At 68.1% G+C, this 43,823-nt stretch carries 39 protein-coding genes, 1 tRNA gene and 1 other RNA gene; 16 read left to right on the forward strand and 25 right to left on the reverse strand.

Annotated elements, in window-relative coordinates:
* Positions 1-59: 59 nt before the first annotated feature.
* The 11 genes from ACESMN_RS02165 to ACESMN_RS02215 form a co-directional block, all read right to left on the reverse strand.
* Positions 60-728, reverse strand: a complete 669-nt coding sequence (locus ACESMN_RS02165) for a sulfite exporter TauE/SafE family protein (protein WP_373051946.1) — start codon at positions 726-728, stop codon at positions 60-62.
* Positions 729-1,100: 372 nt separating this feature from the next.
* Positions 1,101-1,694: a TlpA family protein disulfide reductase gene (locus ACESMN_RS02170; protein WP_373051947.1), complete on the reverse strand. Its 594-nt coding sequence runs from the start codon at positions 1,692-1,694 to the stop codon at positions 1,101-1,103.
* 4 nt (positions 1,695-1,698) lie between these two features.
* Positions 1,699-2,697 carry a hypothetical protein gene (locus tag ACESMN_RS02175; protein ID WP_373051987.1) on the reverse strand — a complete coding sequence of 333 codons (999 nt, stop codon included), beginning with the start codon at positions 2,695-2,697 and terminating at the stop codon, positions 1,699-1,701.
* Complete coding sequence (locus ACESMN_RS02180) at positions 2,697-3,407, reverse strand: ABC transporter ATP-binding protein (protein WP_373051948.1); 711 nt, start codon at positions 3,405-3,407, stop codon at positions 2,697-2,699. The genes ACESMN_RS02175 and ACESMN_RS02180 overlap by 1 nt, the downstream gene beginning before the upstream one ends.
* Positions 3,404-4,546 carry an ABC transporter permease gene (locus tag ACESMN_RS02185; RefSeq protein ID WP_373051949.1) on the reverse strand — a complete coding sequence of 381 codons (1,143 nt, stop codon included), beginning with the start codon at positions 4,544-4,546 and terminating at the stop codon, positions 3,404-3,406. Before ACESMN_RS02185 ends, ACESMN_RS02180 begins: the two co-directional genes overlap by 4 nt.
* A complete protein-coding gene (locus ACESMN_RS02190) occupies positions 4,539-4,862 on the reverse strand; it encodes a hypothetical protein (protein ID WP_373051950.1) in 324 nt (107 codons plus the stop codon). The genes ACESMN_RS02185 and ACESMN_RS02190 overlap by 8 nt, the downstream gene beginning before the upstream one ends.
* 167 nt (positions 4,863-5,029) lie before the next feature.
* Positions 5,030-8,869 carry a translocation/assembly module TamB domain-containing protein gene (locus tag ACESMN_RS02195; RefSeq protein ID WP_373051951.1) on the reverse strand — a complete coding sequence of 1,280 codons (3,840 nt, stop codon included), beginning with the start codon at positions 8,867-8,869 and terminating at the stop codon, positions 5,030-5,032.
* Entirely contained in the window at positions 8,866-10,644 is a 1,779-nt protein-coding gene (locus ACESMN_RS02200) for an autotransporter assembly complex protein TamA (protein ID WP_373051952.1), read from the reverse strand. The genes ACESMN_RS02195 and ACESMN_RS02200 overlap by 4 nt, the downstream gene beginning before the upstream one ends.
* Before the next feature lie 139 nt (positions 10,645-10,783).
* Complete coding sequence (locus tag ACESMN_RS02205) at positions 10,784-11,881, reverse strand: ABC transporter ATP-binding protein (protein WP_373051953.1); 1,098 nt, start codon at positions 11,879-11,881, stop codon at positions 10,784-10,786.
* The gene (locus ACESMN_RS02210; RefSeq protein ID WP_373051954.1) at positions 11,878-13,647 is read right to left on the reverse strand and encodes an ABC transporter permease; all 1,770 of its coding nucleotides are present in this window, start codon (positions 13,645-13,647) and stop codon (positions 11,878-11,880) included. Before ACESMN_RS02210 ends, ACESMN_RS02205 begins: the two co-directional genes overlap by 4 nt.
* Before the next feature lie 298 nt (positions 13,648-13,945).
* The gene (locus tag ACESMN_RS02215; protein ID WP_373051955.1) at positions 13,946-14,977 is read right to left on the reverse strand and encodes a Fe(3+) ABC transporter substrate-binding protein; all 1,032 of its coding nucleotides are present in this window, start codon (positions 14,975-14,977) and stop codon (positions 13,946-13,948) included.
* A gap of 145 nt (positions 14,978-15,122) precedes the next feature.
* On the opposite strand from ACESMN_RS02215, the gene glnE reads away from it, so the two are divergent.
* The 5 genes from glnE (at position 15,123) to ACESMN_RS02240 (ending at position 22,176) form a co-directional block, all read left to right on the forward strand.
* Positions 15,123-18,053 (forward strand): bifunctional [glutamate--ammonia ligase]-adenylyl-L-tyrosine phosphorylase/[glutamate--ammonia-ligase] adenylyltransferase, encoded by a 2,931-nt coding sequence (glnE, locus tag ACESMN_RS02220; protein WP_373051988.1) that lies wholly within the window; start codon positions 15,123-15,125, stop codon positions 18,051-18,053.
* 13 nt (positions 18,054-18,066) lie between these two features.
* Positions 18,067-18,987 carry a branched-chain amino acid transaminase gene (locus ACESMN_RS02225; protein WP_373051956.1) on the forward strand — a complete coding sequence of 307 codons (921 nt, stop codon included), beginning with the start codon at positions 18,067-18,069 and terminating at the stop codon, positions 18,985-18,987.
* Between the two features lie 44 nt (positions 18,988-19,031).
* On the forward strand, positions 19,032-19,250 hold the full coding sequence (locus tag ACESMN_RS02230; RefSeq protein WP_373051957.1) for a zinc-finger domain-containing protein: 219 nt from the start codon (positions 19,032-19,034) through the stop codon (positions 19,248-19,250).
* A gap of 21 nt (positions 19,251-19,271) precedes the next feature.
* Positions 19,272-19,994, forward strand: coding sequence for a response regulator transcription factor (locus ACESMN_RS02235; RefSeq protein ID WP_373051958.1), 723 nt, complete (start codon positions 19,272-19,274; stop codon positions 19,992-19,994).
* Between the two features lie 79 nt (positions 19,995-20,073).
* On the forward strand, positions 20,074-22,176 hold the full coding sequence (locus ACESMN_RS02240) for a response regulator (RefSeq protein WP_373051959.1): 2,103 nt from the start codon (positions 20,074-20,076) through the stop codon (positions 22,174-22,176).
* A gap of 189 nt (positions 22,177-22,365) precedes the next feature.
* Here the strand turns inward: ACESMN_RS02240 and ACESMN_RS02245 are convergent, their stop codons facing one another.
* Genes ACESMN_RS02245 through ACESMN_RS02255 form a run of 3 tightly spaced genes read right to left on the reverse strand, consistent with a single transcriptional unit; the run spans position 22,366 to position 24,802 of the window.
* Positions 22,366-23,334, reverse strand: a complete 969-nt coding sequence (locus ACESMN_RS02245; protein ID WP_373051960.1) for a hypothetical protein — start codon at positions 23,332-23,334, stop codon at positions 22,366-22,368.
* Positions 23,324-24,661 (reverse strand): 3-deoxy-D-manno-octulosonic acid transferase, encoded by a 1,338-nt coding sequence (locus ACESMN_RS02250; RefSeq protein WP_373051961.1) that lies wholly within the window; start codon positions 24,659-24,661, stop codon positions 23,324-23,326. Before ACESMN_RS02250 ends, ACESMN_RS02245 begins: the two co-directional genes overlap by 11 nt.
* Positions 24,662-24,802 (reverse strand): hypothetical protein, encoded by a 141-nt coding sequence (locus ACESMN_RS02255; protein WP_373051962.1) that lies wholly within the window; start codon positions 24,800-24,802, stop codon positions 24,662-24,664.
* Between the two features lie 171 nt (positions 24,803-24,973).
* Here ACESMN_RS02255 and ACESMN_RS02260 point away from each other — a divergent pair, with 171 nt between their 5' ends.
* Positions 24,974-25,735, forward strand: coding sequence for a 3-deoxy-D-manno-octulosonic acid kinase (locus tag ACESMN_RS02260; RefSeq protein ID WP_373051963.1), 762 nt, complete (start codon positions 24,974-24,976; stop codon positions 25,733-25,735).
* Positions 25,736-25,937: 202 nt separating this feature from the next.
* Here ACESMN_RS02260 and ACESMN_RS02265 read toward each other — a convergent pair whose 3' ends face one another.
* Positions 25,938-26,444, reverse strand: coding sequence for a SprT-like domain-containing protein (locus ACESMN_RS02265; RefSeq protein WP_373051964.1), 507 nt, complete (start codon positions 26,442-26,444; stop codon positions 25,938-25,940).
* Between the two features lie 119 nt (positions 26,445-26,563).
* On the opposite strand from ACESMN_RS02265, the gene ACESMN_RS02270 reads away from it, so the two are divergent.
* On the forward strand, positions 26,564-26,998 hold the full coding sequence (locus ACESMN_RS02270) for a hypothetical protein (protein WP_373051965.1): 435 nt from the start codon (positions 26,564-26,566) through the stop codon (positions 26,996-26,998).
* A gap of 85 nt (positions 26,999-27,083) precedes the next feature.
* Here ACESMN_RS02270 and rnd read toward each other — a convergent pair whose 3' ends face one another.
* The 5 genes from rnd to ACESMN_RS02295 all read right to left on the reverse strand — a co-directional run bounded on the left by rnd (position 27,084) and on the right by ACESMN_RS02295 (position 31,119).
* Positions 27,084-28,271 carry a ribonuclease D gene (gene rnd, locus ACESMN_RS02275; RefSeq protein WP_373051966.1) on the reverse strand — a complete coding sequence of 396 codons (1,188 nt, stop codon included), beginning with the start codon at positions 28,269-28,271 and terminating at the stop codon, positions 27,084-27,086.
* The gene (locus ACESMN_RS02280) at positions 28,264-28,572 is read right to left on the reverse strand and encodes a DUF1244 domain-containing protein (protein ID WP_373051967.1); all 309 of its coding nucleotides are present in this window, start codon (positions 28,570-28,572) and stop codon (positions 28,264-28,266) included. The genes rnd and ACESMN_RS02280 overlap by 8 nt, the downstream gene beginning before the upstream one ends.
* A 127-nt stretch (positions 28,573-28,699) precedes the next feature.
* A complete protein-coding gene (mreD, locus tag ACESMN_RS02285; RefSeq protein WP_373051968.1) occupies positions 28,700-29,191 on the reverse strand; it encodes a rod shape-determining protein MreD in 492 nt (163 codons plus the stop codon).
* Positions 29,188-30,045: a rod shape-determining protein MreC gene (gene mreC, locus ACESMN_RS02290; protein WP_373051989.1), complete on the reverse strand. Its 858-nt coding sequence runs from the start codon at positions 30,043-30,045 to the stop codon at positions 29,188-29,190. The genes mreD and mreC overlap by 4 nt, the downstream gene beginning before the upstream one ends.
* Positions 30,046-30,072: 27 nt before the next feature.
* Positions 30,073-31,119: a rod shape-determining protein gene (locus ACESMN_RS02295; protein WP_373051969.1), complete on the reverse strand. Its 1,047-nt coding sequence runs from the start codon at positions 31,117-31,119 to the stop codon at positions 30,073-30,075.
* A gap of 125 nt (positions 31,120-31,244) precedes the next feature.
* Between ACESMN_RS02295 and gatC the strand changes: the two genes are divergently transcribed.
* The 4 genes from gatC to hslO are packed head-to-tail and all read left to right on the forward strand — an operon-like array spanning position 31,245 to position 35,400.
* The gene (gatC, locus tag ACESMN_RS02300; protein ID WP_373051970.1) at positions 31,245-31,532 is read left to right on the forward strand and encodes an Asp-tRNA(Asn)/Glu-tRNA(Gln) amidotransferase subunit GatC; all 288 of its coding nucleotides are present in this window, start codon (positions 31,245-31,247) and stop codon (positions 31,530-31,532) included.
* 34 nt (positions 31,533-31,566) lie between these two features.
* Complete coding sequence (gatA, locus tag ACESMN_RS02305) at positions 31,567-33,021, forward strand: Asp-tRNA(Asn)/Glu-tRNA(Gln) amidotransferase subunit GatA (RefSeq protein ID WP_373051971.1); 1,455 nt, start codon at positions 31,567-31,569, stop codon at positions 33,019-33,021.
* Positions 33,022-33,034: 13 nt separating this feature from the next.
* Positions 33,035-34,471: an Asp-tRNA(Asn)/Glu-tRNA(Gln) amidotransferase subunit GatB gene (gene gatB, locus ACESMN_RS02310; protein ID WP_373051972.1), complete on the forward strand. Its 1,437-nt coding sequence runs from the start codon at positions 33,035-33,037 to the stop codon at positions 34,469-34,471.
* Positions 34,472-34,506: 35 nt separating this feature from the next.
* Complete coding sequence (hslO, locus tag ACESMN_RS02315; RefSeq protein ID WP_373051990.1) at positions 34,507-35,400, forward strand: Hsp33 family molecular chaperone HslO; 894 nt, start codon at positions 34,507-34,509, stop codon at positions 35,398-35,400.
* Positions 35,401-35,599: 199 nt separating this feature from the next.
* On the opposite strand, the gene ACESMN_RS02320 is transcribed toward hslO, so the two are convergent.
* The 5 genes from ACESMN_RS02320 to hemA all read right to left on the reverse strand — a co-directional run bounded on the left by ACESMN_RS02320 (position 35,600) and on the right by hemA (position 40,093).
* Positions 35,600-36,361, reverse strand: coding sequence for a HesA/MoeB/ThiF family protein (locus ACESMN_RS02320; RefSeq protein WP_373051973.1), 762 nt, complete (start codon positions 36,359-36,361; stop codon positions 35,600-35,602).
* 40 nt (positions 36,362-36,401) lie between these two features.
* The gene (locus ACESMN_RS02325) at positions 36,402-36,803 is read right to left on the reverse strand and encodes a hypothetical protein (RefSeq protein ID WP_373051974.1); all 402 of its coding nucleotides are present in this window, start codon (positions 36,801-36,803) and stop codon (positions 36,402-36,404) included.
* A gap of 80 nt (positions 36,804-36,883) precedes the next feature.
* The gene (gene prmC / locus ACESMN_RS02330) at positions 36,884-37,741 is read right to left on the reverse strand and encodes a peptide chain release factor N(5)-glutamine methyltransferase (protein WP_373051975.1); all 858 of its coding nucleotides are present in this window, start codon (positions 37,739-37,741) and stop codon (positions 36,884-36,886) included.
* Positions 37,728-38,813 (reverse strand): peptide chain release factor 1, encoded by a 1,086-nt coding sequence (gene prfA / locus ACESMN_RS02335; protein ID WP_373051976.1) that lies wholly within the window; start codon positions 38,811-38,813, stop codon positions 37,728-37,730. The genes prmC and prfA overlap by 14 nt, the downstream gene beginning before the upstream one ends.
* Positions 38,810-40,093 (reverse strand): glutamyl-tRNA reductase, encoded by a 1,284-nt coding sequence (gene hemA, locus ACESMN_RS02340; RefSeq protein WP_373051977.1) that lies wholly within the window; start codon positions 40,091-40,093, stop codon positions 38,810-38,812. The genes prfA and hemA overlap by 4 nt, the downstream gene beginning before the upstream one ends.
* A gap of 151 nt (positions 40,094-40,244) precedes the next feature.
* Between hemA and ACESMN_RS02345 the strand changes: the two genes are divergently transcribed.
* The 5 genes from ACESMN_RS02345 to ACESMN_RS02365 all read left to right on the forward strand — a co-directional run bounded on the left by ACESMN_RS02345 (position 40,245) and on the right by ACESMN_RS02365 (position 43,743).
* Positions 40,245-41,960 carry a tetratricopeptide repeat protein gene (locus ACESMN_RS02345; protein ID WP_373051978.1) on the forward strand — a complete coding sequence of 572 codons (1,716 nt, stop codon included), beginning with the start codon at positions 40,245-40,247 and terminating at the stop codon, positions 41,958-41,960.
* A gap of 13 nt (positions 41,961-41,973) precedes the next feature.
* Positions 41,974-42,636, forward strand: coding sequence for a lipoprotein insertase outer membrane protein LolB (gene lolB / locus ACESMN_RS02350; protein ID WP_373051979.1), 663 nt, complete (start codon positions 41,974-41,976; stop codon positions 42,634-42,636).
* Positions 42,633-43,496, forward strand: coding sequence for a 4-(cytidine 5'-diphospho)-2-C-methyl-D-erythritol kinase (ispE, locus tag ACESMN_RS02355; RefSeq protein ID WP_373051980.1), 864 nt, complete (start codon positions 42,633-42,635; stop codon positions 43,494-43,496). The genes lolB and ispE overlap by 4 nt, the downstream gene beginning before the upstream one ends.
* A gap of 16 nt (positions 43,497-43,512) precedes the next feature.
* Positions 43,513-43,587: transfer RNA gene (locus ACESMN_RS02360), tRNA-Gln, on the forward strand.
* Positions 43,588-43,621: 34 nt separating this feature from the next.
* Positions 43,622-43,743: non-coding RNA, RtT sRNA (locus ACESMN_RS02365), on the forward strand.
* The last annotated feature ends 80 nt before the right edge of the window (positions 43,744-43,823 follow it).

A 43,823-nucleotide genomic window follows, 5' to 3' on the forward strand; every position in this document is an offset into this window, starting at 1 on the left:
TCACCCGGTACCCCTCTGAACCGCTGCGGGCGGGCGAGCGGGGGTTGTTCGAGGCTCGCTCAGGCACCCGTCAGTCCTCGCATTACCTGGAAATAGCTGATGCCCTGGTAAAGGGTGGCTGCGCCCAGAGCGATCACGCAGAGGGCCGCGGCCTGCATCAGCCGGCCCCGGGCCTTGCAGCCGAGGCGGCCGACAACGACGCTCAGCGTCAGCATCGAGGGCAGGGTGCCGACGCCGAAGGCCAGCATCAGTGCCGCGCCGGGCACAGGCCCGCCCGCCGTGGTGGCCTGCACGGCGACCGCAAGGGTCAGGGAGCAGGGCATGAAGCCATTGATCGTGCCGCCGATCAGTGCACCGGCCAGTGGCCCCCGCCGGTCGGCGGTGCGCAGCGCGTGATTCAGCAGTCCGGTGGGCAGCACCGAGATGCCAAAGCGGCGCAGTGGCCCGATGCCGAGCAGGTCCAGGCCCAGCAGGATCACGATGATGCCCGCGAGGATCATCAGGACCCCCTGCGCAACGCCCAGCGACCCGGCCGAGATCAGCAGCCCCACCGCACCGGCGGCGGCCCCGGCGGCCACGTACACCGACACGCGCGCGCCATGGTAGGCTGCATAGGTGGCCGGGTTCTTCGAGTGACGGCCCATCTTCAGGAAGAAGGCCGACACCAGCCCTCCGCACATCCCCACGCAGTGACCGCTGCCCAGCAGGCCGGCGAGAAAAGCGATCACCCACGTGTACTCAGGCTGCATGGGCTTGGCTGTTGCGGTTGTTGCTGATGTTGGGGCCGGGCAGGTGCCGGGGAGCGGTTGGGGTCCCCGGCGTTGTGGGTGGGAGCACTTCCGGACACGCTCGAGCCGTCCATGGGCGCTTGAAGTCGGCCATCCATGGCCTCCTGCAGTCCGGAAGTGCTCCCCCCCACAACGCCTCCTGACCGCCGTGCAGGGGTCGTGCGGCAGGCACGAGAGTGAGTCCCAGTCGACGTGTGGGAATGGTTATCCCTGTCGCTGGCCGGCAAGAGGCGAGGGGGAGCGGCCTTGAACGGGTGTCGGCAGCACGGATGCTGCCGTCAAGCCTACAGGGATGTATACACGGCGTCCCGCTCAAGGCCGTTCCCCCTCGCCGACCAGCGTCGAACCTGGCCCCGCGTGCCCGTTTCGCCTACTGGCGCTTGAGGCTGGTACCGCGTTGGATTCGGATTCGGCAAGAAGCGGCACCGCGAGGCGCTCGAAGGTGGCGGCGTCCGATTCGCCGAGGATGCGGCTGCGGACGATGCCTTCCCGGTCGACGAAGAAGGTGACGGGGATGGCGATCACTCCGTAGCGGCGGGCGATGGTGGAGTCGGGGTCGAGCAGGGTGGGGTAGGAGTAGCCGACGCGGTCGACGAAGCGCTCGACGCGGCTGCGGTCCTGGCCGACGTTCACCGCGAGGATCTCGAGGCCCTGTTCGCGCAGCCGCTGGTAGACGGGTTCCAGTGCCTGCATCTCTCCCCGGCAGAAGGGGCACCAGTCGGCCCAGAAGCGCACGGCGACGACCTCGCCAAGTCGTTCTTCCAGCGCGATCCGGCCGCCTGCGAGTTGCTCCAGTTCCAGCGGCGGGGCCGGCTCGTCGTTCGCGACCGTCGTCCGTTCGCTGCCGCAGCCGGCGAGCAGCGCGAGGAGCACCAGGAAGGCGATGACTGTTCTGGGCGTATGCATGTCTTCAGTAGCCGAGCAGGATCAGGTTGGATTGCCAGGAGAGCCAGGCCGTCAGCGCGGCGAAGAGAGCGAGCCCGGTTGCAGCGGCGACCACCAGCGGCGGCGCGGCCCTCGCCAGTACGGCGCGCAGGCCTTCCCGTTGCGCGAATGCGGAGGTGAACGCGAGGCCGATGCCCAGGGCGGTGGCGACGAACAGCGGCAGATACAGCGCGTAGCCGATGCGGCCGTATTCGGGCTGCAGCAGGCAGAACGGGCAATGATGCAGCGGGTGTTCGTACACGTACAGGGACAGGAAGGCGACGATCGCGGCGATCGCGACCGGGAAACTCAGCGCCGCGAGGGTCCCGAAGAGCAGCAGGCCGCGGCGCCAGCGCAGGTAGACCCCGGCCGCGGCCAGCGCGAGCCCGATGGTGCCGTACAGCGCGATCATCGTTGGCAGCGCGGGCAGTCCGGCCATGTGCGCCGCCACCGACTCGCTGTCCTGGCTGAAGAGGCTGCCGCAGCAGGAGGTGATCACGTCGGGATCGAGCTGCAGGAAGAAGGCGAGCTGGGTGCCGGCGGTGACCACGGCCAGCGGCAGGATGAGCAGCACCAGGCCGTACTTCGCGCGGATCAGCGGGTAGTCGGGTGCGCGCCTGTCCATCCGGTGCATCAGCAGCCAGGCGGCGGCGAGAAAGAACAGGCCGATGCGCAGCAGCAGCGCCGGCAGGCCCCAGGGGTTTGCGTTCAGCGTCCCCACCGCGCACATCGCACCGACGATCTGCAGGGCCATGCGATCCACGGCGTGGACGAACAGCGGGAGCGCCAGGAGTTGGGCGAGGAACACCAGTCCGAGGATGGCCGCGACCAGGTGGGTCCGCTTTTCCAGGCGCAGCTGGCGTGCATGGCCGCTGGAAGGGTCCCAGTGACGAAGCACCTGCAGCGCGAACAGCCCGGCCGGGATCAGCAGCAGCAGGCCGAGCAGGTCGGCCAGGAGCAGCGCGAGGATTGGCGTCTGCACCATCATCCGGCAGGCCCCCGCTTGCCTTGATGGTCCGCGACCAGCCGGCCGTCGCGCAGCTCCACCACCCGATCGACCACAGAGGCCTCGCGCACCAGCGGGTCATGGCTGCTGAGCAGCAGGGTGCGGCCGTCGGCGCGAAGGCCGGATACGATGTCGAGGAAGGCGAGCGACAGCGCGGTGTCCAGGTTCGCCGTGGGTTCATCGGCGATCAGCACCGCGGGGTCGTTGATCAGCGCGCGCGCGATCGCAGTGCGCTGGGCCTCGCCGCCGGACAGGGATTCCACCTGCGCATCGACCCGGTTGCCGATCCCCAGCCGTTCCAGCAGCCCGGTGGCACGGCGGGTCAGGGAGCGATGGGGCGTGCCCAGCGGATAGGCGGGAAGCATCACATTGTCGAGGACCGTCAGGCCGCGTATCAGGTTGAAGCGCTGGAAGACGAATCCGAAGGTCTGCCGGCGCAGCGCCGCCAGGAAGGGCTCCGGGAGACCGGAGATGTCGCGGCCGTCGAGTCGCACGCGCCCCTCGGTCGGCCTCGCGAGGCAGCCGATGAGCGTGAGCAGCGTGGTCTTGCCAGACCCGCTCGGCCCGGCCAGCACGGTCACGCCGCCGGCGGGCAGCGACAGGTCGATCCCGTCGATTGCCCAGAAGGCGTTGGGACGACCCTCCTGAAAGGCCTTGCGCACGCCGTGCAGCTCCACCCGCGCGTTCACCGCATCACCTCGTCCGGATCGGTGACCGCGGCGCGCCATACCGGCACCAGGGTGGCGGCGAGATAGGGCAGCACGGTCAGGAAGAACAGCGCGAGGAGCTGCGTCGCGTCGATGGCGGGGGTCAGGCGGAAGTCGGGGTAGAGCACGGACCAGCCCTGCATCACCGGGGCCAGCAGCGGCGCGGACAGGCCGAAGACGTGCCAGTAAGCGGCGGCGGTACCGAACAGGAAGGCGAGCAGGGACAGCAGTCCGCCCTCCCAGAGCTTCATCGCGAGCACGTCGCCGGTCTCCCAGCCAATGGCCTTCAGGATCCCGATCTCGCGACGTTCGTCCGCGGACAGGCCCGAGGCCTTCTCCCAGGCGAGGATCGCGAAGGCCAGCAGCGTGCCGGACAACGGCAGCAGCACCAGCGCCGAACGCCAGTCGAAGACCGCGTCGTAGGTGCGCAGCATCTCGTCGCGCAGGATCGGGCGGCTGTCCGGCAACGCCTCGCGCACCTTTTCGGCCACGGTCCGCTCCTCGCGCGGATTCGGGATCTGCAGCGCCAGATCGGTGTACTGGCCGTCGGGGATGCCGAACAGCGCCCGGAAATCGGATTCCGCGACCAGGAACAGATCGGCGCTGGCCAGGGCCGACTCCTGCGGCAGGACCGCGGCGATCTGAAACGGGCGTAGCGTGCCGTCATGGCCGCGGAAACCGAGCACGTCACCGCTCTCGGCACCGCGGGCGCGCGCGAGTGCCGGGCCGATGACCGCGGTGCCCGGCTCGATGCCGGCTCCCGGCGGAACCAGGAGGGTGTAGTTGGCCCGCACGGCGGGATCGTAGTGATACCCCCAAAGCCGGCCCTCCGCCGCGCGGACGCCCCGGATTCCGCGCAGGGTCTGCGCGTGCTGCCCGGAGATCAGTGCGTGGCGGCCCGCGACCATCCGCTGCACGACGATGTCCGGCGCCTCCGCCAGGAGCAGGGCCGCCTCGTGCTTGAGCGCGCTGGAGTAGAACAGGACCGAGGCCAGCAGGAAGACCATGGCCGCATAGACCAGCAACAGACCCAGGTTCCGGGCCCGCCGCCGGGTCATCGAGGCCACGGTGTGGTCGAGCAGGTAGCGCTGCCGCGCCAGGGTCCGGCGCAGCTCAGTCATGCAGGTGCGCAGGCGGCCGGATCAGGCTCCCGGAAGGGAAGTGCTCCAGTGCGGCCGGATGGTTCTGAAAGGGCGCAAACCGGTCGGCGAGCGCGGGGTGACGGGTGTAACGGGCCTCGGTGAACAGCGCCAGCCCGGTCAGCCGCAGTTCGCGGACGAGCTCCTGGGCGGACGTCGTGTGCGGGCGGGCAGGGGGCTGCCCAAGCACCGCGTGCACCAGCGACGCGCCCAGTGCAAGACTCCCGAGCATCACCAGCAGGATCGCGCGATCTCCCGGTCGCGATGCCCGTCTCTGCCTCGCCCTGTCCCCTTCCACTGCCGGCCACTCCACCTGCGCACTCGACGCCGTTTATGCAGCGTCCGTGCCAGTGCCGGAATCGGGCGGCCGCGGGGGTTTCCGCCTGCGCGCGGATGCCACGCGGTGCTGGATATCGCGCAGGGTGCGGCAAATGCAGCATCCGGTGGGCGGCGGCGGGTGCCCGTTCAGCGCTCGATACGGTAGATCAGGTCGATGCCCTGTTCATCGGCGCTGGAGGTGGTCTCCACGCTGAGTGAGCGGGTCAGCTCGTATCGGAGCATTACCTGGGAACCGCCATCGAAGAGACCGATGCCGTAACTGAGCAACAGCCGCGGCGACAGATAGGTACCGATGGTCAGGACACTCTCGTCCAGGCCGCCCTCGGTGTCGAGCTCGACCTCGAGCCCCAGTTCGCTCCCGAGGCGCTGGGTGATCAGCCCGGCCTGTTCCAGACCCCAGGCGGCCGCGGCGCCCGCGATCAGGTTTCCGTCGCTCTCGGAGGCACCGGACAGAGGCCGACCGGTCAGCAGGAAGGCCATCGCCTCGGTGTCGTCCATCGGGGGTTCGGAGAAGACCTGAGAACTCAGTGCGTCGGGGGTGCCGCCGATCTCCACGCCGACCACCACGTCATGGGCAGGCACCCGTCGTACCGCCCGCAGATCGAGCTGCGGGCTGTCGACCGGACCCTGGAAGATCACGAGTCCGCGTTCGATGCTCAGGTCCTGGCCCCAGGACTGGTAGCTGCCCTCCGGGACCTCGATGTCCCCGAAGAGCTGCAACGGGCGGCCGGGGATGTCGACCAGGTCGAGATCGCCGGCGAAGCGGGCCTCGAGGTCGAAGCCGTCGAAGCGCACGTCGTCGCCCAGGATCACGCGCACGCGGATGTCCATTGGCAACGCGGCCTCCGGCTCGGCCTCCTCGCCCACCACCACCTCATCCTGCGATACAGGGACCGAGCCCGGGGGCAGGTCCGGGGGGCGGATCATCGCCGAGGGGATGACGATCTCGCCCCGAACCGTCAGTAACTCGGGGCGGAATTCGACGTTCAGTTCGGGACTGATGCGCGCGCGGATATCGGAGCGGTCCACCGCCAGGAAGCGCTCGCCCCGGATGCGGATTCCGGCCTGCGGCTGCTGGTCCTGAAAGACCAGTTCACCCTCCAGGTACAGGGACTCGCCGCCGGAACGCAGTTCCCCGTCGAGACGCATCTCTTCCGCCGAGACCGCCTCGGCGACGAGCCGGGGGACCTCGAGCGTGATGCCCGCCTCGATGATCCTGGCGCTGAATTCCTCCAGCCGGACATCGCCGCTCAGTTGCGGAGCCTCGAGCAACCCTCCAATCTGGAGATCCGCCAGCAGGCGCCCGCGCACGTCCTGAACCTCGCGCGACAGGGCACCGGTCCACTCAAGGCTGTCCAGGCCGGCACGGAGTTCGCCGTCGATGCGGAAACTTCCGCCCTCGGGCCGCAGCTGCAGCGTGGCGCGCGCATCGCCTTCATCGAGGAAGGACAGGCCGCCATCGGCATCCACGCTGCGGTCGTCGACCCGAACCGCGAGCCGCAGGTCCCGGTACGGGATCTCCTTTGTCGTGCCGTCGATCATTGCGAACGCGACCTGGCCGGCGGCGGGGGGTACGTCCAGTTCGGCCTGCAGACGCCCCGCCGGATCCACCGAGGCGCGCAGGCGGGCATTCAGCAGGCCCTCGATCGCGGTCTCGGGCGGCAGCAGCGGAGAGAGCCAGGCGAGATCGGCGTCCTCGAGAGAGGCGCGTGCCTGTCCCCCCCTGCGCTCTTCCCAGTCACCCTGAAGGCACAGCCGCGCCTCCTCCCGCCCCAGACAGAGCTCACCCAGGGCTGCGCGCTCCGGGCTCGCACTCACCCGCACCGGCTCCCGCAGGGCCCATTCACCCGCCAGCGTCTGCGCGATGTCCAGCCGTTCCAGCCGCCCGTCCCAGCGGCTCCGGTCCAGCTCGTAGCCACCCGATGCCTGCAGTTCGACGCGGCCGAGATCGGCGGCATCGACCGCCAGCGTGAGCCGGTGGTCCGAGGCCCGCCCATCGGCCGTGGCGCGGACCTCCTCGATGTTCTGTGCCGCGGCCTGGATGCCCGACAGGCGCAGGTCCAGCTCCGCCGGGGCCTCCGGGTCCAGGCCCGCGTCCAGCCGGAGCTGCAGGCCATCCAGTCCGAATTCCGCATAGCGCAGCCCTGATCCCTCGCCGGTCGCGGTGACCCGCGGGCTCTCCATCGTGCCGGAGAGCTCCGCATCCAGCTGGATCCGCCCGGCGAGTTCGGGGAGGATGCGGTCGAGTTCGGGCGCGTCCACCGCCAGCTCCAGTGCCAGAATCTCGTCGATGTCGCCCCTCGCGGTGATGCGGTTCGCCCCGACGCCGAGGTCCAGCCGGTCGATCCGGATGCGCTGACCATTGACGGCCGCCGCGGCGATCCCATCGACCGGCTGCCCGTCGACCCGGCCCGTGAGTTCGGTCAGATTGATTTCCGCCTGGAGGTCGCGGGTCTCCAGGCCGATGCGTCCCGCGGCCGCGAAGCGAAGCCGGTCCAGCGCGAGTTGCCGTTCCGGGAGCAGGAAGCCGAGGTCCAGCGCATCCGCGGACAGCGACAGGTCAAAGGGCGTCTCGGCCCCCAATTGGGCCTCGCCGCTGGCCCGCAGGATTCCCTCGGGACCCAGGCGCAGCAACAGCTCCTCGATGCTGGCGGTCCCCTGTTCCACCCGTATCCGGCCGCGGCCCTCGAGATCCTGCCCGGCCACGCGTGCGCGAAGTTCGCTGATCTCCATCGAGGCCGCGATCGCCAGTAGCCGGTCTTCCAGGCCCGGGTCCGGGACCTGTGGCAACGAGCCGGCGCTGTCGAGGAGGAGCGTTTCGATCGTGGCCTCGGGCTCCAGACCGAAGGCCTGGGCCGAGAGTCCGCGGATTCCGGCCTGCAGTTCCCAGGTCAGGGTCTCTCCGAGACCCACCTGGCCCCGGAGGCTGGCCTGGCCGGCATCACTGCGCAGGTCAAGCGCCTCGATCGCGATCTGTTCCATCGAACCGTCGAGTGCCGCCTCGAGCCGGACGGCCGGCAGGCCGGTCAGCTGCGCGGCGGTGGCGGCGGTCGCGGTCCAGTCCTCGAGCCCCCCGTGCAGGGTGATCTCGCCGCCATCGATCGCGGCGGCGGTCTCCGGGTCGATCCGGTATTCGAAGGCCGTCCACTGGTTGTGCAGGCGCACCTGCGGAGTGCCGAGCAGATCCTCCGCGGTGAGCCGGGTATCCAGCGACACTCCGGCCTGCAGGTCGTGAGTGGCCACCAGCGATCCCAGCAGGTTGCCGTCGATCACCAGTTCGCCCTCGGCGTGCGTGGTCCCCAGCGCCGCCGCCGGCGCCTCGGGCAAGGAGGCGCGCCATTGTCCCTCGGCACGCACCGGGTAGGCGCCCGCGGGCCGCAGTTCGGCATCGGCCCGTGCCTCGACTCCCGGCATCATGAATTCCAGCGCCGACAGGCGCAGGGCCTCCGGGCCGGCATCGAGCCTCAGGGCAAGCCGGTCCACTTCCAGCAGTGTTTCACCACCGCGCAGCAGCAGCAGGTCCGCCAGCACGAACCGCTCGATCGCCACCGTTACCGGAAGCTCGATCGCATCCGGCAATACCAGCGGCGCCCGCGGCTCGGGCGCTTCGGGTGGTTCCGTTTCGGGTTCCGGCAATTCGATGCTCAGGCCCGCGAGGCTGAGTTCAGGGAACCTCACGGTGAGCCTCAGCAGCGGGACCGCGTCCAGCCGGACCCGCCCCTGCTCCAGGAACACCCGCGTCCCGGCCGACTCCACCTCGAGTCCGGTCAGCGACAGCCCGCGGAACAGCGTTCCATCGACCGTATCGACGCGAAATTCCACCGGGGCATGACGCTCGGCCTGGGCAAACAGCCAGCGGGTGCCGTCCTCGGTCGCCACCAGGGCGACGGCGCCGGCCAGCACCAGCAGCACCAGGATCAGCACCCAGCCCAGCAGGCCCAGCACGATGCGCAGCGAACGCCTCACAGGTCCGGTCCCATCGTGAAGTGAATCCGAAAGCTGTCCTTGGAATCGGGGGCGTGGGCGAGATCGAGACGTATCGGTCCGACCGGGGAGCGCCAGCGCACTCCGAAGCCGCCGCCCTCCTTCAGATCGTAGTCGTCGAAGTCGTTGAAGGCGTTGCCCGCGTCGAGGAATACGGCGACGCCCCAGTTGCCCTCGCCGATCGGATGATCGTATTCGACACTGCCGACCAGCAGGTGCCGTCCGCCGATCACGTTGCCCTGGTCATCCTCCGGACCGAGCCGCTCGAAGCCGAAGCCGCGGACGCTGGTGTCGCCGCCGGCGAAGAAGCGCAGCGAAGTGGGCAGCTGCTCCACGCGCGCGTTGCCGGTCAGTCCGGCCTCGCCGCGCAGGATCAGCCTCCCGGCGCCCAGTCCGGAGATCCATTTGGCATTGCCCCGCAATTGCACGAATGTCACCGTGGAGGCCAGTTGCTCCGCCGCACCCTGGCCGAGAAGGTCCACTCGATACCCGTTGCGTGGGTAGAGAAAGTCGTCCGCCCGGGTGCGGTTGATCCGGTAGGAGGGAATCAGCAGCCTCGAGGTGTCACGCACGTCGCCGACAGTGAAGTCCTCATACTCGTAGCGGAGACCCTGGGTCGTCTGCCAGCCCGATGGAAGACGCTGGATCCGGCTGATGCCGACCTGGAAGCGGTCCGATTCGCTGGTGTCCGTGTCTTCGGTGGTGTAGGAGGTAAACAGGCTCAGGTTGTCGTTCAAGGGGTCGGCCAGCGGGATGTCGTAAGTGAAGCCGATACCGGAACGTTTCTCCGACAGTTCGGCCTCGGCGTTGTAACGGTGTCCGCGCCGGTTCACGTAGCGGCGGTCGATCCCGACCCCGAGGCGCGGGCCGATGTCGGTGGAATACCCGAGGCGGATCTCGTAGGCGGTCCGCTTGCGCGGAGTGATCTCGGTCGTTATCGGCACCTCTCCCTCCGACCGCGCGTCCAGGAGGGGGCGTACGCGTACCGCGTCGAAATAACCGCTGTCCCTCAGGTTCTTTTGGAGCTGAATGATCTGCCGGGAGTTGTACGGATCACCGCGCTCGAACGGGAACAGCCGGGCGACGAAGGCGTCTTGCAGGATCTCCTGCTCCAGCGTGATGCCGCCGAAGCGGTAGCGTGGCCCGCTGTCGAGACGCATCCGGATCCGCGCCTCGTTCGATTCCGGGTCGACCAGCAGCCGGCTTTCGCTCAGTTCGGCGTCGAAATACCCGCGGTCCGAGGCGATCCCCGTCAGACGGGAGCGCAGGCGGTCGTGGGCATCGTGCCGCAGCGGATCACCCGGGGCGATGCCGGGCTCCGAGACCACCGCCGCGAAGGCGGGATCGTCGGCGCCCTCACCGGTGACCCGGACATCCACCTCGACGATGCGCGCCACGGGCCCCGGTTCCACCGTGACCTTCAGGTCCCAGCAGGTCCCGGTGCGGGCGAGCGCGACATCGATGTCCGGCTGGTAGTGACCCAGCGCCCGCAACGCCTGGCGGGCGCGGTCGGCCGCAGTGCGCGTGATCCTGGTTTCCCGGGCGGCCGGAAGCTCGCACTCGTAGCGTCGCATGGGCACGAAGGCCCGGATGTTCTGCCGCTGTTCCGCGGTTCCACCCTCGATCTGCAGGCGGGGCTGGTCCTCGGCCATCACGGGCGAGATCGCGCCCAGCGCCATCAGCAGCAGCCCGGAAAGAATCCTGGAACGGAATTCCGTGCGCGGTCGGACTCGCCTTGGTTGTTCGGGGTGCGTCATCGAGTCTGCGCGGCCATGAGGAGGGGACGCTTGGGGGGACCGGCGCGACCTGTTCACCATGACTCATCATGCATGGGTCCACCATGATAACGCGAATGGATCGCGCGCCGGGCGCAGTGCCGGCGGTGCCGCATCGCCCTCAGCGCCGTGTGGCGCCGCTTTCGCCTCGGGGAAACACCACCAGGTGTGAGAAGTTCAGGCGCAGCCGAACGTGATCCGACACCACGAAGTTGTCGTGACTCGGTGCAACGCACAGGATCTCCGTGCCGTCGCGCAGTCTCAGCGTATACAGGAAATCCGCGCCACGGAACGCCTTCGACAGCACCTCAGCCTCGATCTCGCCCTGCTCGTTGTCGAGCGCGACGTCGTCCGGACGCACCAGGACATCCAGGGCCGTGCCGGGAACGAAACGATCGGACAGCGGTCCGCGGATCCTGCCCAGTGCGGTCTCGACGCAATCGTTCTCGCAGACCTTGCCCGGGATGATCGCCCCCTCGCCGACGAAATCGGCAACGAAGCGGTCGGCGGGCCGGTGGTACAGGTGATAGGCACTGTCCCACTGCGAGAGCCGGCCATTGTTCAGTACCGCGATGCGGTCGGCGAAGGCGAAGGCCTCGTTCTGATCGTGGGTCACCAGGATCCCGGTGGTGTCCTCGGCGCGCAGAATGGCGCGGACCTCGCGGGCAATATCGGTGCGCAGTTCAACGTCCATGTTCGAGAAGGGTTCGTCGAGCAGCAGCAGCTCCGGCCTCGGCGCCAGCGCCCGCGCCAGCGCGATGCGCTGCTGCTGGCCGCCGGAGAGTGCATGCGGGTAGGCGCGTTCGTATCCCGACAGGCCGATCAGCCGCAGCAGTTCCCGCACCCTGCGGTCACGGTCTCCGCGGCTCCAGCGGCGGAGACCGAAGGCGATGTTGCCGGCGACGTCGAGATGCGGGAACAGTGCGAAGTCCTGGAACACCATGCCCACGCTGCGCTTCTCCGGCGGCAGCGTGAAACCCGGTCGGCTGACGCTCTCGCCGTTGAGACGGATCTCTCCCCGCATCACGCCCTCGAAACCGGCGATCGCGCGCAGCAGCGTGGTCTTGCCGCAGCCGGACGGACCCAGCAGACAGCCGATCTGGCCGCGCGGGAGTTCCAGCGAGATCGCGTGCACGACGCGCTGGCCGGCGTAGCCGACGTCGACGTCGTCGAGTACCACCTCCGCGGCGGCAGCGGGATTTCTGCTTGTGATGGTCATGCGCCTCGCGTGCCGGCCGGAACGGCGATCGGCTCCGTCCGGGCGGAGTCGCCGTTCCGCCGGCGCATCCGCTGCCGCTGCCCCGGACGGGATCGTTCGATGGTCAGGCTGAGCAGGATAACCGGTAGCAGCCCGACCAGCACGATTGCCAGCGCGGCGCTGGATGATTCCGCCAGGCGCTCGTCCCCGGCGAGCTCGAAGGCGCGAACCGCGAGGGTATTGAAGTCGAACGGGCGCAGGATCAGCGTTGCCGGCAGTTCCTTCAGTACGTCGACGAAGACCAGGAGCAGCGCAGTCAGCAGCGTGCCGCGCATGATCGGCAGGTGCACGCGCGTCAGCGTGCCCAGCGGACGCACCCCGAGTGAGCGCGCGGCGTCGTCCATGCTCGGTTTTATCTTGCCGAGCCCGGCCTCGACGGTCTGCAGCGACACCGCAAGGAACCGCACCACATAGGCGAACAGCAGGGCGAACAGGGTACCGGACAGCAGCAGCCCGGTGGAGATGCCCAGCCAGTCGCGCATCAAGGAGTCGAACGTGTTGTCGAACCATGCGAAGGGCAGCATCACTCCGATCGCGATCACGGTTCCGGGAACCGCGTAGCCGAGCCCGGCCACGCGCACCGCGATCGCGGTGATCGGGCCGCCCTGCATCCGCCGCGCATAGGCCAGGACCAGTGCCAGAGTGACCGCGATCGCCGCCGCCATCGCCGCGAGATAGAAGGTGTTGAACACGAGTTGTGCGAAGTCGGGGTTCATCCAGTGCTCGCGGGTGCGCACCGCCCAGATCGAGAGCTGCATGGCCGGGATCAGGAAGCCGAGGAGGACGGGCAGAAGACAGGCGGCTACCGCGGCGCTCGCCTTCCAGCCGCGCAGGCGGTAGCGCGGCAGGTTGGAATACCTCGAAGAGGTGTGGTGGAAGCGCGCCCGCATCCGCGACCATCGCTCGAGGAGGATCAGCACGAACACGAAGCTGAGCAGCACGGCGGCGAGCTGTGCGGCTGCAGCGGGATCCGCGAGGCCGTACCATGTCCGGAAGATGCCGGTGGTGAAGGTGGGAATGCCGAAATAGGCGACCGTGCCATAGTCCGCGAGGACTTCCATCAGGGCCAGCGTCAGGCCCGCAATCACCGCCGGGCGCGCGAGCGGCAGCGCCACCCGCAGGAAACTGGCGTAAGGGCCGCTGCCGAGGGTCCGGGAGACCTCGAGCACGCAGACCGACTGTTCCAGGAACGCCGCCCGGGTCAGCAGATAGACATAGGGGTACAGGACCAGGGTCAGCATCAGCATCGCCCCGGTCAGCGACCGGATTTCCGGGAACCAGTACTCCCCGAAACCCAGCCCGGTCAGTTCCCGGAACAGGGTCTGCACCGGACCGGCGAAATCGAGCATGCCGGTGTAGGTGTAGGCGATGATGTATGCCGGCATCGCGAGCGGCAGCATCAGTGCCCACTGAAAGACGCGCCGGCCCGGGAACTCGCAGACGCTGACCAGCCAGGCCACCGGCACCCCGATCACCAGGACGCCGACGCCCACCCCGAACAGCAGCAGCAGCGAGTTGGCCACGTACTCGCCGAGCATGGTCTCGCGAAGGTGGGACCAGACCTCGCCCGACGGAATGAAGACATGGGCGAAGATCACGAGCACGGGCAGGGCCAGGACCAGGGCGACGGTGACCGCAGTGATCTGCCAGATGCCGGGCCGCGCAAGACGGCCGGGAAGCCAGGATCTGGGGGCTTGCGCAGGTTGGGAGGCGGCTTCCGTGATCATCGCCGCAAATAATAACCGTTCATATTCCGGAAGACACTGGGGGTCCCCCGGACGTGCCGCAACCGGAAGGCCGCGCGGGGTATTTCAATGCAGGAGCAATGCCGGGAGGGACGGGCTGTCTCCGCGAACAAAGCGGGCGAATACGGCGATCCGAATACAGTCCGGCCCGTCTCGCGCCAGCGTTGCGAGGCCGGACCCCGGCGACATGCGGCCAACGGTCATGGCCCTGGCGCCACTCCCGACGATGAAAGCCCCCTCCCCCGCTTGCGGGGGAGGGGAGAAGGGCGCGACCTTCACGCTAGCGCCAGCCGGCCCGGTCCATGATGCGGACGGCCTCTGCGTTGTACTGTCCCAGCAGGGACAGGTTCAGGCTGTCCGCCTTGAAGTCGCCGAGGCTCTGCAGGGTCTCACTGGCCGGCACCTCGGGGCGCACGGGGTACTCCTGGTTGACCTCGGCATACCAGCGCTGCGCCTCCTCCCTGGTAAGGTACTCGATCAGCTGGACGCCGTTCCCGGGATTCGGTGCGTGCGCGGTTACGCCGGCGCCGCTGATGTTCACGTGGGTTCCGCGGCCGTCCTGGTTCGGGAAGAACACGCCGATCTGTTCCGCTACGGCACGCTGCTCGGGATCATCTCCCGCGAGCATTCCACCCAGGTAATAGGTGTTGGCGATGGCGATGTCGCAGACACCGGCCGCGGCGGCACGGATCTGGTCGGTGTCGCCGCCCTGCGGGGGGCGCGCGAAGTTCGCGACCAGGCCCTCGGCCCACTCGCTCGTGGCCTCGGTGCCGTTGCTGGCGATCATCGATGCGACCAGGGACTGATTGTAGATGTTCGAGGAGGAGCGGATGCAGATGCGGCCGCGCCACTTCGGGTCGGTCAGCGCCTCGTAGGTTGACAGCTCCGAGGGATCGACCGTGTCCTTGTTGTACATGATCGGGCGTGCCCGCAGCGACAGCCCGTACCAGTGTCCGTCCACGTCCCGGAAGTTTTCCGGAATGCGCTCATTGAGCACGGGGGAGTCGACGGGGGACAGCACTTCCGCCTCCTTGGCCTGGTGCAGGTTTCCGGCGTCCACGGTAATCAGCACGTCGGCCGGAGAGTTGCGTCCTTCCAGGCGAAGGCGCTGTAGCAGCTCGTCGGCGCGTCCGGTCAGGAGGTTGACCGTGATCCCGGTGTCCCGGGTGAAGTCATCGAGCAGGGGCTTGATCAGGTTTTCCTGGCGGGCCGAGTAGACGTTGACCTCACCGTCGGCGCTGGCCGAGACGGGCAGGCCGATTGCGGCACCAAGTGCCGCGATGCCGAGGAGTCTCAGGGAATTTCGGAACATTTTTTTCACTCCGTTATGGTGTTGGTTCGCAAGTCACGAACAAGAACCATTGTCATTCGTATCCGTGTCTCAGTCAACAGTCAGAGTGGGCCGCGCCTTCGTGTTCACGCCGAGCAGGCGGGACTGGTAGTCTTGGCTGATGAGCGTGACGCCCCCGATCCCGCTGGAATCCCTCCCGCCCGCGGCGCGGGAGCGTGCCGTTTTCCTGCTGGAAGGGTTCCGCGAGCGTGCGCCCGATTTCCCCGGCGACATTCCGGGGGCGGAGCTGGTCCTGCTGTGCAGCGATTACGTGGCGCAGACGAGCATGCGGCACCCGGAGTACGTGCTGGAGTCCCTCGACGCCAACGGTCGGATGCCGCCGCGTTCCGACGAAGAGGTACGGGGCTGGCTTCGGGAGCGCCTGGCCGCAATCGCCGAGGAGACGGCGCTGAAGGCCTGTCTGCGGGAATTGCGCCACCGCGAGCTTATCCGGATCGCCTGGCGTGATCTGCTCGGGGAGGCCGGTCTCGATGAAGTGATGCACGACCTCACGAGGCTCGCGGAGACCCTGGTGCAGGGGGCGCTCGGCTGGCTGGAGGAACAGTTGCACAAGCGCTACGGGACCCCCCGTGACCACGAGGGTGCGGCGCAGTCGCTGGTGGTCCTGGGGATGGGCAAGCTCGGTGGCGGCGAGCTGAATTTCTCGTCGGATATCGACCTGATCTTCGCCTACTGGCACCCCGGCACCACGGATGGCGGGCGCAGCATCGAGAACCAGGAGTTCTTCCAGCGCCTGGGGCGTTCCCTGATCGCGGCATTGACCGAGGCGACCCCCGAGGGATTCTGTTACCGGGTCGACATGCGCCTGCGGCCCTTCGGCGACTCCGGACCCCTGGTGATGCACTTCGACGCGATGGAGGACTACTACCAGGGACACGGGCGCGAGTGGGAACGCTACGCGCTGATCAAGGCCCGTGCGATCGCGGGTGAGCCGGCGGCCGGCGAACGCCTGATGGAGAAGCTGCGTCCCTTCATCTACCGACGCTACCTTGATTACGGCGCCTTCGCGAACCTGCGCGACCTGAAGCGCATGATCAACGAGGAGTCGGCGCGCCGGGAGCGGGTGGAGGACGTCAAGCATGGCGGAGGCGGTATCCGCGAGGTCGAGTTCGTGGGACAGGTCTTCCAGCTGATCCGCGGCGGGCGCGATCGTGCACTGCAGCGCCGTGACCTGCTCGGGGTCCTGGACCTGCTCGGTGAGCGGCAGCTCCTGCCTCCCCACGCGGTGGACCAGCTGGTCACCGCCTATCGCTTCCTGCGCCGGGTGGAGAATCGCCTGCAGATGCAGAACGACCAGCAGACCCACCGGCTCCCGGCGCATCCCTTCGACCGCACCCGGCTCGCCCTGTCCATGGGTTTCACCGATGAGGCCTCCTTCGAGATGGCCCTGCTGCGGGAACAGCGACGGGTGCAGGCGCAATTCGAACAGGTCTTTTCGGCGCCCCAGCGGGAGAACGGGGACTCCCTCGAGGGTGCCCCGGGGACCCGGCGCACGCGGATGATCGGCCAGCTCTGGTCCATGGAACTGGATGAGAAAGAGGCGCTGCCGTTTCTGAGGGACATGGGTTTCGACGACCCGGTGACCGCATACGAGGGTGTCCGGGGCCTCCGGGACAGCCCGGTCACGCGCAGTCTCTCGGAAACGGGCCGGCAGCGGCTGGATCGGCTGATGCCCCTGTTGCTCGGGGCGCTGGCCGAACTGGACGCCCCGGATCCCGCGCTGCCCCGCGCGCTGCAACTGGTTAAGACGATCGCGCGCCGCTCGGTGTACCTGTCGCTCCTGGTGGAGAACCCGCTGGCGTTGTCGCAGCTGGTGAAGCTCTGCGATGCGAGCTCCTGGATCAGCGATCAGCTGACGCATTATCCCCTGCTGCTGGACGAGCTGCTCGACCCCAGAGTCCTGTACGCGCCCCCGGGACGCGAGGGGCTGAAGGAGGAGCTCGACCACGAACTGGGCCAGTTTCCGGTGGAGGATCAGGAACAGGTGCTGGACCGCCTGAGGCAGTACAAGCAGGTTCAGACCCTGCGTGTGGCCGCGGCGGACATCATGGGGCACCTGCCGGTGATGCGGGTCTCGGATCACCTCACCTGGCTGGCCGAGGTACTGCTGGAACGGGTGCTGGAGCTGTCCTGGAACCTGATGGTGGAGCGTCACGGTGAACCCTGGTGCGGAGAGGGGGCTGCGCGGCGCCGGGCGCATTTCGCGATCATCGGCTACGGGAAGCTTGGTGGCTTCGAACTGGGCTACGGTTCCGATCTCGATGTCGTCTTTCTGCACGACAGCAACGGAGAACCCGCCCGTACCAGCGGCCCGCGGGTGATCGAGAATTCGGAGTTCTTTGGGCGCGTGGCGCAGCGGGTGGTTCACCTGCTCGGTGCCTTCACGCCCGCCGGCCGGCTCTACGAGGTGGACACCCGGCTGCGGCCCAGCGGTCTCTCGGGGCTCCTGGTCAGCAGTCTGGATGCCTTCAGGCGCTATCAGGAGGGATCGGCCTGGACCTGGGAGCACCAGGCGCTGGTGCGCGCGCGATTCGTTGCCGGGGATGCCGACCTCGGTGAGCGCTTCGCCGAGGTCCGCCGGTGGATCCTCGCGCGTCCGCGCGATTCCGCGGCGCTGCGCAGGGAGGTCGTGGAGATGCGTGCCCGGATGCTGGCGGAGCATGCATCGCGCGATCCCGGGGTATTTGATCTGAAACGCGACCGCGGTGGTATTACTGACATCGAGTTCATGGTTCAATATTGGGTTTTGTCGAATGCGCGCAGGCATCCGGAGGTTTGCGACTGGCCCGACAAGGTGCGGACGCTCGAGGTGCTCGGGAGGACGGGCGTGATCACTCCGGCACTGGGGGCGGCCCTGGCCGACGCCTACCGCGACATGCGCAACCGGATCCACCGCCTTACGCTGGCCGGAGCAAGCACCCGCGTGAGCGACCCGCCCGAGGATCTGCGGGCGCTGCGGAAGCAGGTGATGGACAGCTGGGATGAGCTGTTCGGGGACGTCGCGGCCGATACCGCGGCGCCCGGGAAGACTGACTGAGGAGAGACCGACGATGTCGATGGCGGATCGCGACGGAGTGATCTGGATGGACGGCAAGATGGTGCCCTGGCGCGATGCCCGCACCCATGTCCTGACGCACACGCTCCACTACGGCATGGGCGTGTTCGAGGGTGTGCGTGCCTACGAGGCGGAGGGGGGTACCGCGATCTTCCGCCTCGAGGATCACACGCGACGGCTGTTCAACTCGGCACGCATCCTCGGAATGCCTATGCCCTACGGCGCCGACGAGATCAGCGCGGCGCAGGTCGCCGCAGTGCGCGAGAACGGGCTCAAGACCGCCTATATCCGGCCGATGTGTTTCTATGGCGCGGAGGGCATGGGGCTCAGGGCGGACAACCTGGAGGTTCATGTGATCGTCGCGGCCTGGACCTGGGGCAGCTACCTCGGCGAGGCGAACATGACCCGGGGGATTCGCGTGCGAACCTCTTCCTACAACCGTCACCATGTAAATGTGACTATGTGCAAGGCAAAGGCCAACGGCAACTACATGAATTCCATGCTGGCGTTGCAGGAGGCGATCTCCTGCGGCTATGACGAGGCGATGCTGCTCGATACCGAGGGCTATGTCGCCGAGGGGAGCGGTGAGAACATCTTCCTGGTGCACGACGACGTGCTGCACACGCCGGACCTGACCTCGGCCCTGGACGGCATCACGCGACGGACCATCCTCGCGCTGGCGGACGAGGAAGGCCTGCGGGTGGTCGAGAGGCGGATCACCCGTGACGAAGTCTACATCGCCGACGAGGCCTTCTTCACCGGCACCGCCGCGGAGGTCACGCCGATTCGCGAGGTGGATGGCCGGCCGATCGGCGAGGGCACGCGAGGCCCGATCACCCAGCGCCTGCAGTCGCTGTACTTCGATGTGGTCAAGGGCAGGCACCCGAAGCACGAGGCCTGGCTGACCCACGTCTGAGACCCGCGCTCCACCAACAATAGAAGCGAAAAGGAGAGGGCCCGATGCCGAACCCACACACCGCCGAGCAGCAGGAGCGATTCAAGCCGGCCAATGCGGAGACCACGGTCACCGTGCACCGCAGCCAGCTTCCCCTGAACTGCCCGACCCCGCAAACCGCATTGTGGGCGTCGCACCCGCGCGTCTACCTGCCGATCGACGAGTCCCCGGACGGGCGCATGCGTTGCCCGTACTGCGGAACGGTGTACATTCTGGAAGACTGACACGGACCGGCAGCCGACAGCATGGATTCCATCGTAACCCCTGCACGCGTCGTCGTGGTGGAGGATGATGCCCGCATGGCCCGGGCACTGGAGCGCTACCTGCGCCGCGACGGCCACCTCGTAACCCGCGTGGCCAGCGGTCCCGTGCTGCGCCAGCTGTGCCGGGAGAACGATATCGACCTCGTGCTGCTGGACCTCAATCTGGGTTCCGAGGACGGGATGGATCTGGCGCGCGAACTGCTGCGCTCCACCAGCGCCGCAGTGATCATCGTGACCGGGCGCGTCGACCTGCAGGACCGGATCACGGGGCTGGATGCCGGTGCCGACGATTATGTGACCAAGCCCTTTGATCCGGAAGAACTGCTCGCCCGGGTTCGGGCCGTGCTGCGGCGTCACTCCCTGAGCCCGCCTCCGCGCGCCTGGGCCCGGGTCGGGCCCTACATGCTCGAACGCGATGACATGACCCTGTCCCGCGAGGACGGACAGGTGGCGCGGGTCCGCTTCACGGAGACGCAGACGCGCATCCTGCTGCAGCTGATGCAGAACCCGGGGCGAACGGTGACCCGCGACGCGCTGTGCAGCCGCGAGGTCAAGCCATCGGAGGATCGCAGTGTGGACGTGCACGTGGCGAACATCCGTCGCAAGCTGCGGGAATCGGGGATCGACGACCTTGCGATCCTGCCGGTGCGGGGTGCCGGCTACCGTATCCACCTGACGGGCGCATCGGCCGCAGCCTCCTCATGACTGCCAGTCCCGGGAAGCCCGGAGACGAGCCCTGTCGGTCGCGGCCGGGTTGCCGTCGGCACGGGCTTGGGGGCCGCGCATGACCCTGGCGCGGCAGGACCCGTCCGCCGAGCAACCCGCCCGTAGCGATTCCGCGTTGCGCGAGGCACAGGCGATCGCGCAGCTCGGCAGCTGGAATCTGGACTACGTGACCGGCGAACTCGTCTGGAGTGAGGAGACCTTCCGTATCCTCGGCATTCCCCCAGGATCCGTGACGCCGACGCCGGAGCTGTTCTTCGCCCTGGTGCACCCGGAAGATCGAGCCGCGGTGCGTCAGGAGCTGGAGTCCGCGTGCCTGCGCCCGGACGGCGGCTACTCGATCGAACACCGGGTGGTGGGCCGGGACGGCGTGCAGCGGTACGTGCGCGAGCGGGGCCGGGTCCGGTTCGACGATCGCGGCCGACCGCTCAGCATCTCGGGGACCGCCCTGGATCTCACCGACCGCATCCACGACGAGGAGGACCTCCGTCAGCGGGAACGGCTGGAGCGGGGACTGCTGGAACTCGCGGCAATGTTCCTCTCGCGCCCCGGCCCGGGGATGGATGACCTGATCGACAGGGCCCTTGGCCGCATGGGTGAGCTGACCGGAACCGACCGGGCCTATCTCTTTGACGTGGACAGCGAGCGAAGGACCTTCAGTAACACGCACGAATGGACCGCGCCGGGAGTCGAGGCGATGATCCATATGCTCGGAGATGTCTCCTGGGAGGGGGTCCCGGAATGCGCCCGCATGCTCAACGCGGGCGCTCCGGTGGTGATCCCGAGCGTCTCCGAACTCCCCCGGTATCATCCGGAGCGGGCGTTTCTGGAGGCCCAGGGCATCCGCTCCATGCTTCTCGTGCCGGTGATGGAGGGTGACGCACTGAACTGCTTCGTGGGCTTCGACGCGGTCAAAAACGAGCGCGACTGGTCCTCGGCCGAGGTCCGCTTTCTTCAGGTCTTCGGCAGCCTGATGATCAGCACCATCGAGCGTGAACGTGCCTATGCGGACATGATGGCGGCGAGGCAGCGCGAGATGATCGGTCACCTCGCCAGCGGCGTGGCTCACGACTTCAATAACCTGCTCGGCGTGATCGACGCGAACGTGCACTACCTGCACGAGACCGTCAGGGATACCGGGACGGACCCGGAGATCACGCAGGTCCTGGAGGAGACCCACAGCGCCATCGGACAGGCCAAGGTGGTGACTTCGGGCATGCTGTCGCTGAGCCGGACCGGGGGGTTTGCCGCGGAGCGGGTGGAGGTGGAGGACGCCATCTCCGGACTGGTGCGAATCCTCAAGCACATCCTGCCCCCCGAGATCCGGCTCGAGGTCGCGCTGGAACCGCAGCTGGCGGTCTGCAGCAACGGCGGCTTTCTGCAGGCGGCCCTGCTGAACCTGGCGCTCAACGCCCGGGATGCGATGCCCGATGGGGGCCGGCTGCGCATCGGGGCCTTCCGGGTGCCTGGTCCGGGATCCGCAGCCGTGGCCCTCGGTGACACCGAAGTGCAGGACCTCGTGCAATTGCGCGTGGCCGACTCGGGTTGCGGCATGGACCGCAAGATCCTGGACCGCCTCTTCGAGCCGTTGTTCTCGACCAAAGCGAAACAGCGTGGCCACGGTCTCGGTCTGTTCATGGTGCACGAGTTCGTGTTGCGCTCCGGTGCCCGGCTGGAGGTCGACTCGCGGGTGGGAGAGGGTTCCGAATTCCGGCTTCTGCTGCCCGGCTGGAATGAGTCCAGCACGTGCACCCGCCTCCCGGAGCCCGTGGCCGGCGCGCTGACACCGGAAACGCTGCGCGTACTGGTGGTCGACGACGATCCGCGCAGCCGGGATTCGGTGCGGCGCCTGCTGGAGATGGATGGCGCTTCCGTCGCGACGGTGGATAACGGGCTGGCCTGCCTGGAGCGCCTGCGGCTCGAGCCCGATTTCGACCTGGTGCTGTCGGACGTGTCGATGCCGGTGCTGGACGGCGCCGAACTCTGCCGCATCCTGCGCGACCGGCACCCCGTACTGCCATTGATCCTGATGACCGGGCAGGTGCCGGCGGTCTTTCCGGGCACGCATCTGCCCGGCAATCCCACAGTCCTGCGCAAACCGCTCGATCTGCAGGACCTGCGGACGGCCATCGGGCAGCTGGAGCCCTGCGCCGACCGGCATTAACGATCATCGCGATCCGCGTCTCCCCGAAGCGAGGGATCGGAGAAACGGAAACGGCGGAAACCGGAAACGAGGAAACGGGTACAGATTTATTATTGAAACCAGAAATGGGGACAGATTGACAAATCCCGATTAATAAAACTGTCCCCGTTTCTCGCATTTCTCCGCTTCTCCGAACGGAACGCCGTCCTTTCAGAAGCGGAACTCGACGCCCAGGCCCACCGCTGCGGTCTCGTAGCGCTCGGGATCATCCTCGTTGCGCGGCCAGAAATACCCGCCGATCAGTTCCCCGATGATCCAGTCGCGATAGATTGGCCGGCTGTAGATCGCGCGCAGGCCATACTCATGCGCCAGCACCGTTCCGTCGGTGTCGCCGTTCCCGAGGAGCTCGAAGGAGAATTCCCGCTCGGGGCCGAAGGTCCGGAACAGCCCGAGGCTCGTCGACCATTCCAGGCCTTCGGTCTCGGTTCCAATCGTCGCGGAGTTGCGCCATCGGAATGCGGTGTCCGGGCCCAGCGCCAGGGCGTAGTTGAGTCCCGTGGTGGTGCCCAGGCCATCGGCCACCGCGAGAAACAGGGTCTGGCGATAGTCGATGTTGGAGTCGTCCGTCAACCACCAGGTCTTGCGGTAACGGGCCTGCGCGTAGAGCTTGTAGCCGCCGCGGACACCCAGCCTCAGGTCCAGGTTCTCGCGCAGCATCCGTCCGATGCCGACGAAGAAGGTCTGATCGTCGCTCCTGTCCTCAGGCAGCAGCGACTGCTCCCGGCGGAAGGCCTCGCCCTCGTCCCGGATCAGTTCCTGCTCGTTGTCGCGTCCGATGAAGAGATAGCCGAATTCGCTGACGTTCGGCATCTTTACCTGCAGCCGGTAGCGGAAGTCCGTATCCACGCCCTCGTCCTGGCGGTAGAGCACGCGCGTCCTCAACGCCCCGGAGACACGTCCGCGCTCTTCGAACGGCTTTTCGCCGAACCAGCTGTCCACGTTGGTCACCAGCCAGTAGGCGCTGCGGTGCAGGCCCTCACGAGTGAGTTCAAGGGCGCGGATCTCCGCCTCCTCGGCCGTTTCAGGGTCCCCGTCGGCACTGACGTCTTCCGCGACGACCGGGGCCGACAGGAGAAGGGACCCGAGGAGCGCGGCGAACAGCGGCTCTCTAGCGTGCATCGTGCAGGGCGCGGGTTGTGTGCCCGGTGGCATCCTGTGGTCCGGGAAGCAGGGGTTCCAGCAGTTGCAGTGTATGCGCGGTGGCGCCGCTGTTGGCGGCGACCACCTCTCGCGCCCTCGCGACCTGTGCACGACCCGCCCCGGGGTCCCCGAGGAGCCGCTCAAGCGCCTGTAGCAGATCGTCCGCGTCCGCGACCTGGAGCAGGGCGCCGGCGTCCCGCAGCTGCTCGATCATGTCCGCGAAGTTTCGGGTGTCGGGCCCGATCACGACCGGGCATCCGGCCGCGATCGGCTCGAGCGGATTCTGACCGCCCTGGGCAACAAGGCTGCCGCCGACGAAGGCGGCATCGGCGAGGGCATAGAGCGCGGCGAGCTCCCCCAGGGTGTCCAGGACGATCACGTCGGCAGAGGTCCCGGCGGTGCCGATTGCGGAACGCGCGATCACGCTGAAGCCCTCCGCCCGGGCGAGCGCGATGACCTCGGAACTGCGCGCCGGATGGCGCGGGGCGAGCAGCAGCTGAATCCGCGCGCCGCGGCCGGTCGCCTGCAATCGGTGATGGACGTCCAGCACCAGCGCCTCCTCCCCGGGGTGGGTGGAGCCGGCCAGCCAGAGCTGTCCGGAGGCCAGCTGGGCGCGCTCCAGCGCGGGTGCGGGAGGCACTGGCGGCAGATCGAACTTCAGGTTGCCCGTGACCTCCACACGCCCGGCGCCGAGATCACGGAACTCGCGGGCATCGCCCGGGCCCTGGGCCGCGATCCATTCGATTGTGCCGAGCAGCGGCCCGTAGAGCAGGCGGAACCGGCGGTAAGTGGCGCGCAGCGCCGGGCTGAGCCGGGCGTTGACCAGCACGACCGGAAGGCCCGCGAGGTGACCCTGCCGGAGCAGGTTGGGCCACAGCTCCGTCTCGATCAGCACCAGCACGCGGGGACGGACCCTGGTGATGAACCGGCGCATCAGGACCGGGGAGTCCAGCGGCAGGTAGCGGACCTCGAGCGGTAGCCCCTGCGCGCGCATCCGTTCCGCCTCTGTCCGGCCCGCAGGCGTCACGGTGGTGAGCAGCAGCCTCAGGGTGGGGCGGGAGGCGGCGAGGGCGCGCAAGAGGGTCCCGGCGACCCGCATCTCGCCGAGGGAGACCGCGTGGATCCAGAGGTCGGGGAGTGGTGGCGGGGGCGCCCCCAGGGCGAGTCGCTCGCCGAGGTGCCGGCGGTAGCCCGCCTCCCGGCGCGAGCGCCACAGGAAGTGCAGGATTGCCGCTGGAATCAGCAGATGGATAATGAGGTTGTAGCCCAGGCGCGCGAGTGTCGGTCGCCACTGCCGATCCCCCATTCAGCGTTCTCCGCTGTGCGCGGCCCGGATCTCGAAGCGGGCCCTGCGGCTCACGGGGATGGTGCGCGTCCACTGCCGGGGTGTTCCCGCCATCATGTTCGCGCTGTCTTCCAGGGCTGTGCTGACATCTTCCGGGCTCATGACCGCACCCATCGGGATGGAGGGGTCGAGCTTAGCAAGAAACGGGCTCGACAGGCGGTTCGGTCGCGATCCGCGGCCGCCAACGGGGCCGGTCCTGCCTTATACTGCCATCCCTCGCTGGCGGAACGGCGACGTGACCGAGCCGGGGGTATACCAGGGTCGGGGTGTGAGATGGAATGGAGGCTGCAGCGCAGCGGTGGTGATTACCTGATCCACGACGAGGCCCTGGAACGGGCGCCGGAGCCGTGGATGTTCGAACCCGGTGGCCTGAGGCAGCGCGGCTACTGCGCCGGAGAGGTCCACACCGGCCGCGGTCGGGTGCTGTTCTGCGATCCGCCGATTCCCGGCTCCGGCGGGCAATGGGTGCTGCGGCATTATCTGCGCGGCGGCTCCGTGGCCCGGATCCTCGGCGACCGGTATCTCTGGACGGGCCTGAAGAGGAGCCGGCCCTGGCGGGAATTCATGCTCACGCATACGATGCGCGACGAGGGCCTGCCGGTGCCACGTCCCGTCGCCGCGCGGCTCACGCGACATGGGCTCTACTGGCGCGCCGATCTGATCACGCAGCGCGTGCCCGACGCCCTTTCGCTGCATCAGCGCCTGCGCGAGGGATCGGTGGGCGCAGCCGACTGGCATCGTGTCGGGGCAGTCATCCGACGCTTCCACGACGCCGGATACTGCCACGCGGATCTGAACAGCCGCAACATCCTGATCGACATCTGCGACCGCGTCTGGCTGATCGACTGGGACCGCGGGTGCTGGCGCGCTCAGGGCGCCTGGACGCGGCGAAATCTCGAGCGGCTCCGCCGGGACCTGGAGAAGCGGCGGCGTCTGCATGATCAATGGCAATATGCGGATCCGGACTTCGAACGCCTGCTGCAGGGCTATGCCGACCCGCGTTCGGCGTCCCCGCCGGACGGCCCGGATGACTGAGCCGGGTCGCGGTTCCGGTGCGCCCGTTGGCGGTTCGGTTCTGTCCGTGCCAGAGAGATCAACAGGCCATTGCCGTCTAACGGCAAACAGGGCGCGGGCCTAAATGAATGGATCCGCACCTACCAAAGGCGACCGCCGCGCATCCGTATCCCCAGAAAATCGCCGGGCCATTCGGCCGCTCGCATCGGCATTCAGCGCATCTTCATTTCCACTCAGCATGATCGTCAAAATGTAGACGACTGCCGCAGTCTGCGCAGCTGTAGCGATAGCCCCGTCGGGTAACCAGGTAATGTCGCCGGGGCCCGAGGCGATGCGCACGGCATTTGCATTTGTAAATATAAACCCGGCTCCGGCGGCCGGTGAGCGGCGTGCGATGCGTGACCACCGGGGGAAAGCCCAGTGCTGCCATGATTTCCTTCCACTCGGGTCCGTGCGGGCGTACGCGCCGGGGTCCGTGCCGTCGGTAGACCAGGGAGTGCGCCACCTCGTGGGCGACGGTGGCCGGAAAGTGTGCATCCCAGTCCAGCAGAAAGGCCTCCGGGTTGAAACGCAGCAACTCAATTCCATCACGGATCCGCCATTGACCGGCGGCGCGCCCGCGCAGGTCCAGGCGGACCTCGGGAACCGGCGCGGATCGCATGATGGAATAAAATCCGATTGCTGCAGCACGGATCTCGTTCTGCTGGTTTTGGTTGAGCCCGGTCTTCATGCAGTGATCCTTGTTGAAGCAGACCTGTTGTTTATTCTTGCGCTTTTTATTATGTTGTTGCTTCTGGTTTTCGAGCCGTAAAGGCCTTGATCCTGTCGAACAGCAGACGAGGAGCATTAATGAGTGCCGTAAGGAAAGACATCGATGAACTCAGTTCCGAAGAACTCTATGCGCTGGCGCGTGAGCGCGAGCAGCAGGAGGCGGAGCGCCGGGAACAGGAAATCAAGGAGCAGCTGGGTGAATTGAAGGCGAAGCGCAAGGAGCTTCTGGCCCGCCACCGCAAGGAGCTGGCCGAGATGGACCGGCAGATCCGGGACATGGGGGGCGCGGTGCCCCGCGCCCGCAGCACTCGCCGGCGCCGTCCCGGGGGCGAGACGATCAGCCAGAAGCTCTGTGATATCGTCGCCACGCGCCCGGAAATGACCGTCAGCGAGATCCGTGACGAGGCCGAATCCTCGGGTATCGAGACCAGGAACATCAGCCAGACGCTGGCCTACCTGAAGCGCCAGGGACGGCTCAACTCCCCCCGGCGCGGCGTGTATTCGAGCGTCTGAGCCCGGACCGGGCACGACGAACGGAACTCGCGGGCCACGAAGGGACGGCCGTGTCGGGAGGCCCCTTCTGTGTGCGGGGGCCGGATCATGGACCGACGGAAGATGACGAGGCCGGTGCGCCCCGTTCCGACATGGCGATCCGGCCCCGGTCGCAGTACACGGCGCTGCGTCCCTCCAGCCAGCGCTGAAGCTCGCGTCCGGCGACCTCGCGGCGCCAGCCGCGCACGAGACGGGCATCGTCATCCCCGCGCATCAGCGCAACGATGTCCCGGCGCCCGCCGATCGCCTCGGGACCAATCCGCTGCCGGCGTGCGAGATCGCGCAGCAGGGCCGTCGCCACATCGGCAACCACCTCCTCCGTCTCCGTCAGCGGCCTCGCCCGGGCCGCCAGCGCCGGCCACTGCTCCTTCGGCGTCGCGATCCCGCGCTGGACCGCCAGCAGCAGCTGGCCCACGCGTTCCGCCCCAATGCCCTTCGGAAACCCGCGCAGTTCCTGCAGCGCGTCCGGATCGCCGGGCCGGACGCGCGCGATCAACAGCAGCAGATCGTCGCCAAGAATCCAGCGGCGGGGCCGATCGAGCCTGCGCGCCTCTTCCTCGCGCCAAGCGGCGACCTCGCGCAGCACTGCCAGCTCGCGCGGCTTCATCCGCTTGTGCCCGCTGACCCGTCGCCATGCGTCCTCCGCCCGGGGCTGGTAGAGCTCCGGCCGCGTGATGGCCTCCATTTCCGGGGCCAGCCACGTCGTGCGTCCGAGCGTTTCCAGCTCTTCCTGCAGACGCTGGTAGACCAGGACGAGGTGGCGCACGTCGTCCCGCGCATAGGCCAGCTGTTCCGCCTTCAGCGGGCGGCGTGACCAGTCGGTCCGCGACTGGGTCTTGTCGAGTTCGATCCCCAGCACGGCCTCGACGAGCCTTGCGTAGCCGACCTGTTCCCCGTACCCCAGCAGGCTGGCGGCCACCTGCGTGTCGAAGACCGGGGCCGGCACGTTACCGGTCATCAGGTAGAGGACCTCGAGATCCTGGCTGGCCGAGTGAAAGACCTTCAGCACCTCGGGATCCTCCAGCAAGGCGCACAGCGGTCCGAGATCCGGTAGCGCCAGGGGGTCGATACAGGCGATGTGATCCGGTGTGGCGACCTGGACCAGGCACAGTTGCGGAAAGTAGGTCTTCTCCCGCATGAACTCCGTGTCCAGGGCCACCCAGTCGCTGCCGGCGAGGGTGCCGACCAGGTCCTGCAACTGCGCCGTCGTCTCGACCAGTCCGTGATCACGCATCGGCGTTGCCGGCGGACTGCGACTCCGAGAATGACCGCCGCTGTTCCGGCGTGGCCTCCTTCTGGTGGAGACGCTTCCACTCGGCGTAGGGCATCCCGTAGATGATCTCGCGCGCCTGGTCGAGATCGATCTCTGCGCCGTTAGATTCGGCTGCCGCGACGTACCACTTGGCCAGGCAGTTGCGGCAGAATCCCGCCAGGTTCATCAGGTCGATGTTCTGTACGTCCTTGCGTTCGTCCAGATGTCGCAGCAGCCGTTGGAAGACCTCGGCCTCGATTCGTGTTCGTGTCGTTTCTTGCATGTCGGCAGCCCGTTGATCGGTCGGAGATGGTAGATGGCCCCCCGGGACCAGTGACTCATGGTAACGGGGGGCGGCGGGGTGACGCACAGGCCTGCAGTGCGCGGGGCCCCGATTTTGTCACAGGCCGTCAGGTCAGGTGCAAAAGCCAGCGTCGGCGTGCGTCGCGCAGGATGTGATAGACGACCGGCCAGAGCAGGGCGCTGGTGATCACCGGGCTCCAGTACCAGATGCTGTCCGGCGGCAGTCCGGTCGCCCCCTGGATCCAGATCTGCAGAAGGCGCGTGAAGGCCACCAGGGATGCCACCACCACCGCCTGCTGCCAGACCGGGAAGACCCGCATGCGCGGGTAGATCTGGAGCACCACGAACATGGCCAGGGACAGCGTCAGCGCGTTCTGGCCCAGAAGGTGATGGTGCAGCACGTCGAGGAAGAGACCGGTGACGAAGGCGACCAGGATGCCTACCCGGCGCGGGAACGCCATGCCCCAGTAGACCAGCACCAGGAGCACCCACTCCGGACGGAGGGGGGCGATCGCCTCCGGCAGGGGCACGATGCTCAGTGCCAGCGCGACCAGCAGGGACAACAGCACCGGCAGCGGCACGGCGAATCCCGGGTTCATTCCTCCGCGTCCGTCTCGGCGTCGGTCTCCGGCGCATCGGTCCATAGCAGCAGGACCTCGCGCGAGCGGTCCAGCGCGGCCAGGGGTTCGGCGGCGATGGCCAGAAAGGGCTGACCGGGCTCATGTTCAACCGACACGATGCGCGCGACCGGGTAGTCCGCCGGAAAGCGTTCGCCCAGGCCCGACGTCAGCAGCAGGTCGCCCTCCTCGATGTCCTCCTGCGGCGGCACGTGGCGCAGATCCAGGCGCCGCGGGTTGCCGGAGCCGACGGCCAGTGCGCGCAATCCGGTGCGCTCCACGATCACCGGCAGGGCGTGCCCCGGGTCGGAGATCAGCAGCGCGGTGGAGCTGGCCCAGTGCGGCGTCAGGATCTGTCCGATCACGCCATCCGCATTGATCAGGGGCTGTCCGGCATACGCGTCATCGGCCCTGCCCTTGTCGATCACGATCTGCTGGCGGAAGGGGTCCAGATCCACCGCGAGGAGCTTGGCGATCTGGACCCGCTCGGTGGCCTGCGCGGAGGTATGCAACAGGGCCCGCAGGCGATCGTTCTCCGCCTGCAGCGCATCGAAGCGCAACTGCCGCGCGCGCAGTTCCATCAGGTCCGAGCGCAGCAGCCGGTTCTCCAGCACGAGCTGTTCATGACGCGAGAAGGATTCCAGGATCCGGCTGCCGGCCCGGATCGGCGCATCCACCGCCAGCTGGACGGGATAGGCGATGGTGGCGAAGATGCTGCGCAGGGTCTGCAGCTGGTTGAACCGATGGTCGAGCGCCATCAGCGCCAGGGCGACCACCAGAACGGCCAGCAGCCGGAGTGTGGGTGATGCCCCGAGGCTGAACAGCGGCTTTTCGATGACACGTCCTCCGGCGGGCGGGAACGGTTACTCGCTGGTCAGGAAATCGACGCGTTTTTCGTCGAGCATCTCCAGCACGCGCCCGCCACCGCGCGCCACGCAGGTTAACGGATCTTCCGAGATGACCACCGGAATGCCGGTCTCCTCCATGATCAGGCGGTCGATCTGCTGCAGCAGCGCCCCGCCCCCGGTCAGCACGATGCCGCGCTCGGCCACGTCCGCGCCCAGCTCGGGCGGCGTCTGCTCCAGCGCGGTGCGCACCGCGGAGACGATGCCGTGGAGGGGATCCTGCAGCGCCTCCAGGATCTCGTTGCTGTTCAGGGTGAAGGAACGCGGCACGCCCTCGGCCAGGTTGCGCCCCTTCACCTCGATCTCCAGCAGATCCTTGCCGGGGTAGGCCGAACCGATCGCGTGCTTGATGCGTTCGGCGGTCGCCTCGCCGATCAGCACGCCGTAGTTCCGGCGAACGTAGGCCATGATGGCCTCGTCGAAGGTGTCGCCGCCGATCCGCACCGACTCGGAATAGACGATGCCGTTCATCGACAGCACCGCGACCTCGGAGGTGCCGCCACCGATGTCGAGCACCATGGAACCCACTGCCTCGTCCAGCGGAATGCCGGCGCCGATGGCCGCCGCCACCGGCTCCTGCAGGAGATAGACCTTGCGCGCGCCGGCGCCGAAGGCCGATTCCCGGATCGCCCGGCGCTCCACCTGCGTGGCGCCGCACGGCACGCAGACCAGCACCCTGGGGCTGGGCCGGAACACCCGTCGCTCGTGCACCTTCTTGATGAAGTACTGCAGCATCTTTTCGGTGGTGGTGAAGTCGGCGATCACGCCATCCTTCATCGGGCGGATGGTGGTCACGTTCTCCGGCGTGCGGCCCAGCATCTTCTTCGCCTCGGTGCCCACCGCCTCCAGCGAGCGGGGCCCGCCGGGACCCCGGTCCTGGCGTATGGCGACCACCGACGGTTCGTTCAGTACGATACCCTGCCCGCGCATGTAGATCAGGGTGTTGGCGGTACCCAAGTCAATGGAGATGTCATTGGAAAACAGCCCCAGAAAGCGTTTGAACATGGCTCGACCTGATCCTGGTGGCGGGCAGAAAGGACGCGGCACTCTAGCAAGGCCCCGCTGCTTTGGGCAAGGTGGCCTTTGTGGTAACTTTGCGCTCCCGCGTACTATACGTCGAAGCGTCCGCCATGTCCCTGACCAGTGACGAAGTCCGCCGCATCGCGCATCTGGCGCGGCTGGCGGTGGATGACCGCGAGGCCGAGGGCTTCGCGGCCGCCCTCAGCGACATCTTCGATTTCGTCGAGGCCCTGAACAATGCCGATATCGAGGGCGTCGCACCGATGGCGCATCCGCTCGACGCGGAACAGCGGCTCCGTCCCGACCGGGTCACCGAGTCGGATCAGCGCGAACGGTTCCAGGATATCGCGCCCGCGGTGGAGGGCGGTGTGTATCTCGTGCCACGCGTGATCGAATGATCGGCAAACCGGTCCAGCAACGGAAACCCCGGCGATGACACTCGATACCCTTTCGGGCTGGGCGCGCCGTCTGCAGGCGGGCGAGATCAGCAGCCGCGAACTGACCGAACTCTATCTCGACCGTATCGACCGGCTGGATCCCGGCATCAACAGCTTCGTGACCGTGACCCGGGAACAGGCGCTGGCCGCGGCCGACGCGGCGGATCAGCGGCTCGCGCAGGGTGAGCGCGCACCGCTGCTGGGACTGCCGGTGGCGCAGAAGGACATCTTCTGCACGCACGGGGTGCGCACCAGCTGCGGTTCGAGGATGCTCGATTCCTTCGTCGCCCCCTACGACGCCACGGTCGTCGAACGCATGAATGCCGCCGGCGCGGTGATGCTGGGCAAGACCAACATGGACGAGTTCGCGATGGGTTCGTCGAACGAGACCAGCCACTACGGCCCGGTCCGCAATCCGTGGGACCCGGAGCGGGTGCCCGGCGGATCCTCCGGCGGGTCGGCGGCTGCAGTGGCCGCGCGCCTGGTGCCCGCGGCGACGGGAACCGACACCGGCGGTTCGATCCGGCAGCCGGCCGCGTTCTGTGGCGTCACCGGGCTGAAGCCCACCTATGGACGCGTCTCCCGCTACGGGATGATCGCCTTTGCCTCCAGCCTGGACCAGGGCGGTCCGATGGCCGCCAGCGCGGAAGACTGCGCGCTGATGCTGAATGCGATGGCCGGCTTCGATCCCCGGGATTCCACCAGCCTGGAACGTCCGGACGAGGACTTCACCGCCGGTCTCGACCGCGACCTCAAGGGTCTGCGCATCGGTCTGCCCAGGGAATACTTCGGGGACGGGCTGCACGCGGACGTGCGCCGCGCGGTGCAGGATGCACTGGCGGTGCTGCGCGAGCGCGGGGCGGAGCCGGTGGAGATCAGTTTGCCGAACAGCAACCTGTCGGTTCCGGCCTATTACGTGGTGGCACCGGCCGAGTGCTCGTCCAACCTGGCCCGTTACGACGGCGTGCGTTTCGGCCATCGCTGCAATGATCCGCGCGACCTGATGGACCTGTACACGCGCTCGCGCGCCGAGGGCTTCGGTGCCGAGGTCAAGCGGCGCATCATGATCGGGACCTACGTGCTCTCCGCGGGCTATTACGATGCCTACTACCTGAAGGCCCAGAAGGTCAGGCAGCTGATCGCGGAGGATTTCCGCCGCGCCTTCGAGCGGGTGGATGTGATCGCCGGCCCGACGACACCGGAGCTCCCGTTCCGGCTGGGAGAGAAGAGCGCGGACCCGATCAGCATGTATCTCTCCGACGTCTACACCATCGCGGCGAATCTCGCCGGTCTGCCGGGCCTGTCGATGCCGGCGGGAACGATCGGCAGTCTGCCGGTCGGGCTGCAGCTGATCGGGAACTACTTCGAGGAGGGCCGCCTGCTGAACGTTGCGCACCAGTTCCAGCAGGAGACGGGCTGGCATCAGCGCATGCCGGCGACCTTCGCTTAGGGGCGGACGAAGAATGGAATGGGAAACCGTGATCGGGCTGGAGATCCATGCCCAGCTGAACACCGCGTCGAAGATCTTCTCCGGGGCCGCGACCGCTTACGGCGCGGAGCCGAACCGGCAGGCCTGCGCCGTCGACCTGGGCCTGCCCGGGGTGCTGCCGGTGCTGAACGAGGCGGTCGTGCGCAAGGCCGTGATGCTGGGACTGGCACTCGAGGCGCAGATCGCCCCCCGGTCCGTGTTCGCACGCAAGAACTACTTCTACCCGGACCTCCCGAAGGGCTACCAGATCTCCCAGTTCGAACTGCCGATCGTCGCGCGGGGCTACCTGGAGATCGAACTCGACGACGGCAGCCGCAAGCGGATCGGCGTCACCCGGGCGCACCTCGAGGAGGACGCCGGCAAGAGCCTGCACGAGGGCTTCGGCACGATGACGGGCATCGACCTCAACCGTGCCGGGACGCCGCTGGTCGAGATCGTCTCCGAGCCGGAGCTGGGTTCGGCGCGCGAGGCGGTGGCGTACATGAAGAAACTGCACGCGCTGGTGCGTTACCTCGATATCTGTGACGGCAACATGCAGGAGGGCAGCTTCCGCTGCGACGCGAATGTCTCGGTCCGCCCGGCGGGGGAGTCGTCCTTCGGTATTCGCACCGAGATCAAGAACCTGAATTCCTTCCGTTTCGTCGAGCGCGCGATCAACTTCGAGGTGGAGCGCCAGATCGAGCTGATCGAATCGGGCGGCACGGTGGTGCAGGAGACGCGCCTGTTCGACCCGGACCGCGACGAGACCCGCCCCATGCGCTCCAAGGAAGAGGCGAACGACTACCGCTACTTCCCGGATCCCGACCTGCTGCCGGTAGCGATCCACACGGAGGATATCGAGGCGATCCGCGCCGAGATGCCGGAACTGCCGGATGCGAAGCGCGAGCGCTTCGTGCGCGACTACGCGCTGTCCCCCTACGATGCCGGCGCGCTGACCGCCACCCGCGACCTGGCGGACTACTACGAGGCACTGGTGGCGGCCTGCGGGGCGCCAAAGCTCGCCGCCAACTGGATGATGGGTGACTTCACCGCGGCGCTGAACCGTTCCGAGCTGGAGGTGGGCGATAGTCCGGTCGCGCCGGCGGCGCTGGCGCAGCTTCTGGCACGCATCCAGGACGCGACCATCTCCGGCAAGATCGCGAAGGAGGTCTTCGACGCGATGTGGGCGGGTGAGGGCGACGCCGATGCGATCATTGCCGCCCGCGGGCTGAAGCAGATCACCGACACCGGCGCGATCGACCGCATCATCGACGATGTGATCGCCGCGAATCCCGTGCAGCTCGAACAGTACCGTGCCGGGAAGGACAAGCTGCTCGGCTTCTTTGTCGGGCAGGTGATGAAGAAGACCCAGGGCAAGGCCAACCCGGCCCAGGTCAACGAGCGGCTGCGGGCGCGGCTGCGGGGCGACTGAACGCGCGCACCGCGGTCGCGGTCCGAGGAGTCATGATCGCCGAGGCCGACACGCTGCACCGCTTCCTGCTCGAGAACACCCCGGTGAGGGGCGAGTGGGTACACCTCGATGCGTCCTGGCAGGCCCTGTTGCAACGCCACCGTTATCCTCCCGCGGTGCACAGGCAACTGGGCGAGGCCTATGCGGCCGTCGCCCTGATCGCGGCAACGCTGAAGTTCGACGGTTCCCTGATCCTGCAGATCACCGGCTCCGGTCCGCTGCACCTGCTGGTGGTGCAGGCGACCGGAAGCCAGTCGCTGCGTGGACTCGCCCGCTACCGGGGAGAGGTCCCGGACGGTGATCTGGGCCAGATCTTCGGCGCCGATGCCCGGCTGCTGATCACGCTCGACCCGGGTGCGGGGCGCGAACGCTACCAGGGCGTGGTGGCGCTGGAGGGCCGGTCGCTCGCAACGGCACTGGATGCGTACTTCGAGCGCTCCGAACAGCTGCCGACACGGGTCTGGCTCGCGGCCGGTCCGGACAGCGCCGCCGGAATGCTGTTGCAGGGCATGCCGGGACCGGACGGGTCACCGACGCCGCGCGATTCGGAGGACTGGACGCGCCTCACCCTGCTGGGCGACACCGTCTCCGCCGGGGAATTGCTCGATCTCGCGGCGGAAGACCTGCTGCGCCGGCTGTTCCACGAAGAACGGGTGCGGTTGCTGGCCGGGCACGGGATGCGCTTCGCCTGCAGCTGCTCGCGCGACAAGGTGCAGGACATGCTGAAGGGACTCGGCCCCGACGAGGTGCGGGCAACGCTCGAGCAGGAGGGGGAGATCGCAGTGACCTGCGAATTCTGCAATGCCCGCTACCGTCTCGACGCGGTGGATGCGGAGGCCCTGTTCGCGGCCGCCGAACCGCAGCCGACGGTGGGCTCCACCCGCCACTGAGGATTTGCTGCACGCGGCACGGATCCGGTTAATGTGAACACATGGCCACGGAAGGACACGGAAATACGCGGAATGCGTGATCAAATCGCGGATTTCGATCTACTTCCGTGTCCTTCCGTGGCTTGTTTTCATCCCTCGGCGCGCATCGTCCACGGCATGAGCGTTGACGTGGTGTTCACATGCTCCGCCGCGGGCGCTCTCATGCGCCCGCGGCGGTCGCTGCCGGACCACAGACCGGGCAGGCCGGATCGCGCGAGAGCGACAGGGTCCGAAAGTTCATCGTAAGCCCGTCGACCAGCAACAGCCTCCCGGCGAGCGTCGGCAATCCGAGCAGGAGCTTCAGCGCCTCCGTGGCCTGCAGGCTGCCGATCACCCCCGGTAGGCTCGCCAGCACCCCGGACTCGCCACAGGTCTCGCCGAGTTCCTCGCCCTCGCCGTAGAGGCAGTGGTAGCAGGGCATCGATGGGTCCCGGAAGTCGAAGGTGGTCAGCTGGCCCTCGAAGCGGATCACCGCTCCGGAGGCCAGCGGGACGCCGGCAGCCACCGCCGCGCGGTTGATCAGCGCCCGGCTGGCGAAATTGTCCGTGCCGTCCAGGATCACGTCGGCTTCCGCACCGAGTGTCTCCAGTTCCGCCTGGTCAAGGCGACGGGCCAGCGTGTTCAGGCGGCATGCGGGGTTCAGGCGGCGCAGGCTGTCCGCGGCCGAATCGACCTTGAGCCGGCCGATGTCCTGCTGACCATGCAGGACCTGGCGCTGCAGGTTGCTCAGATCGACGCGATCGAAATCGACCAGGGTGAGCTGTCCGACTCCGGCCGCCGCGAGATAGGCCGCGATCGGGGAACCCAGCCCCCCGAGACCCATCACCACCGCGTGGGCGGCCGCCAGACGCTCCTGCCCCTCGGCGCCTACGTTCGGCAGCAGGATCTGGCGGCTGTAGCGCAGCAGGAGCTCGTCGTTCACCCGGGACTCCGAATCGCGACCGGCCCGCGCCGGGGCGGCGTCACCAGTACGAGCGCCAGTGCGAGGGCCGCTGGTCCCGGCAGCCGTGTTCGCTCTGCTGGTAATGGCGCACGAAGATGCGCCGCGCGCAGTGCCCGAAGCAGTTGGAGCTGACCTGCATGTTCGCGCGCCGCGTCTCCTCGCAATAGGCGTAGTAGGCGCGGCGCAGCCGGGTGAGCAGGCTGTTGTCCAGGTGGAAGCCGAGTTCCTCCAGTGCGGACTCGATCTCGGAGAACGTCACCTCGCGCAGGTCATAGCTCGCCAGCACCCGGTTCGGGCCAGCCACCGACACCTCGGAGACCATCGGCGAGTCGGCCAGCAGCAGCGCGGCCGAGGGGGCCTGGTCCCTCTCTTGGTGCGGCCCCCGGAAGATGAATTCCCTTGTGCGAACGGTCGAGTCCATGCCCTGTATGGTAGTTGGCGCCGCATCATTTGCCCAGTCAGTTCCACGTCCAATGGCGCGCCACGGGAAGGCACCGGCATTCAGGCGGCGGCGCGACCCTCGGTCATGCGCTCGAGGCCCGCCAGATCGGTGTGGCTCGATACCTCGCGGTAGCCGGCCCTGCGCAGGAGGGCGCGCACCGCGGATCCCTGGTCGGCGCCATGTTCCAGCAGCAGCCAGGCTCCCGGGCGCAGTCGGGAGCGCGATGCTTCCGCGATTGCCCGCAGATCCGCAAGGCCGGTGTCGGCGGCCACCAGCGCACTGCGGGGCTCGAAGCGCAGATCCCCGGCGGCGAGGTGCGGGTCTTCGGCTGCGATGTAGGGCGGGTTGCTGACGATCAGATCGAACCGCGGCCTGGGCGCGACCGCCTCCAGCCAGCGCCCGCGGAACCAGTGAACCGTCAGCCCGAGGCTGCGGGCATTCGCCGCTGCAACCGCCAGGGCCCGGGCTTCGGCATCGCTGGCCCAGACCGTTAGTGACGGCCGTTCGCTCTTCAGCGCCAGGGCGATTGCGCCGGAGCCGGTCCCAAGATCCAGCACCCGCGCCGGCCCCGTCGGCAGGTGCCGGAGTGCGCGTTCCACCAGCAGTTCGGTCTCCGGGCGCGGGATCAGGCAGCCGTCATCCACTGCCAGGGGCAGGGACCAGAACTCCCGCCGGCCCAGCAGGTAGGCGACCGGCTGCCCGGCAGCACGGGCGGCAATCAGCGCGCGCACGGCCTCGGCCTGCGGCGCCGTGACCGGTCGCTCGCCGAAGGCGAGCAGATGCACCTCCGGGATCTCCAGTTGATGGCCCAGCAGCAGACGGGCCTCGAGCCCCGGGTGCGCGACGCCGGCCCGCCGCAGCCTGTCGCGGCATTCGGCAAGCAGCCCTTCCACGGTGGTCGCGTCAGTCGTCGGCAAGTGCGGCCAGCTGTTCGGCCTGGTGCTCGTGCGTCAGCGGATCGATCAGTGGATCGAGGCCTCCCGACATCACTTCGTCCAGCTTGTACAGGGTCAGGTTGATCCGGTGATCGGTGACACGGCCCTGGGGAAAATTGTAGGTACGGATGCGCTCGGAGCGGTCGCCGCTGCCCACCAGGCTCTTGCGCGTGGCGCTCTGCTCCGCGGCCTGCCGGCTGCGTTCGGCCTCGTAGAGCCGTGCCGCCAGCAGGGTCATCGCGCGTGCCTTGTTCTTGTGCTGGGAGCGCTCGTCCTGGCACTCGACCACCATCCCGGTGGGCAGGTGGGTCAGTCTCACCGCCGAGTCGGTGCGGTTCACATGCTGGCCGCCGGCACCGCTGGCCCGATAGGTGTCGATGCGCAGGTCGGCCGGGTTGATCTCCGGCATCTCCACCGCCTCCAGTTCGGGCATGATGGCCACGGTCGCCGCCGAGGTGTGAATGCGGCCCTGGGACTCGGTCTCCGGTACCCGTTGCACCCGATGGGTTCCGGATTCGAACTTCAGCCTGGAATACACCCCATGCCCGACCACCCGGACGATGACCTCGCGGAAGCCCCCGTGTTCTCCCTCGCTGGCGCTCAGGATCTCCATCTGCCACTGCCGCTGTTCGGCGTAGCGGCTGTACATGCGCAGCAGGTCGCCTGCGAAGATGGCGGCCTCGTCGCCACCGGTCCCGGCCCGGATCTCCAGGAACACATTGGCCTCGTCGTGGGGATCCTGCGGCACGAGGTGGGCCTGCAGCTCGCTCTCCAGCCGCTCGGCCTCCGCCTGCAGCCTCGTCGTCTCGTCCGCCGCCAGTTCCCGGACCTCGGATTCGGGATCCTTCAGAAGCGCCTCGGTGGCCCTCAGTTCATCCCGGTTGCGGATCCAGGCTCGCCACGCCGTGGCGACCGGCTCCAGCTGGCTGTACTCGACCGAGAGCCGGCGGAAGCGATCCGGGTCCTCCGCGGCATCGGGCGCCGCGAGCAGTCCCGCGATCTCGCTGTGGCGCTCGGCCAGGCCCTCCAGTCGGCGTTCGAATGATTCCTTCACGAATCGTCCCGGCCGTCCCCGTCATCGTTGCCGGGCAGCCGGAACAGCCGATGCGCGGCGTGCAGCAGATCGGCATCGCCCTCGTGCGCAGCCGCGTTCAGGCTCTTGCAGGGGGCGTGCATCAGCTTGTTGGTCAGCAGGTGCGCGAGCTGCCGCACGACGTCCTCCGGCGGGTGGCCCGCCCGCAGCTGGGTCTCGGCGCGCAGGAGCGTCTCGTGCTGGATCGTCTCCGCCTGTTCGCGCAGCCGCCGAATGCTCTCCACCGAATCCCGCGCGCGCAGCCAGCGCATGAACTCGTGGGCCCGTGCCGCGATGATCTGCTCGGCCTGTTCCGCCGCCGCCTGGCGGGATGCCATGTTCCGGCTGATCACCTCCTGCAGGTCATCGACGGTGTACAGGTACACGTCCTCCAGTTCCGCCACCTCCGGCTCGATGTCACGGGGCACCGCGATATCGACCATGAACATCGGACGATGGCGCCGCCTGCGGATGGCCCGTTCCACCGCGCCCTTGCCGAGGATTGGCAGCGGGGCGGCGGTGGAGCTGATCACGATGTCGCAGCGGTGCAGGTACTCCGGGAGTCCGGTCAACGGGATGGGTTCGGCCCCGAAGCGGTCGCCGAGCATGTGCGCGCGCTCGACGGTGCGGTTCGCGACGATCACGTGCCCGACTCCGTGACCCACCAGGTGGCGCAGCGTGAGCTCGATGGTCTCGCCGGCCCCGATCACCAGCGCAGTGAGCGGTTTCAGGTCCCCGAAGATCTGCCGCGCGAGGGATACCGCCGCAAACGCGACCGAGATCGCGCTGGCGCCGATCGCGGTGGACGTGCGCACGTCCTTGGCGGTGGCGAAGGCGTGCTGAAAGAGACGCTCCAGTGACAGCCCCAGCGTCCCGGCCGTGTGGGCGTGCTGATAGGCGGACTTCATCTGCCCCAGGATCTGCGGCTCGCCGAGCACCATGGAGTCGAGCCCGCAGGCGACGCGCAGGGTGTGCAGCACCGCCTCGTCGTCGTGATGCCGGTACAGGTAGGCCTCGAGTTCGTCGCGCCGGATGCCGTGGAAACCGCCCAGCCAGTCCAGCACGCGTTCCTCTCCGCCATGGTCGTTCTCCCGAAAGTAGATCTCGGTGCGGTTGCAGGTGGACAGGATGGCCGCTTCCGGAATCCGCACGCCGCTGTGGAGCGAATCCAGCGCCTCCCCGAGCTGGACCTCGTTGACGGCGAGGCGCTCGCGGACCTGGACCGGCGCAGTGCGGTGATTGATTCCGAGGGTGAACAGCATTTAGCGGGATTCTTTCGCGCCCGGGTGGGATCAGCAACGCCTTAGTGTACTGCGTGGCGCCATCGGATACAGTGGGGCCTGGTCCCCTCGGTGGAACCCGTTGCGTACATCCATCGTCCAAGCCCTCGTAATCATGTGGAACGTTCCCGTCATGTCGCGACTTCTCGCTGTCGCGCTCCCCGCCGTGCTGCTGGCGGGTTGCGCCCAGACCAATCTCAATGCATCGGGCTCCGAGTATATCGAGGCCCCCCCGATTCTCTCGATATCCGGGAGCGAGGCGACGGAAGATTCCGAGGCGCGGGTGCTGTTCAGCCTGCTGGCGGCCGAACTGGCCGCCCAGTCGGGCGACTACGAGCAGGCGAGCACCTATTACCTGGCCGCGGCCCGGCTCAGCAGCGATGTTCAGGTCGCCGAGCGGGCCACCCGGCTGGCCCTGTTCGCCCGCAATCATCCGCGTGCCCTCGCGGCTGCGGAGCGCTGGCTGGAATTGTCGCCCGGCAGCATCGAGGCGATGCAGATCGCTGCGGTACTGATGACCACCACCGGACGGGACGACGAGGCGGCCGAACTGCTGGAGACCATCGTCGACGCGGTCGGCACCGACGAGGGTTACCGGGTCGTGGTGTCCCTGCTCGCGCAGTCCGAGGATCGGGCGACCGCGCTTCGGGCCGTGGAGCGGCTGGTGGACGCGAATCCCGACGAGGCCGCTGGCTGGCAGGCACATGCGGAACTTGCCCTGCGCTTTGAGCAGCTCGAGCGGGCCCGCGAGATCGCGTGGACGGGCGTGGAGCGTTTTCCCGATGCGGTGCACCTGCGCATGACCCTGGCCCGCGTGCTCACCGAGATGGAAGACGACGATGCGGCGCTGGCGACGCTTTCAGCCGCGGTGGATGTGCATCCCGACCGGCGCGATGTGCGTCTTGCCTACGCCAGGGCGCTGGTGGACGTGGAGGATTTCGAGCGCGTGCGCCCCGAGCTGGACCGGCTTCTGGACATGGACCCCGAGGACGCGGATCTTCTGCTGACCACCGCCCTGCTCAGTCTCGAGGCGGGGCGTTTCGAGCTTGCACGCGAATACCTCGAACATCTCCTCGCGAGCGGACGCCGGACCTCGGATGCCCACTACTATCTCGGCCGCCTGCATGAACAGGCGGAGGATCTCGAGGCCGCGCGGCGGTCCTATCGGGCGGTGGATGCCGGGGAGCACGTCGACGACGCACGCCTCAGGGTGGCGCGCCTGACGGCGGAGCTGGAGGGTCACGCGGCGGCCCGGCCGATCCTCGAAGACCTCCAGCAGGACCCTGACGAAGGCATCGCCCTTCGCGCCTACCTGGTGGAGGCGAACGTGCTGCGGGACAGCGGCGAATTCGACGCGGCGCTCGAGCGGCTGGCGCGGGGGCTGGTCGAGTTCCCCGGTTCGGAGCAGCTGCTCTATCTGCGTGGGCTGGTCCACGAGCGGGCCGGCAACATCCCGGCGGCCGAGGCGGATTTCCGGGCCATCCTGGAGATGGACCCGGAGAACGTGTCGGCACTCAATGCCCTTGGATACACCCTCGCGGACCGGACCGAACGCTATGAAGAGGCCTACGATCTCATCACCCGTGCCTACGAGCAGCGCCCGGACGACGCCGCGATCATCGACAGCTACGGCTGGGTGCTGTACCGGATGGGCCGCCTCGATGAGGCGCTGGCGAAGCTGGAGCGTGCCTACGACCTGATGCAGGACAGCGAGATCGCCAGCAACCTGGCGGTGGTCCTGTGGGAGGTGGGCCGTCGCGACGAGTCCCGCGCGATCATCGAGGAGGCCCTGGAACGCGATCCCGGGCACGAGCGGCTGCGCCGGGTCAGCCGGGAGCTGGGAGACTGAGTGGATCTGACCTGTGGTTGACGCCTCCTCCGGCTTCCCTGGCCTGAACTCCATGCGCCTGCGGCCGATCCTGCTGGCCGTCCTCGCGGTGTTCGGACTCCTTGGCTGTGCGTCGATCCCCGAACCATCGGTAGACGAGGCTGCCGCTCGCGCGGCCTTCGCCGAGCGTTCCGCCCGGCTGGAGGCGGTGGACACGTGGCGCCTGGCCGGGCAGGTGATCCTGGAACTCCCGGAGGAGACCTGGACGGGGCAACTGGGCTGGCGTGCCGAGGGGCCGGAGCAGGTGATCGACCTGTCGGGGCCGATGGGGCGCGGGGGCGGTCGCGTGATTTTCGACGGGCGCCACGCGATGCTGCTGACCCGCGACGGCGAACGTTACCAGGCCTCCGACCCCGACCGGCTGATCGCGCGGATCACCGGGCGCGAGATCCCGGTCGCGGGCCTCGATGCCTGGGTGCGCGGGATCGCGCGTCCGGGCGCGGGCTTCGATCTCCGCGCGGACGCGGCGGGGCGCCCGTCGCGGCTGATCCAGGATGGCTGGGAGGTCCGCTACGGGGCCTTCGAGGATGCCGGTCCTGCGGCGATGCCGGCCTCTCTGGAGCTGCGCCGCGGGGACATGCGCCTGGAGCTGCGGATCCAGCGCTGGCAGCTCGGCCAGCCGGCGCCGGCGCCGTGAACGCGGATTTCTCGGTCCGGTTCCCGGCACCCGCGAAGATCAACCGTTTCCTGCACATCACCGGCCGTCGCCCGGACGGTTACCACGAGCTGCAGACCGTATTCCAGTTCGTGGATCTCTGCGACTGGCTGCAGTTCTTCCCGTTGTCTTCCGGGCGCGTCGAGCTCGACGCGGCGATGCCCTCCCTGAATGGCGACAACCTGTGTCTGAAGGCGGCACGCCTGCTTGCCGAGCGCAGCGGTCATTCCCTCGGGGTAAGGATCGCGCTGACCAAGCACATCCCCGTCGGCGGGGGGCTGGGCGGGGGCAGTTCCGATGCCGCGACCACGCTTGTGGCGCTGAACCACCTGTTCCGGCTGGGTCTGTCGCTGCCGTCCCTGGCGCAGCTGGGCCTGCGGCTGGGGGCCGACGTGCCGGTGTTCGTGCGCGGGCTCGCGGCATGGGCGGAGGGCGTTGGCGAGCGTCTGACCCCGGTGGAGCCGGACACGCCCTGGGTGCTGCTGATCGACCCGGGGGAGGCGGTGTCCACCGCAACCATGTTCGGTTCCCGCGAATTGACACGGGACTGTCCCCCCGAGAGAATCACGGCGTCCGGGTACGGGTCTTTCGGCAATGTCTTCGAGCCGCTGGTGCGGCGCCGTCTTGCGGTCGTGGACGCGGCGCTGGAGTGGCTGGGTGCGCAGGGAGTCCCGGCCCGGCTCAGCGGAACCGGGGGCTGTCTGTTCGGGCTGTTCGCCGACGCGGCCGCCGCGCGGGCGGCACAGCAGGCGCAGCCACACCCCTGGCGCAGCTGGGTCGTGCGCCTCGTCAACCGCTCGCCACTGTGCGAGTGGCACCCTCCGGACGCGGACGGGACGTAGCCGGACAACGAGTCATTGGGCCGTCGCCAAGCGGTAAGGCACCGGGTTTTGATCCCGGCATTCGCAGGTTCGAATCCTGCCGGCCCAGCCATACAGGAATTGTGACGCCGGAATGCCACTGGGCGTCACGAAGCGGGGCCGGCAGGGTTCGAAGCTCAAGGTTCGACTGCCCCGAAGGGGCAGAACGTCGCCGCAGGCGACGGCCCGGAGGGCGGCGCGCAGCGCCGTAATCCTGCCGGCCCAGCCATACAGGAATTGTGACGCCGGAATGCCACTGGGCGTCACGAAGCGGGGCCGGCAGGGTTCGAAGCTCAAGGTTCGACTGCC

It is taken from the genome of Thioalkalivibrio sp., from assembly GCF_041690275.1.
Lineage (GTDB): Bacteria > Pseudomonadota > Gammaproteobacteria > Ectothiorhodospirales > Ectothiorhodospiraceae > Thioalkalivibrio.

Bases quoted from the DNA above. Each gene is read 5' to 3' on its own strand.
- ACESMN_RS02225 (WP_373051956.1), top strand. From the start codon at position 18,067: ATGTCGATGGCGGATCGCGACGGAGTGATCTGGATGGACGGCAAGATG.
- ACESMN_RS02200 (WP_373051952.1), bottom strand. From the start codon at position 10,644: ATGACGCACCCCGAACAACCAAGGCGAGTCCGACCGCGCACGGAATTC.
- ACESMN_RS02210 (WP_373051954.1), bottom strand. From the start codon at position 13,647: ATGATCACGGAAGCCGCCTCCCAACCTGCGCAAGCCCCCAGATCCTGG.
- ACESMN_RS02230 (WP_373051957.1), top strand. From the start codon at position 19,032: ATGCCGAACCCACACACCGCCGAGCAGCAGGAGCGATTCAAGCCGGCC.
- gatA (WP_373051971.1), top strand. From the start codon at position 31,567: ATGACACTCGATACCCTTTCGGGCTGGGCGCGCCGTCTGCAGGCGGGC.
- gatB (WP_373051972.1), top strand. From the start codon at position 33,035: ATGGAATGGGAAACCGTGATCGGGCTGGAGATCCATGCCCAGCTGAAC.
- gatC (WP_373051970.1), top strand. From the start codon at position 31,245: ATGTCCCTGACCAGTGACGAAGTCCGCCGCATCGCGCATCTGGCGCGG.
- ACESMN_RS02250 (WP_373051961.1), bottom strand. From the start codon at position 24,661: ATGGGGGATCGGCAGTGGCGACCGACACTCGCGCGCCTGGGCTACAAC.
- ACESMN_RS02345 (WP_373051978.1), top strand. From the start codon at position 40,245: ATGTCGCGACTTCTCGCTGTCGCGCTCCCCGCCGTGCTGCTGGCGGGT.
- ACESMN_RS02185 (WP_373051949.1), bottom strand. From the start codon at position 4,546: ATGACTGAGCTGCGCCGGACCCTGGCGCGGCAGCGCTACCTGCTCGAC.
- ACESMN_RS02260 (WP_373051963.1), top strand. From the start codon at position 24,974: ATGGAATGGAGGCTGCAGCGCAGCGGTGGTGATTACCTGATCCACGAC.
- ACESMN_RS02205 (WP_373051953.1), bottom strand. From the start codon at position 11,881: ATGACCATCACAAGCAGAAATCCCGCTGCCGCCGCGGAGGTGGTACTC.
- ACESMN_RS02255 (WP_373051962.1), bottom strand. From the start codon at position 24,802: ATGAGCCCGGAAGATGTCAGCACAGCCCTGGAAGACAGCGCGAACATG.
- ACESMN_RS02215 (WP_373051955.1), bottom strand. From the start codon at position 14,977: ATGTTCCGAAATTCCCTGAGACTCCTCGGCATCGCGGCACTTGGTGCC.
- ACESMN_RS02280 (WP_373051967.1), bottom strand. From the start codon at position 28,572: ATGCAAGAAACGACACGAACACGAATCGAGGCCGAGGTCTTCCAACGG.
- mreD (WP_373051968.1), bottom strand. From the start codon at position 29,191: ATGAACCCGGGATTCGCCGTGCCGCTGCCGGTGCTGTTGTCCCTGCTG.
- ACESMN_RS02270 (WP_373051965.1), top strand. From the start codon at position 26,564: ATGAGTGCCGTAAGGAAAGACATCGATGAACTCAGTTCCGAAGAACTC.
- ACESMN_RS02175 (WP_373051987.1), bottom strand. From the start codon at position 2,697: ATGGTGCAGACGCCAATCCTCGCGCTGCTCCTGGCCGACCTGCTCGGC.
- ACESMN_RS02240 (WP_373051959.1), top strand. From the start codon at position 20,074: ATGACCCTGGCGCGGCAGGACCCGTCCGCCGAGCAACCCGCCCGTAGC.
- rnd (WP_373051966.1), bottom strand. From the start codon at position 28,271: ATGCGTGATCACGGACTGGTCGAGACGACGGCGCAGTTGCAGGACCTG.
- ACESMN_RS02325 (WP_373051974.1), bottom strand. From the start codon at position 36,803: ATGGACTCGACCGTTCGCACAAGGGAATTCATCTTCCGGGGGCCGCAC.
- ACESMN_RS02245 (WP_373051960.1), bottom strand. From the start codon at position 23,334: ATGCACGCTAGAGAGCCGCTGTTCGCCGCGCTCCTCGGGTCCCTTCTC.
- ACESMN_RS02235 (WP_373051958.1), top strand. From the start codon at position 19,272: ATGGATTCCATCGTAACCCCTGCACGCGTCGTCGTGGTGGAGGATGAT.
- ACESMN_RS02295 (WP_373051969.1), bottom strand. From the start codon at position 31,119: ATGTTCAAACGCTTTCTGGGGCTGTTTTCCAATGACATCTCCATTGAC.
- ACESMN_RS02170 (WP_373051947.1), bottom strand. From the start codon at position 1,694: ATGCATACGCCCAGAACAGTCATCGCCTTCCTGGTGCTCCTCGCGCTG.
- hemA (WP_373051977.1), bottom strand. From the start codon at position 40,093: ATGCTGTTCACCCTCGGAATCAATCACCGCACTGCGCCGGTCCAGGTC.
- ACESMN_RS02265 (WP_373051964.1), bottom strand. From the start codon at position 26,444: ATGAAGACCGGGCTCAACCAAAACCAGCAGAACGAGATCCGTGCTGCA.